This window comes from Sphingobacterium chuzhouense (assembly GCF_014692525.1).
In the GTDB taxonomy this organism is placed as follows: domain Bacteria; phylum Bacteroidota; class Bacteroidia; order Sphingobacteriales; family Sphingobacteriaceae; genus Sphingobacterium; species Sphingobacterium chuzhouense.
This window is the reverse complement of record NZ_JACNYL010000002.1, coordinates 346,028-403,698: the sequence shown is the minus strand read 5'-3', so window position 1 is coordinate 403,698 and position 57,671 is coordinate 346,028. Positions and strand designations below refer to the sequence as shown.

The window sequence follows — 57,671 nt, the reverse complement described above, 5'->3', positions numbered from 1 at the left end:
TACTTTCGAAATTAAATAGTCTACCGGCATTGGAATTGATCTCTCCCGGAGTTAAAGGTCCACGGAGGATGAGCAGACATAATGCGGCTAACTCCTGGGGAATCAAAGGATATTGTATGGCGAGGTTATGTTTGTATTTTGTCACACGGCTACCGCCGCCGACCGCCGTAGATATCAGTCCTCTTTTTCGTAATGTATCCAATGCTTCTATAATGGTATTTTCATCATAAGAAACAACAGGTTTCCGTGAGGTTTTCTGGTTGCATGCGGTTTGTAACCCGTTTAGGGTCATGGGGTAATACTCGGGTGTCGTTTTGGATTTTTCCAAAAGTGAACCTAAAACGCGTAACTCTTCTGCACTTAAAACAGGTAAATTGTTTGTTTCTTCCATTTTTTCTGATGAATTGATTCGGTCTGTAGTCTTCGAAGATAAAAAAAATATCCTTGTTTTTTTGTCCGATATGGATTTTTTAACTTCGCGGGGAATAAAACAAGAAATGTTGTGTTACGAATAGCGTACCATCCGGCTTATATACATCCCTTACGGACGGGACATCGTTTCCCTATGGTGAAATATGAGCTTATCCCGACGCAGTTGCTTTACGAGGGAGTGGTTTCCGCAGATTGCTTTTTCGAACCGAAACTAGTGGATATACCTACGATTGTCTTGGCACATGATGAGCGTTATGTCAGCCAGCTAATAGATCTGTCATTGGAGGCGAAAATGGTGCGCAGGATAGGGTTTCCGTTGTCGCAATCCTTGGTAGATCGCGAGCGGTATATCTTGGACGGAACGATCCAAGCCAGTTTGTACGCTTTGGAATATGGTGTCGCTTTCAACGTAGCCGGTGGCACACATCATGCTGGACGTGATTTCGGAGAAGGTTTCTGTTTGTTAAACGATCAGGCAGTGGCGGCCACTTATCTGCTGGATCAGAAATTGGCAACTAAGATATTGATCATCGATCTCGATGTGCATCAAGGCAACGGCACTGCCCATATTTTTGAAGGGCATGCAAATGTATTCACTTTTTCTATGCATGGCGATAAAAACTTTCCTTTTATCAAGGAATGTTCGGATTTGGATATACCCCTGCCGGATGGTATGAACGATGAAGCTTATCTGTCCTTACTGGAGGAAAACCTCGATAAAATATTTACCGTTTTTACTCCTGATTTTGCGTTTTATCAAGCAGGAGTCGATATTTTAGAAACCGATAAACTGGGAAAGCTTAAATTGACGGCAGATGGATGCCGGCGTCGGGACGAAATGGTATTGAATAAATGCCATCAGACTGGACTCCCTGTGCAAATCAGTATGGGTGGAGGTTATTCTGAGCATATCAAAGATATTGTGAATGCACATGTGAACACTTACAAAACAGCCATGGATGTTTTTGGCTTTTGATACTAAATACTAAAAAAAAAAATGTTTTTTCACCAAGACGCAACTTTTGAACAACTTTCCATACATCGTGTAGGGAACAAGGCGCAGGATGAGTTTTATGTACTATCTGACACGCCCGTTGATATTTCGCAGGATGAGGTGCTGCCAGATCTGCTGATGCAGTATTTTATGAAACCTTTTAGCAAAGCGAACGAGATTTATCGTTTTTATCATCCGAACGATGATTTGCAACTCAACGAAGTCTATTATTTTGCGAAGCAATACTTTGATGGGAAGATGGCTTTCCATGATATGTCCCAACAACTGGCGAAACACCTCTACGAAGTTTCGGAACATCCGAAAATAAAAGCAGGGGAGGTTTATATCGTTGCGCTCAAAAATGTGCAATTGGAAGGGGAAGAACATGACGCTGTCGGCATCTTTAAATCCGAGAACAAGGAAGCTTATTTAAAGGTGTACCCAAACGCAGGTGGTTTTGATTTGGATTATGAACAGGAAGCCATCAATATCAACAAATTGGACAAAGGTGTGGTTGTCGTGAAGACGGAAGAAGAGGAGGGATATAAGGTGTTAGTCGTAGACCAAACGAACCAATCGGAGGCCGTATATTGGAAAGATGATTTTTTGAAGATCAAAGCGCGTAACGATAGCTTCCAGCAGACCGGAAATTTACTGAAAGTCTATAAGAATTTTGTCCATGATAAATTGGATGAAGCGTTTGAATTGGAAAATGCAGACAAAATTGATCTCTTAAACCGCTCGATGAACTATTTTAAAACAAAGGAGACGTTCGATCAAGGCGAATTCGAAGAGGAAGTCATTGGTAACCCGCAGGCGGCCTCACTCTTCAAGGAATATCAAGAAAACTTTGCGGAAGAGTTCGATACCCCGTTCCAATCAAACTTTGAAATTGCCTCCCCAGCGGTAAAGAAAATGGCGGCTTCCTACAAATCAGTCATTAAATTGGACAAAAACTTTCATATTTATGTGCACGGCAAGCGAGATTATATAGAGTCTGGCTTTGATGAGGAAAGGGGTTTAAATTATTACAAACTATATTTTGAAACCGAAAGTTAATTTAAAAAACGGAAATAGAGGCTATTTCATTGCGATAGCGGTGTGCCTTGTTGTGATGTTCGTTTTATCGTGGATAAAGCAGTCGCCGGCATTTATCGAGCAATACTATAGCCGACAGTTTTATCCGCTTTTTTCGCATTTGCCGAAATTATTATTCGGTTGGTTACCGTTTAGTATCGGCGACGTATTCTACGTTCTCTTATCTGGGTGTTTACTGTGGATGGCGACAGCTGCGGTGATGGCATTCGTTAAACGTAAATGGAGAGTGGCGCAGAAGAGATTGATGCAGTTTGTCCTGGTGCTGCTGGGCACCTATATTTACTTCTATGTGAGCTGGGGGTTGCATTATTATCGGGTACCTTTACAACAACAGCTCGGATTAGAAATCGACACTATTGTTACAGAGGATTATATCGAAATACTAGATCGTTATATAATAGAAATCAACCAACTCCGGGCGCAGTTGGATACAACCGCGATGGATAAGTCCCGGGCACGCCAAGAGTTGCAACAACTCATGCGAAAAAGCGGTGATCGCTTACCCATGCTGTCCGGCACACAGGTAAAAGCGAAACAGCCATTATCTAGCACGTTAGTTTCCTACTTTACGGTAACAGGATATTTTAATCCTTTTACACAAGAAGTGCAGGTGAATGGTATCATGCCCAAAACTTCGTATCCTTTTACGTTGGTACACGAATTAGCCCATCAGATGGGGATAGGTTTTGAAGATGAATGTAATTTTATCGCTTTTTTGATGCTCCAGGACCATTCGAATACATGGTATCGTTATGCAGCTTATTATGAGGCTGTGCAGTATTTACTCCGACCGCTATATTTTCAAGATAAGACGCGCTATGAATCTTATCTTGCGAAGCTATCGGAAGACGTCCGCCATGATTATGCACAAGAACGTCTATTTTGGCAACAATATTACGGTACATTTAATCGCGTAACCAATTGGTTTTACGGGAGCTATCTGCGCCATAATAACCAACCCGAAGGCATGGCACGTTATTCGCTAATGAGCCGCTTGGTGATTGCTTGGGAAAAGCAACGTGTCTTTTAGACGTTCATTTTCGCTCTAACCACTTTTCTCCAGAAAACATAGGCGAGAATAGCGCCCATACTGGCCATGCATACCCCCACGAGCGACGGGTAGTTATAAGCATATCCGATTGTAATAGGGATAGCGCCGAGATAAGCTCCCAGCGTGTTCCCAATATTAAAACTTGCTTGTCCGGCCGCAGCGGCAAATGTCTCGGCACCTTTGGCATTGTTGATCAACATCATTTGTAGCGGCGAACCGATAGAGAAGGAAATTAATCCCGTGATGAATGCCATTGGATAGGCTAAATAGGTGATGTGCGCGATAAAAAACAAGATCAACAGGCACGTTGCCATCGAAATAAAGCCAATAATCACTGCCTTCGAGGGTGTTATGCTGTCGGCCAGTTTGCCCCCAATGATGTTTCCGAAAAACATGCCCAATCCAACCAATATCATGATAATAGGAACACGGTTTTCAGGGAGATTTGATACGTCTGTTACTAATGGAGCGATATAGGATATCCATGCGAACAAACCACCTGTCCCGATAGCGATAACGGCAACCATTAACCAGGCGTCCCAGCGGGCGAAATAGCTGATCTGTTTCAATACGTTATTTGTTTTGCTGGCTTCCATTTTCGGCATCCAAAAATAGATCGCTAAAAAGGTAATGAGACCCAATAAACTAATGACTCCGTATGTAATCCGCCAAGAATAATGATGACCGATATAAGTTCCCAAAGGTACGCCTGCTAAGTTGGCTATAGTCATTCCCGTAAACATGATAGAGATAGCCTGTGCCTCTTTGCCCGGCTTAGCGAGTCGCGCGGCAACTACGGAACCGACTCCAAAAAAAGCACCATGCGGAAAACCGGATATAAAGCGTGAAGTTAATAGCAAGACCTTGTTCGGTGCAATAGCGAAAATGCCATTGAATACGAAAAACAAAAGCATCAAAAAAAGTAATATATTCCGTGGGGAATATTTTCCACTGAAAGCAACCAAGGTAGGTGCACCCACCACTACGCCCAGTGCATAAAGTGCAATTAAATTACTGGCTTCGGGAATGTCAATTTTCAAATCTTTGGCGATGTCTGGAAGGATGCCCATCATGGTAAATTCTGTCATCCCAATAGCTAATCCGCCAAATGCTAACGCGATAAGTGCTTTGTTCATTTGCCTGTGCTGAATAGAGAGCGCAAAGGTAAATATTCTTCTTCTTTTTTTTCCTCAAAAAAAGAAGCAAAAAAAATCGTCGCTTAAAAATTTGATGCGTCCCTCTACCCCGCACTTTTCCCGCATCGAGTATAGTTTTGATGGGATGGGATGTGCAAGAATGATATTTCTGCATATTCCAAAATTTTTGAGGCGACCTTTTATGATAATAAGGGGGATAGTACACGGGTGTGGATAACGCAAAACGTTCTTGTTTAAGGCTTTTTATTTCTATTTTTACGTGTAAAAGTATAATTGTTGACTAAAATAATGAGTTATGCAGTATAGAAATTTGGTTTTACAGTTCATTGGTATTGGAGTTATTACGTTTTTTCTTTCTTGTGAATCACGGAATAAACCAAAAGAGGAAAACGTGAAGGATAGCAATAGGGTAGAACGATTATCCTTAACCGAGGAAACTGCAAAGCGAATTTTTGAACTACCTATACACTGTTTAACGATTGAATATCCAAATAAATTAGGTCAGGTATTGGGAAGCGAAGCTGACCTAAAATCTCCTAAGGCGTTGCGTCCTATTTTTTACGGTTGTTTTGATTGGCATTCGTCCGTACATGGCTATTGGTCTATTGTACGGTTGCTGAAACAGTATCCGGAACTTGATTCGGACGGAAAGATTCACCAATTGTTAAAAAGCCACATTACAAAGGAAAACCTGGCGGTGGAACTAGCTTTCTTCCAGGACGAAAATAACCTGAGCTTTGAACGTACTTACGGTTGGGCATGGCTGTTTAAGCTGCAACAGGAACTAATATCATGGCGGAATGCGGATGCGCAGGAATGGGCGAAGACATTGCAACCTTTGGTCGACCTGCTGTCGGAACGCACACAGCAATATTTATCTAAATTGGTGTATCCTATCCGTACAGGGCAACATGACAACACGGCTTTTAGTCTCACCTTGATGTACGAATATGCGGAAGAGACTGGTGATATGGCATTGCTAAATGCTATAAAAACCAATAGTATACGTTTTTTCGAGCAGGATAAAAATTGTAACCTAGCATATGAACCCAGTGGTTATGATTTTCTTTCGCCTTGCCTGGAAGAGGCTTATCTTATGAGTAAGGTCATGTCGAAAGATGCGTACCAAAACTGGTTAGTGAATTTTTTACCGGTATTATTTGAGGCCGAAATCGAAACCCTCCAACCGGCTATTGTAAGTGATCGTACGGACGGCAAGCTGGTGCATTTGGATGGCCTGAATTTTAGCCGGGCAAACTGTTTGTATGGTATTGCCCGTGTATTACCGGAATTACAGCATACCTTGGTGCCGCTCGCCAATACGCATATTGATTTTTCGCTGAAAAATATTTCGGACGATGATTATATGGGAAGCCATTGGTTAGGTTCGTTCGCGTTGCTGGCGTTGGCTGATCAAATTTGAACTGCCGATACCACTTCCATTTTTGCGTTCAAATGCTTACCTTTAGGCGAATTTTTAAGATAAACGGAAACACAATGACGTTTATCCTTATTCATCGAACATTAAGAATATTTCAATAGAAAATTATGTCATCCAAAATCATTTACACGAAGACAGATGAAGCGCCTTTATTGGCGACCTATTCGTTTTTACCCATTGTTCAAGCTTTTGCAAAAACAGCTGATATCGAAGTAGAATTAAGAGACATTTCGTTAGCGGGGCGTATATTAGCTAATTTTTCGGAATACTTGGCACCAGAGCAAAAAGTGTCTGACGCATTAGCAGAATTGGGACAATTAGCGACTACACCGGAAGCGAATATCATCAAATTGCCGAATATTTCAGCTTCTATTCCACAATTGAAAGGTGCAATAACAGAGCTTCAAAAGGCAGGTTACAACGTGCCCAACTATCCGGATACACCGGCGAACGCAGAAGAAGAGCAGATTAAAGCAACGTATGCGAAAGTTTTAGGTTCAGCAGTGAACCCTGTATTGCGGGAGGGAAATTCAGACCGTAGGGCACCGAAAGCGGTAAAGAATTATGCGAAAGCAAATCCACACAGCATGGGTGCCTGGTCGGCAGATAGTAAAACCAAAGTAACTTCAATGTCTGATGGTGATTTTTATGCTACAGAAAAATCAGTTACGGTAGACAATGATACCCAATTCAAAATTGAGTTTGTAGGTGAAGATGGGGACGTAAAGGAATTAAAAGGATTGGCTAATTTAAAAGCTGGTGAAGTTATTGACTCATCGGTGATGAATTTAGCTAAACTGAAAGCGTTCGTAGCGCAAGCGATCCAGGAAGCCAAAGCAGCAGGTGTATTGCTTTCTGCTCACTTGAAAGCAACGATGATGAAAGTATCGGATCCTATCATATTCGGTGCAATCGTAGAGGTATACTTCAAGGATGTATTTGCTAAATACGGTGATTTGTTCGCTAGCTTGGGTATCAATAAAAACAACGGTTTAGGTGAGGTGTATGCTAAAATTGCAGGCCATCCACAAGAAGCGGAAGTAAAGGCAGGTATTGAAGCAGCAATAGCAGATGGACCTGATTTGGCTATGGTAAACTCGGATAAAGGCATTACCAATCTGCATGTTCCGTCGGATGTTATTGTTGATGCTTCCATGCCGGCGATGATCCGTACATCCGGTCAGATGTGGAATAAAGAAGGAAAACAACAAGATACCATCGCTATTATTCCAGATCGTTCCTATGCCGGTGTTTATGAAGCCGTAATAGAAGATTGTAAAGCAAATGGTGCTTATGATCCGAAAACAATGGGTTCTGTTCCGAACGTGGGATTAATGGCACAAAAAGCAGAAGAATACGGCTCTCATGATAAGACTTTCCAAGCCGCTTCTAAAGGAACTATTCGTGTAGTCGATGCATCCGGCAATGTATTCATGGAACAGCCGGTAGAAGAGGGCGACATATTCCGTATGTGCCAGACCAAAGATGCTCCTATTCAGGACTGGGTGAAATTGGCGGTAAACCGTGCGCGTCTGTCAGATACTCCTGCAGTATTTTGGTTAGATGAAAACCGTGCCCATGACCGTGAAATCATTAAAAAGGTAAATAAATACTTGGCTGATTTTGATACGGCCGGTTTGGATATCCGTATATTATCACCAATCGAAGCAGCTAAATTCTCTGTAGAGCGTATCCGCGCGGGATTGGATACCATTTCCGTAACCGGAAACGTGCTACGTGACTATTTGACAGATTTGTTCCCGATTTTGGAATTAGGTACCTCTGCAAAAATGTTGTCTATTGTTCCGTTGATGAATGGCGGTGGTTTGTTCGAGACAGGAGCAGGAGGATCAGCGCCGAAACACGTAGAGCAGTTCGTAACAGAAGGTTATCTTCGTTGGGATTCATTGGGTGAGTTTTTGGCATTGGGCGCTTCTTTTGAGCACTTGTCGCAAACACAACAAAATGCTAAAGCGCAGGTTCTGGCAGATGCATTAGATGTAGCAACAGAAAAGTTCCTTGCCAATGATAAATCTCCGGCACGTAAAGTAGGACAAATTGATAATAGGGGTTCGCATTTCTATTTGGCCTTGTATTGGGCGGAAGCTTTGGCTACGCAAACAGAAGATGCGGAACTAGCGTCTAAGTTTGGTGATTTAGCAAAAGCACTAGCAGAGAACGAAGCCAAGATCAATGAGGAATTGATTGGGGCACAAGGTAAATCGCAAGATATCGGTGGATATTATTTCCCTAGCGATGAATTGACGTCTAAAGCTATGCGACCGTCGTTGACGTTTAACGCAGCGATAGACTCGTTTGAATAGGAACGTCATAATAAAATGCATTACAACAAAAAAGCCGGTTCATATGACCGGCTTTTTGAATGGTGTTATCCTGCGTTAATGATTTGTATTAAAAATAAAACTGTACACCAACAGTTGGAGCCAATGAATTAGCATCTAAACCAAATGAATTAACGGTTGTTTTAGCAGAGCTTCCTTCAGGTTCCGTGATGTTGGAGTTAAAATATAAACCTCTTACTTTGAATTCCAATCCGATTTTTGATGTAGGGAAATATGCGATACCGGGAGCTAATTCAACGCCATAGTTACTAATATCAGCAGTTTTTTCATCATTCACTTTTTGGTTTCCCCAGGACATCGGTACCGAAAGCTGTCCGAAGAATCGCACAGGGCCATTAGCAGAATACCATCTACCAAAAGGAGCAACAGCAAAAGCACTATTTGTACGTTCTGTTACATTCGCTTCCGCATCGTATTCGTTTTTGTTCCATTGATAACCTAAACCGATTCCTACAGCAATGTTGTCGGATACGAAATAGCCAGCAGATGGCATAATATTAAATCCAGTAGATTTCAAATCAGTGTCTTTAGTAGATTCTGTATTAAATCCAACCCCGCCACCGATAACAAATTTACCTTGTTCTGTTTGTGCTTGTGAAGCAAATGTTAAGGCTGCTACAGCTGCCAATGTTAAGTAAAACTTTTTCATGATACTTTAATTTAATTTATTCTTATTATTTGACTTTCTGTCAATTTAGTTCAGTTTATTCAATACTTGTGCCAATACAAGGATTAAATGTCATTAAAATGTTTGTTTGTGCAACTGATTGAAAGCTTGAATATTATTTTACTTTTTTTTCAAAAAATAGAATATCCATAAACATGAAATAATTCCATGTAGGCAATTTGGCAGGGAAAGGGATAAATTGGCAGCGTAAGAATGGCAGATGACGAGCATCCCGATTAATTATTTTCCGGTTTCCAAGTGAGGCGCATCGACCGGTTTGGACTCGGGCGATCCTTTTTGACGTAAAAATATAGTCAGGAGCACAATAGATGCTACGGATAGGAATTCGCTCTGCCAATTTTGGAATGTTTCGAACCAAAAATCAGGCTCTTGGATAAAATGCCCCAATGTAACAGAAGGCTCTCCCTTAATTATCTGTTCCTCGTTAAAATTTCTATAACTGCCATAGAGGTGCATAGTCCAGCTGAAAATAAATAATAGGGCAAATGCGATGGTCAATGAATGTTTGTATAGTTTGAGTTGCCATCCACCTTTTTTTACAGGTCCCGGAGCATTTGCATGTGGTATCGGCTCTCGATCTACTTCTTCTTTTTCTGTCAAGCTTTTTGATTCTGCCGAGCCAATTTGGCGCAGAGAAATAGTTAATACAACATACAACATCATTTGTAGAAATTCACTTTGAAAGTTTTCAAAAGTAGCTGCAATAAAATGACCTGTTATTACATAATCTTCCAATGGTAATGTTGATAATCCCTGCTCCTGAAGCTCTACATTGTTCTTTTTCCAACCGAAATAAAATTGTGCAAATAAAGCGATCACAAAGAGAGATATAAATACAATAGAAAGACTATTTCTTTGATAAAAATTCCTTTGCATGACAAGTAAATATGTAATGAAAAACTATTCTACTATATAACGCTTCAGAAGTCAGAAAGTTCCCAGCTGTTGATGAGATTTTTTTGTCAGAAAACAATCCTTAACAATTTCTAAGAAGGGAACGGGCGGCTGTCAGTATATCATCAACTTCAATGGACGCGACAAAGGAGTGAAGATGTTCACAACGTTGTGTCTTTGGTTCGAAAGGATAGGGATTATTAGGAATTATTCCACATTCAGGACATGTTAGCTCCCACGAGATCATTTGTAGATGTTTATCTTGATATAGAGGTCTCCAGTTGATTACATTTGGCGCCCAGTATATTCCAACCGTGGCACACTCCACTGTACGAGCTAGGTGCAACGGCCCGGTATCGTTCGAAATTAAAAGACGGCTTTTCTCTTGTAATGCTGCCATTACCCCTAAAGAAAGTCCTTCGAAAATAAAAAATGGGCGATTCTTCATTTTCTACGTTATTTCTTCAATAACGAAAAACTCCTGCTCACTACCGGTTAATAAAATAGCATACCCATCTTCCATAAGCAAGTCTGCGAGTTCGGCGAATTTAGAGGTAGGCCAACGTCGACGTATATCCGTAGCACCTGCATGGATAATGATAAAGGGTCGCAGGATTCCCTGCTGAAAAATTAGTCGATCGGCTTCTGTGCGTTCTTCCGAAAAAAGATACAAGGTATGTTGCAAAATCAACTTTTTTACGCCTACAAGTTCTACAAGATGTAAATGCCGCAAAATTTCGTGCTGATAATACGAGAATGAAATGCTACGATCGTATACAGGCTTGTTGCTTATAGTTTGCCCGACCGTGCATCTTGCTCGGAGCTCACGGATTATAGCCCAAGAAAATGTTTCTTCTGCTTGAAAGTTGATGGCAATATCAAAGTTTTCCGCTCGCAATGTTTCGAAGAAAGCAAATTCGCTAATTGTTTCCAAGGAAGCCATATTGGCTAAATGCAAAGTCGGAGGCACTCCAATAACGCGGTCTATGCAGGTCTTTCTGTCTGCTAAAATGTTTTATGCCACGGTAATCCTATCCATACAATTTCGGCATCCGGATAGGTATATCGTAGTGCTTGTATGGCAGGCAAACATACCAGTAAATCGCCCAAGCCGGAATTGGTTCGTAAGATCGCGATCCTGCGAACTTTGGAGAGCTTGGATTTCTTCATAAACTTAACAATGTGTTATGCAGTTACACTTCGACAATCAAATAGGGAGCGTTCGCATGTTCTTTTCTTAACACGGGAAGGGCGACATTGTATACGGGTATCTTGGTTGTCGTGGAACCCCGGAGCTTGCCGGCGTGCGCATGCCCGTGAAAAGCTGCAGAAACTTGACGTCGAATAAGAGGCTCTACGAGATGGGAGGAACCTAAAAATGGAAATAACTGTTCGGGTTCACCTGCAATTGTCTCTTTAATAGGAGCATAATGTAAAAGTGCCACTTTTGGCAACTCCGGACACTCTTGTTCCAGCCGTGTAAGAGCGCGGTCTAATTGCAAAGATTCGTTGACCACCTCATGTACATATTGTTTCATCATATCTTCCCCAAATATGGAAAGCATATATTGGTCAAAACCTCCACCAAATCCTTTTACACCCGCAAATCCTACGTTCTCGACGACCGTGGATTCGCCGTCTAGAATAGTCATATTATGTTCCGCAAGAATTTGTTTGATAATCTTTTGTCGTCCCTTTTCATAATCATGGTTTCCTAAAACACCGATTACAGGAATTTTTAAAATATCTAATTGCTCACCGAGAATCTTTGCTTCGTCCTCATCACCTGTATCCGTTAGATCACCGCAAATAACCAAGATATCCGCTTCTTCAGACACTTGTTCGAAGGTCGAGCGCAAACTGCCATGGTCGGTTATTTTGGTATGAATATCGGCCATGGCGGCAATTTTAGTTTTTTTCTTTTTTGTCATGTTATCAGATTGTTGTTATAGTAGAGGACTTGTACCCCCATTCTTTAATATCTACTTCGTACTGGGTTTGATCAATGAGAGGGCCCCGGCAAACCTTTTCTAATGGGGGCGGGAGATCATATTGTTCAGCTGCGCGAGCCATAAGCTCGTCGAAAATCCATTTAGGAATGATGTCGCGATAATCGGCGGGATACACAAACTGGAAGGTCAGCAGCTGCGCCAATAACAAATGCCAGTGAGGGCTTAGGCGCCGTAGCAATAGTTCCCAGTTCACGCTCTTACCATATTTTAAAAGAATATGATTGATATCGGCACTGTCGTTCCGCTCCCGGTTCTGTACGTATATTTTACACCAAATAAGCTCCTCCACCGGTATAAATTGTACCGGTACGTCAGCGAATGTTCCTGTAGACGCTCTTTCGTGCCAGGAATCATCTACCGTGCAAATATTGCTAACGGTATCAAAAATGATATCGATGAAATATTCACCATGAAAAACTTTTGCCAGCCAACGGATATCGGTCAATTGGGTTTCGTAACCTTGGGCAGCGAAATATTTTAATATTTTAGGGTATTCGCTGCTCTTACAAAAGATATCTAAGTCTTTTGTATCACGGAATATACCCGTATAATGGAACATGGCAAAAGCGCCTCCTAGCATAAATTCGCATTTGCTGTCAAGTAATAGCTGGAGTGCATCCCGATAGAATGCCTCTGATTCTTGCTTTTGCTTCTCGGTTGTTATCATATATAATACTTTATATTTTGAACAACCAACACGCATTTTTGTTCCAATTCTTAACCAACCTTAATTCGATTTCATGTTATATATAAAAAGAAAAACCTCGGAATCTCTCCAAGGTTTTATCAATAGAACGAAAATTTATTTATTCAAAATATTCTTTGATGCGTTCGAAGAACGACTTCTCACTTTTACCTGGCTGGGGTTTAAAGTTCGCTGAGCCTTTCAGTTTTTCCAGCACGGAACGCTCTTCCGGAGAGACGGCTTTAGGTGTCCATACATTAACATACACCAATTGGTCTCCTTTGTGATAAGAATTTACTTCCGGTACGCCTTTTCCTTTTAAACGTAGAATTTTCCCGCCTTGCGTTCCGGGATCAATCTTTATTTTTGCTTTTCCGTCAATAGTAGGAATTTCAACGCTGGTACCAAGAGCTGCGTCTGCAAAGTTGATATACAGATCGTAGATGACATTAATGCCGTCACGTTTTAATGTTTCGTGTGGTACCTCTTCGATGAGGATGATCAAATCTCCGGGAATGCCTCCTCTTGGCGCGGCATTTCCTTTTCCACTCATCGATAATTGCATACCTTCACTTACCCCTGCAGGGATGTTGATAGCAATTGTTTCTTCGCCTCTTTCTAATCCTTCGCCACGACAGGTCGTACATTTGGAGGTGATTTCAACACCTTCACCATTACAGGTAGGACAGGTGCTCGTTGTTTGCATTTGCCCCAAAATGGTGTTGGTCACCCGTCTAACGGATCCCACGCCACCACAAGTCTTACAAGTGTGGTAAGATGATTTATCCTTTGCCCCGGTGCCGCCACAAGTATGGCACTGTACCTGCTTATTTACTTTAACTTTCTTCTCTACACCTTTGGCTATCTCTTCTAAAGTCAATTTTACTTTGATACGAAGATTGGTGCCGCGCTGTACGCGTCTGCCACCTCCGCTGCGGCCGCCACCACCGAAGAAGCTTTCAAAGGGATGTCCACCACCAAAAATGTCACCAAACTGGCTGAATATATCTTCCATATTCATGCCACCGCCGCCAAAGCCGGAAGCTGAATTTCCAGCATGACCAAACTGATCATACCGTTGTCTTTTCTCCGGATTACTTAATACCTCATACGCTTCAGCTGCTTCTTTAAATTTCTCTTCAGCCGCTTTATCGTCTGGGTTTTTGTCGGGGTGATATTTTATCGCCAGTTTGCGGTATGCAGACTTAATTTCAGACGCGTCCGCAGACTTTGAAACGCCTAATATATCGTAATAATCTCTCTTAGCCATCTTCTTATTGACCTATTACCACCTTCGCGAAACGTATTACTTTATCGTTGAGAAAGTAACCTTTTTCCACTACATCTATAACTTTATTCTTCAATTCTTCTGACGGTGCGGGGATAGCAGTGATGGCTTCTTGATATTCAGCATCAAAAGGCTCGCCGATAAGATTTTCCATTTCTTTTAATCCCTCGTTCGCTAATATTTTTCTAAATTTTTGATTTACCAAATCAACGCCTTGTTTTACCGATTCTATATCTTGTGCCGTTTCCATAGCAGCCAAAGCACGGTCGAAATCGTCGAGGATGGGTAAAAGTTTAGCTAAAACGTCCTTACTGGCAGATTGTATAAGATCTACTCGTTCTTTGGACGTTCTTTTTTTATAATTGTCGAATTCAGCAAACAGACGCGTATACTTGTCGTTCGCATTTGCTAATTCTTGTTGTAAACGCTCTTCAGTTGTTTCTTCGGATTGGTCTGTACTTTCTTCCGAAATGGGGTTAACAGACGCTAAATTCTCGTCTTGAATATTGTTTTCCTGTTCGTTCATCATATCTATATTATAGCCTACATTAATATCCTTTGTTGGCACTCAATAATATTGCCAACACAAATAAAACCGACACCCTGTCAGTCTATCCGAAAATAAACTATCAAAATGTCGGCTTTGTGATGTTCTGTCAGTGCCGTGATTTATATCTCTACATTATCGTATAAAGCCGTATCTGCGGTTTTGATAATACGGGCAGGCATATTTTTAATAATCTGATAATCGTGGGTGGCCATTAATACGGCTGTACCTGAGGCGGCGATATCTCTTAATAAAAGTACAATTTCTTCCGATGTGGCGGGGTCGAGGTTTCCTGTTGGTTCATCAGCGAGGATAATTTCCGGATTATTTAACAACGCCCGCGCAATAACGACCCGTTGTTGCTCACCACCGGATAATTCGTGGGGCATTTTACGCAATTTCGATCGTAGACCTACTTTTTCCAACACATCCAACATCCGGTTTTCTATTAATCCCCTTTCTGTCCATCCCGTAGCTTTCAAGGCAAATTCGAGGTTCTTCTCTACCGTTCTGTCATTTAATAAATGGAAATCTTGAAAGACAATGCCTAGTTTTCGACGAAGATAAGGAACGTCGTTTTCATGTAGCTTTTTCAGATCGAAACCTGCTACCATTCCTTCACCACTGGCGATGTAGAGGTCGCCATATATTATTTTCAACAAACTACTTTTTCCGGTTCCCGACTGACCGATCAAATAGATGAACTCACCTTGGTTGATATCGAGATTGACGTGGGAAAGCACCAAATGCTTTTGTTGGTATATATCTACGTTTTTTAATTTGATAACTGTGTTGTTCGCTGTTGTCATACTGTTTTATACATCAATTTTTTTTATTTGGCCGAAAGGCATTTCCGCTACAACCTGCATGATATAGTCGGTTTTATCACCCAAACCTATTTTTTCAAGGGATTTGTCCGGTCTATCTACTCGAAAATATGCTAACAGGGTAAAAGCTTCGTCCCGAAGTTGGACGTAATCAGGAATTTTAGCTACCCCTTTAACTTTAATAACATACATCATAACAAAGTTATCATTTTTTTTCAGAAAGAAATGCCATTACGTCCACTCCGTCAGCATAATCCGTTAAAGAAGGACATTGACTTCCCCCTAAAGGAAACGTCGAAATACTTGTTTCTATTGTGGCTTCGCTGACGATACATTGTATTTTATCTGCTTGGGCTTCCAACTGGAGAACAACTTCATGAATCTGATCGTATTCTTCGTAAAATACCGTGGCCAATGGAGATGCAAATCCTGTATCTTCTTTGAGCAACATAAAACCGTTGTCAAAATGCTTCTCGCCATTAATTAAATAGATGGACTTATTATAATCGTAATTGTTAGTGTATTTATGATGCTCTTTAACAGTGCTAAAATCTTCAATCGCTTCAAAAAATGTATGGAAGTCGTAGTGACGGGGGACATATAGTTTAGAGACAGAGCGACATCCAAGTCCAAAATAATCAAAAATGTCAAATCCTAAAGCTTTTAACTGTTCGGGAGATTCTGTGCCGGTAAGGATGGCAATGGAATTTCGATTTTTGCGGATAATGTTGGGTTTCTTTCCAAAATAGTAGTCAAAGTAGCGGGAACTATTATTGCTACCGGTAGCAATAATCAGATCATATTGTTGTAATCGATCTACAATTTGGATTTTCTCGGCAAAAGCGGGTTCTATTTCGATAAGTTCATGGAGCACAAAGGTTGTTAACCCCGCATCATCAGAAGACAGCTTAATCTGTGCGCTAAAGCCTGCGATAAGCACCGATAATATATCCTGGAAACCAACTAAAGGAATATTTCCAGCCAATATAAGTCCGACAACCTGATCGGTTTCTGTGGTGGGGTAGGGTGCTACCCACTCCATAAGTTTTTCAGCCGTCAAATTGGAAGACAACGCTTGGAATTGCTTTCTCGTATTTTCAACGGTGTACCACGGATTTTTAAAGGATGCTTGCTGTAAAATCCTATTTATTTTCTCTTGATCCGAAGCAAGTAACTTGCCGAGTGCTACAAAGGCATCAATTCGTTGTTTCTGTGTCAAATCTTTCTAATTTAGAATTGTTCTGATTTTTTTTTGAAGTATCTTTGCGTGTCTAAAGAAATAACTACTAACTTTGTAGTATTATTTTAGGACGAGACAAAATTAGTTTATTTATTATAATTGTGAGGTGATAAATGGCAATTAAAATTACAGACGAGTGTATAAATTGCGGAGCATGCGAACCAGAATGCCCGAACAACGCTATATATGATGCAGGTGTAACATGGAAATTTTCGGATGGAACGGCGCTGGATGGTGTGATTGATTTTGGAGATGGCGTAACGTTGGATGCCAATGAATCCCAAGAAGCTATTTCAAATGAAGTATATTACATCGTTTCAGACAAATGTACGGAATGTAAAGGTTTCCATGACGAACCGCAATGTGCAGCAGTATGTCCAGTGGATTGCTGTGTGGAAGATGAAGAGGTTGTAGAAACGGAAGAAGAACTTCTGGCAAAGAAAGCGTGGCTTCACGCGGAATAAGAAGGAAAATCTTATAGTTAAAGATATAAAGGCATTACCCCGCGTGGGTGATGCTTTTTTTATTATAATCCGATATTATTTTGTTTTTCAACGGATAGCACCATAATTTATTTTGTATAAAAGACAATTTTTATACATTTGTTTCTTTCAAAAACAAAAATAAAACCAGATGCTGAAAAAACAAGTTGCTGTTATCACGCTCTTTACTGTTTCGATTGCTCTCATTCTGACTTTAATATATGAATTTAATTGGTTTGCTATACATCCGGATTTCATGATGTGGGTGCGGTGGATAGTCGCTTCCGTATTGACACTGAATGCGATCGTCCGTAAAAATTTAACTACATGGATATTGACTTGTTTAGTGCTGGGGGTATTTATCGGGTTGGATTTTCCTAATTTTGCCCGTGCTTTGCAACCTTTATCACAGGCCTTTATTAAATTAGTGAAAACCATTGTTGGTCCCATTTTGTTTGCTACACTTGTTTTCGGTATTGCAGGGCATTCCGACCTAAAATCGGTAGGACGAATGGCATGGAAATCTATGTTGTACTTTGTGTCGGCAACTACCTGTGCTATATTTATCGGTTTGATTGTGATTAATATTACAAAGGCAGGAGTAGGTGTGGATGTAGAAAATATGCCCCATGAAGAACTGCCAAAAACGGCGACGACGAGTGTAGCGGATAGTACAGCCATGTCGCATATATCGAGCGATGCGCATGGTGTATACAAATTTAATGCATTTATACGGGATACTTTTCCCGAAAATATAGTCAAAGCAGTTTACGAGAATCAAGTGCTACAGATTGTGGTGTTTGGAGTGATATTTGGTATTGGGCTGGCGTTGGTAGAGGAAAAGAAACGGAAACCATTGGTCAATTTTACAGAAAGTCTTTCGGAAGCCATGTTTAAGTTTACCAATATCGTCATGCTTTTTGCTCCAATTGGTGTGGGAGCCGCCATGGCATATACCGTGGGGCATCTCGGTGTAGATATCTTAAAAAATCTCTTTATGCTCCTCGGTAGTCTATATTTAGCTTTATTGCTTTTTTTGGGAGGGGTTCTACTTCCGATTGCCTTATTCTTAAAAATACCAGTGAAACGCTTTATGAATGCAGTTAAAGAACCTGTTTCTATAGCGTTTGCAACAACTAGTTCCGATGCGGCTCTGCCGAAAGCCATGAATGCCATGGAGAAATTTGGTGTGCCTCGCAAGATTGTATCATTTGTTATCCCGACAGGATACAGCTTTAATCTGGATGGTACATCGCTTTACCTTTCCCTAGCTTCTATTTTTGTAGCGCAAGCAGCCGGTATACCGTTGACTATTGGGCAACAATTATTGATTGCTTTCACCCTCATGATTACCTCCAAAGGAGTCGCCGCTGTACCACGGGCGTCCTTAATTGTGTTGATCGCTACGGCAGACCAATTTGGACTGCCAACTTTTGTTATTGCCGCCATTCTGGGAATAGACGAGCTGATGGACATGGCACGTACTTCTGTCAATGTCATCGGTAACTGTTTAGCAACGGTGGTTGTAGCGAAATGGGAAGGCGAATTTGATGAAGAAGCCCCGTTTAGGGAAGACACAGCAGATGAAATTATATAATTATATTTTCTTCACAATCTCTTTTTACTAAAAATATTAGTATTACCTTTGTTCTGAAGAAAAGGTAATAGCTATGAGTGCATCTATCGAGAAATCGATGTTAATAGCTGATTTGCAACATCAGATATTGCAATGGCAAGGCTTTAAACAGATTGAAAAAAAGGATTATGGCGTAGGTTTGGGAGAGCTGGAAAAAGCTTTCCCTGGTCATGTTTTCCCCGTAGGTACCCTGCACGAGTTTATGAGTGAAAGCAACGAAGAAGAAGCGGCATCAAGTGGTTTCATAAGTGGACTTTTATCTTTTTTAATGCAGAAAGGTGGCGTAGGCTTATGGATAAGCAGTTCTAGTCAATTGTTTGCACCTTCTATAAAATCGTTCGGCGTAGATCCGGATCGCATCATCTTTGTACAGATGGAAAAACAAAAGGACATCCTTTGGGCATTGGAAGAAGGTTTAAAATGTGAGGGAATACGTGCGGTTATTGCGGAAGTACAAGATATTAATTTTGTGCAATCTAGACGTTTACAACTCGCTGTAGAGAAAAGTAAGGTCACTGGATTTGTATTACGGTTAAAACCCCGATTTCTTGGTGCAACCACTTGTGCAGCACGATGGCATATCCGTCCCTTGCCAAGCCATATGCGGGGAGATATGCCCGGTGTGGGGTTTCCGGAGTGGGAAGTAGAGCTCTTAAAAGTCAGGAATGGAAGCCCTAGCCGATGGCAAGTGGGATGGAGACAAGACCAATTGCAAGCTAAGCGGTTAACGCTATCTTCAAACCCGATATATCATGCTAAGAGAAAGGTGGGGTAATCATGGTAAAACGATATGCTGTATTATGGTTTCCTTTTTTATTGACGGATTGGTATACGAAACATAACCCCCAACTGGTCGACATACCTTTCGTATTTGCTTTGCCCGTGCGGGGCAGAATGTGTATTTCGGCTGTCAACCCGTCTGCAGCTCGGTGTGGAGTTACAGCCAATATGGTCGTTGCCGATGCTAGGGCGGCAATTCCCCAGTTAGAAGTATTACAGGATAAACCGCTACGAAAGGATAGGTTACTAAAAAGTATGGGGTTATGGTGTATGCGATATACGCCCATGGTAGGTGTGGATACGGCAGGTTACTTAATCTTAGATATAACAGGTTGTGCCCACTTATGGGGAGGAGAAAAAGCTTATTTGCAAGAAATCCACCTGCAGCTAAAACAAAGAGGGTATGAAGTTCGGATAGGCATAGCCTCGACTATAGGAGCTGCTTGGGCAATAGCCCGATATGGACAGCATGGAACTATTATTCCGGACAATGCACAGCAAGAAATCTTATCGACCATGCCTATAGCTTGTTTACGTTTAGAATCCGATCTTCTTGAACGACTGAAAAAGTTAGGGTTTAGAACAGTAATTAGTGTTACGCAAATACCGCCGCAGGTACTAAAAAGACGTTTTGGGGAAGACTTAGCGAAACGTGTGAGGCAAACCTTAGGAAAAGAGGAAGAGTTTATCGTGCCATTAAAACCTGTCATTCCTTATGCTGAACGGCTTCCTTGCCTGGAACCTATCAAGACCGCAAAGGGTATTGAAGTGGCGATAGAGAAGTTATTGAGCATATTGTGCAAACGCTTGATGGGCGAGGGGAAAGGCCTGCGCAAAGCTAAGCTATCCTGTTATCGTGTGGACGGAAAGGTAAAGTATATAGAGATTGGCACAAGTCGTGCCTCTGCTCATGTAAAGCATCTTTTAGGTTTATTTAAACAAAAAATACCAACGATAGCGCCGGGCTGGGGAATTGAAGTCTTTGTATTAGAAGCTCCTAAAGTAGAGGACGCAGTACCCGTTCAAGAATTGCTATGGAATGGAGAAGGCAGTTTAGATAATGATGCATTGGCAGAATTACTAGATAGGTTTAAAGGGAGAGATGTTACATGCCACATAAATCGTTTTTTACCGGATGAACACTATTGGCCAGAACGTTCCATCAGGCTAGCTGTTTCCTTGACGGAGAAACGAACTACAGCATGGCGTACAGACCGTCCTCGTCCGACACGATTGCTGAATCCACCTCATCCTATTGAAGTAAGTGCACCCATCCCGGATTATCCTCCGATGTTGTTCCGTTACAAAGGAGAAGTACATCTTATTAAAAAGGCAGACGGCCCAGAACGGATAGAACGGGAGTGGTGGATCGAACAGGGAGAGCACCGAGATTATTACTATGTAGAGGATGGACAGGGAAGAAGATATTGGCTATTTCGTTTAGGACATTATCAAGGAGATCGTTCGCCCAATTGGTATTTGCATGGATTTTTTGCATAGGAGAAGATATGGGATACATCGAATTACAAGTAACCAGTAATTTTAGTTTTCTTCGAGGTGCATCCCATCCCGAAGAGTTAGTGGAACAAGCAGCATCGTTAGGTTATGAAGCTATCGCTATAGCAGATAGAAACAGCTTGGCAGGCGTTGTACGTGCCCATGTGGCTGCACGAAAACATCGGATACGCTTTATTCTAGGCTGTCGCTTGGATCTATTGGATGGACCTAGTTTATTAGCATATCCGAAAAATAAGAAGGGGTATAGTAAATTGTGTAGCTTGTTGACAAAGGGAAACTTGCGGGCGGAAAAAGGAAAATGTCATCTTTATCAAGCGGATGTTTACACCTATAAAGAAGATTTACTGTTTATCATTGTTCCACCGACGACACTCTCTTCCAATTTTGGATTGGATGCGACTTTTATGGAAAGTGCAGCTACGTATGCTGCCCATTTAAAAGGGCAAATCTATCTAGGGTTATCCCGCACCTATCAAGGGAACGATACCAAACGACTGTTTCTTCTCTATGATTTAGCCGAACGGCTTCATATCCCTGTTGCAGCCTTGGGCGATGTCCATTATCATATTCCAGAACGTCGTGAATTGCAGGATATCCTGACCTGTGTCCGTGAAAAATGTACGATATATACGGCAGGATTTCGCTTGCACCCCAATGCCGAACGTTATCTAAAAGCACAGGAAGAAATGGAGCGGTTGTTTGCGTCCTATCCGGAGGCATTGGAGCATACCATCCGAATAGCCGATGCGTGTCGTTTTTCGTTAGATGAGCTGGAATATGTCTATCCAGAAGAACTTACGCAGGAGGGGCGTACACCACAGGAAGAATTAGAATTATGGGTATGGCAGGGAGCAAAAAAACTTTTTAATGAAGGGGAATTAGAGAAGCATACACCAACCATACAGATGGAGCTAGACTTCATCCGAAGAAAAAACTATGCTTCCTATTTCTTGACTGTATATGATTATGTGCGTTTTGCCCGTGAACGTAATATCTTATGTCAGGGACGTGGTTCGGCGGCAAACTCTATTGTATGCTACTGTCTGGAAATCACATCGGTTAATCCTACTGACATAAAGCTGTTGTTTGCCCGATTCATGTCGGATGCACGAGATGAACCGCCTGATATTGATGTCGATTTTGAACATGAACGACGGGAGGAAGTCATCCAGTATATTTATGAGAAATACGGTCGGGATAGAGCGGCTATTGTCGCAACGGTAACCCAAGAACGTGCAAAAGGTGCTTTACGGGATGTAGGTAAGGCGATGGGCTTATCCATGGATGCGCTCAGTAGGTTGTCCCGGACGATTGGTTCGCATTGGGATAGTGCTTTGGAACCTACCCGGTTTGAGGAGCATGGTTTCCATGTTGAAGACCCACATTTCCATAAAATATTGGAATTAGCGGAGCAGCTGATCGGATTCCCACGGCAGCTTGGGCAACACACAGGTGGTTTTGTTATCACGCAAGGCAAAATTCATGAGCTATGTCCTATTATTCCGGCACGTATGGAGGAACGTACTAATCTAGAATGGAACAAAGACGATCTAGAAGCATTGGGATTTCTAAAAGTGGATGTATTGGGATTAGGCATGCTAACCTGTATTCGTAAAGGGTTCGAACTTATCAAAAAACATTATGGTGATGAAGTAACGCTGACGAGTATGGGCACGAAAGACAAAAAAGTCTATGATATGATCAGCCTAGCGGACACCTTAGGGGTATTCCAGATTGAAAGCAGGGCACAGATGTCCATGCTCCCCCGTTTGAAACCTAAAGAATTTTATGATCTGGTTATTGAAGTGGCTATCGTGAGGCCTGGCCCCATTCAAGGGGATATGGTGCACCCTTATCTGCGGAGACGAAATGAAGAGGAAGATGTAACGTATCCTTCGGAAGAAATTAAAGGTATCTTGGAACGAACAAAAGGTGTTCCTTTATTTCAGGAACAGGCGATGGAAATTGCGATCGTGGCCGCAGGTTTTACACCCGCTGAAGCCGATGCCCTGAGGCGTAGTATGGCAACTTTTAAATCGAAAGGAGAAGTTAGCCACTTCCGTGATAAAATGGTGAATGGTATGGTGGCAAAAGGCTACGAGGAAGAATTTGCCCATCGTGTATTCCGGCAATTGGAAGGTTTCGGTAGTTATGGCTTCCCCGAAAGCCATGCGGCTTCTTTCGCGCTGCTTGTATATGTATCGAGTTGGATAAAGTGTTATCACCCTGATGTATTTGCTGCTGCCTTGCTAAATAGTCAGCCCATGGGTTTTTACCAGCCGGCTCAACTTATTATTGACGCGCGTCGGCATGGGATAGAGGTATTACCTGTGGATATCAACCATTCTGTATGGGATAATACATTGGAAGGGGAGTATAGGATACGTCCGCATAAGCTAAGGTTAGGCTTCCGACAGGTTAAAGGTTTAAAAGAAGAAAATATTGAGAAATTAATCCAGTGCCGCCTCAAACCCTATACGCGGGTAGATGAATTGGCGGATATATTGTCTATGTTTACATTAGAAAGGCTTGCAGATGCCGATGCGTTTCGGTCTATCGGTTTGGATCGTCGACAAGCATTGTGGGAAGTTGCTGCGGTAAAGGATAGACAAATTGCGCTGTTTAAAGGGCAGGACGTAGCAAGCCCCCAAGAAAAGCAGATTCGTTTGCCATTTATGTCTGAAAGTGAGCATGTTGTCCAAGATTATGCGACAACAGGGCTATCTATCAGGGCACATCCGGTATCTTTTATAAGAAAGAAGCTGGATTTGTTACACGTACTACCCACCGATAAATTACCACTTTTGAAAAACGGAATGCCGGTTAAGGTATGTGGTCTTATTACTGTGCGTCAGCGACCGGGTACCGCCAAAGGGGTGTTGTTCGTGACGATTGAAGACGAGACAGGTTTTGCCAATTTGGTCCTATGGGGGAAGGTATTTGAAAAATACCGTCGGGAGATATTGCAAGCTAAACTCTTAATGGTGACGGGCAAGGTACAAATAGAAGAACGGGTCATTCATGTTGTAGTACAACAATGTTTCAACCTAAATAGTTGGCTGTTGGAACTCGAAAACCACGCAGAAGGAACTGCTGAGAGTGTTTTTTATAAAGGAAGAAACTTTAAATAACTGGGACTTGCCAGTAGAAATTATTTTATTATATTTGAATTGAACTTAATATTTTGATAACACCTTTATAATAACGACTTTATTTATTTTACCTATGTTTGTGATATAAAAAGCAAACGTCTGTTTAACACAAGACTTGTTAAAACGCTGAACTTGAAACCGAATATCCATAACGAGAAAGAGATTTTAAACAAAGTTGCTAAAGGAGATCAGCGAGCCTTTACAGTACTTTTTGATGCCTATTATCAGCATCTTGGCGCTTATGTATATAAAGTTACGGAATCCAAAGAAACAGCAGAGGAAATCGTACAAGAGGTTTTTATCAAGATATGGGAGAAAAGAGAAGTCTTAACCGATATAGATAGCTTTAGAGCATATCTTTTTATCTTATCGAAAAATAAAACGCTGGATCACCTGCGGGCAATAGCAAAAAAACGTATGCAGCAAGTATCTCTTCTTCAGCAGACGAAAGAAGAAAGTTATACAATAGATAGCGCTTCTCCCATGGAAGAATATAATCTAATTATAGAAAAAGCCGTTGCGAAATTACCTCCTCAACAACAAAAGGTTTACTATCTAAGCCGCTATGAGAAATTGAAATACGAGGAAATTGCAATCCACATGGGCATCTCAAAAGAAACGGTTAAAAAACACATGAAACTCGCACTGGCGTTCCTGAAACAACAGGTAAAGATGCAGATTCAAGACGTGAATCTGGGCTTGTTGTTTGTGGTTTTAATTTATTATTGATTTTTTTTATTTCCTATTACCCCTTTTTTCTTTATCTATCGTCTTCATATAAATTGTGAAGCTCATTTGCCCAATAAAGAATGGATAAAGAACGGATTAGCTATTTATTTAAAAAGTATGTCGATAGAACAGCAAGCTTGAGTGAAAAGGATGAGCTGATGCAGTACATTCATACCGCACCAGAGGATGAAATCGAATCCCTACTGGAAACGGTATATCAATCGCCGGATTTTAATGAAGAGATATTTACGGTGGTTCAAAGGACAAAGATGTTGCGTGCTATTTTGCCGACCAATAGCCAAGAATACGCTGCGCAAGACCGAAAAAGAACATTCTTAAAAAGGAGCGGGGTATTGAAATTTACAGCAGTTGCTGCATTGTTATTAATCACATTGACTATTAGTTTCCTATTCTATCTAGATAACATAAAAACCGCCGATACAGAAATGGTACAACAAGATGCTTTATTAAACATTCTTCCCGGAAAGGATAAAGCTACATTAGCATTGGCAGATGGCACCCTCATTTATCTAAATGAAATTCAAGAAGGGGAAATTGCAGAACAACACGGTGTTAGAATAACAAAAACAGAAGATGGTCAACTACACTACTATATCCAGGCCTCCGACAACCAAACCCAAAATAGAGACGAGGCAGAAACCATTTATCATACAATAACAACCCCAAAGGGAGGGCAGTACCAAGTGTTATTACCTGACGGTACCAAAGTTTGGCTCAATGCCGCTTCTTCATTGAAATATCCGCCTTTATTCTCCAAAACAGAAAGGCGAGTTGAATTAATTGGAGAAGGATATTTTGAGGTGGCTCAAAATATACTATCGCCTTTTATTGTCGAAACGAAAAATCAATCTGTTAGAGTGTTGGGGACCCATTTTAATATTAATGCCTATGACGATAGAGGAAATACCGAAACAACGCTTTTGGAGGGAAGTGTGATGATAGATTATATCAACAGTAGCAAGAAACTAACTTCCCGAACGCTAAAACCCAGTGAACAGGCTATATTAAATGATCACCATAAGTTAGCGGTAAAAAAGGTCGATATCTCCAGCGCTATCGCTTGGAAAAACGGACTTTTTTATTTCGAAAATACGCCTGTAGAACAAGTACTGGCAGAGTTTTCACGTTGGTACAATTTCGATTTTGAGTTTGAAGGCGACGTACCTGCCATCAATTTATGGGGGAGCGTCTATCGGAATGTGAATGCATCAGAAGCTTTGGAAATTCTACATTATTTTAATCTAAAATATCGATTAATAAAAGATACGGGTGAGGAGTCTAGCTGGAAAGTAGTCGTGTCAAATTTATAAAAGACAACAATCAATTAAAATTATAAATCTATGGAGAAGTATTATCCGAAAATTTTGGAAGGTTACTGAATAATTTTTTTTAAAAAGTCTCTCATTGGCGTGAGAGACTCTAGAGTAAGAAAGCTTTACGAATATTATTGCGAACATATTCAGTATTAACTTTTAATATAACAAAATTAATGAAATTAAATTCATTTCCTATAGTTAAGTTACAACTATGGCTCAATTCCGTATTATATCATGCTAACGGATTTCTTTTTTACCGATATCTAAATCATAAAAAAGGAAAAGTACCATGCTTATCAGTTTTAACAGCGATTTGGATTACTATTGCTTTCTTGCCTGTAAATGCTACAGCGCATGCTCAACAAATATCACTACATGTCCAAAACAAACCGCTGGATGAAGTATTCAAATCGATCATGAAACAAAGCGACTATGTTTTTATTTATAATAGTCCTAAGATTAATCAGACTCGAGTAAGTGTAGATATCAACCATACTTCTATTACTAATGTGTTAGAAGAGTGCTTTAAGAATATACCATTTACGTATAAGGTAATCAAGAAAAACATCATGGTGAAGGAAAAAGAAGCGCCGATTTCGAATACTAAGGTCATCGTTTACCAAGAACAGGTAAGAGTAAACGGTTTGGTTGTTGATTCGCTAGGATCGCCCCTTTCTGGAGTCTCCGTAGCAATGAAAAATAACAGTAGAGTAGGGACGACTACAGACTTAAACGGACGGTATGTTTTAGAAGTGCCGTCAGACGCGGTATTAGTTTTCAGTATGGTAGGGTATGATAGTCAAGAAATAGCGGTGAAAGGCAAATCCGTGATGGATGTGGTATTGAATTATGCTACTAGCGGGTTAGAAGATGTTGTTGTTGTCGCATTTGGGACACAAAAGAAGAAGGAAGTAGTCGGTGCCATCACGACGATTAACCCATCGGAACTACGGGTTCCGTCCAGTAATCTCTCAACAGCATTGGCGGGGCGGTTGGCGGGTGTGGTCGCTTATCAGCGCAGTGGTGAACCCGGTGCAGATGATGCTGATTTTTTTATCCGGGGTGTGACGACCTTTGGGTACAAACAGGACCCGTTGATCTTGGTCGATGGGGTCGAAATGACGAGTCGCGATTTGTCCCGTATGCAGGTTGATGATATCGCTAATTTCTCTATATTAAAAGACGCTGCTGCTACTGCTTTATACGGCGCACGTGGAGCAAACGGTGTCATATTAATTAGTACGAAGGAAGGAGTGGAAGGAAGGACATCGATTGCTGTTCGTATGGAAAACTCTATTTCAGCACCGACCAGTACAGTTGACTTGGTCGATAATATCACCTACATGAGGATGAATAATGAAGCTGTGCTGACCCGTAATCCCTTAGGTGATGTGCCCTATTCGCTCGCTAAAATCGATAATACGATAGCCGGTGCAAACCCATATGTCTACCCTAATAATGATTGGCTGGATATGTTGTTTAAGGATCATACCGTGAATAAAAGAGTAAACCTAAACGTAACCGGTGGAGGAAAAAATGCTCGTTATTATATCGCAGCAACTTACAATCACGATAATGGTATCATGAACGTGGATAAACGAAATAACTTCAATAATAATATCAGCTTAAAAAGTTATCAGCTTCGCTCTAATGTAAATGTTAATCTCACCAAATCTACCGAGGTGGGCGTAAGGCTCTATGGAACGTTTGATGATTATCTAGGCCCGAAGGAATCAGGTTCCCATTATTATCGATTGGCGATACGGGCTGATCCAGTTTCTTTTCCGGCATATTTTCCAGCTAATGAGCAGTATCAGCATGTCAATCATATTCTTTTTGGTAACTCTAGTGATGTCTTGATGGTAAATCCTTATGCACGGCTAGTCAGTGGTTATCGAGACTACAACCGAAGCACCATGTTGGCACAATTCGAATTGAAACAAGACCTATCGTTTATCACGGAAGGGCTCAAGCTACAAGGATTGTTTAACGTATCCCGCTATGCTTATTCTACTACAAGAAGATCATATAACCCTTTTTACTATGACATCGGTTCTTACGACAGATTCACAGACACATTCACCTTATCAGATGCGTTAAACGCGGATTCGGGAACCGAATATTTAGATTATTCACAAAGTATTCCAGATATTACGGCAACGACATATATTCAAGGTACAACAACTTATAATCGCACATTTAATAAGCACGGTATAAGCGGTCTGCTCGTGTTTTTGATGCAGAACAGATTCCAGAATGAGGGTGTTAGCAGCACCGATGAATATACCCTACAAACCTCATTGCCAAGCCGAAATCTAGGGGTCTCGGGCCGAATGACCTATTCTTTTGATGAACGATATTTTGCTGAGTTCAATTTTGGATATAATGGTTCTGAACGATTCCATGAAAGCAGTCGTTTTGGTTTTTTCCCGTCGGCAGGATTAGCTTGGCAGGTGTCCAACGAGAAGTTTTGGGAATCGATTTCCAAAACGATCACTAATTTGAAATTTAGAGGCAGTTATGGTTTGATTGGTAATGATGCAATAGGTAGTGCTAGTGACAGATTCTTTTATCTGTCAGAAGTCGATTTGAACAATTCCGGACGGGGCGCAGTATTCGGTTTGGAAAACGTCTATCGAAGAAATGGCGTGCTGGTCAGCCGATATGCGAATGAAGATATTGGTTGGGAAAAATCATACAAAGCGAATGTGGGCTTTGACATGGGATTATTTGATAAAATGAATGTGATCGTTGATTACTGGAAAGAGCATCGTACCAATATTCTAATGACGCGCTCCTCTATACCGTCTACAATGGGACTCGCGTCGGGAGCGACACCAAGAGCTAATGTAGGGCAAGCAAAAGGGTCTGGAATTGATTTCTCGGTGGATTACTCGCAAAATATAGGGGCTAATTTCTGGATACAGGGAAGGGCTAACTTTACGTATGCCTCCAGCAAGTTTTTGGTTTATGAAGAGCCTGTGTATGACAACGAACCTTGGAAATCCCGTGTAGGATATCCTATAAAACAGAAGTGGGGATATATTGCCGAGCGCCTATTTGTTGATGATGCTGAAGTATACAATTCGCCGGTTCAACAGTTTGGGGAAACCGTTATGGCGGGGGATATCAAGTACCGTGATGTTAACGGCGACGGAAGGATTACTTCATTAGATCAAGTACCGATAGGTTATCCTGAAACGCCGGAGATAGTGTACGGATTTGGAACATCTTTGGGATACAAAAACTTTGATTTGTCAGTTTTTTTTCAAGGTTTGGCGCGTGAATCTTTTTGGATAGATATAGAGAATACGTCTCCGTTTAGAACGGGTACAAATGGTGGTGAACAGCTTAAGAATCATGTTTTGAAAGCTTATGCGGATGACTATTGGTCAGAAGATAATCCCGATCCTTATGCGTTATGGCCACGTCTAAGTACGAGCTTACATCCCAATACTAACCAAACCAGTACATGGTTTATGCGAAACGGAGCTTTTTTACGTCTCAAAAACGCAGAACTTGGCTATACATTGCCACAACGTATTACAGAACGGATTAAGCTGACAAAAGCTAGATTCTATTTAAGCGGCACCAATTTATGGGTGTGGAGTGGTTTTAAATTATGGGATGTCGAAATGGCGGGGGATGGTCTGGGGTATCCCGTTCAACGCGTGGTTAATATTGGCGCGCAGATTTCTTTTTAGCTAATCGAAATAAGTAAATCATGAAGAGAATAAAGACATATATATTGATAGCAATGCTGGGAATAACATCGTCCTGTAATTATCTGGATATGATACCGGATAATATTTCGACAGTCGAACATGCATTTGCTTTGCGCAATGAAGCCGAAAAATACTTGTTTACCTGTTACTCCTATTTACCGGATTTAGGCGTACATGAAAGCAATCCAGGTTTTTTGAGCGGTGATGAAATTTGGTTTTTCTATCCGTATATTACGGCCTATTACGCCCAGCCCTCGGATGTCTGGGAGGTGGCGCGCGGGAACCAGAATATCACAGATCCCTATCTGAACTATTGGGATGGAGCTAAAGGGGGGAAGAGTATGTTTCGTGCTATTCGCGACTGCAATATCTTTTTGGAAAATATCCATTTGGTACCCGACATGGATGAGATGGAAAAAGATAGGTGGATAGGCGAAGTGAAATTTTTAAAAGCTTATTACCATTGGTTTCTGCTCCGAATGTATGGTCCTGTGCCGATTACGGATGTTAATCTGCCTATATCGGTTACACCCGAGGAAGCACAAGTTTTTAGGGATCCTGTAGACGATGTATTTAACTATGTTGTTAATTTGCTTGATGAGTCGGTACTCACGCTTCCCACGACGATCGTCGACCAAGTAAACGAGATCGGACGGATCACAAAACCTATCGCATTGGCGCTAAAAGCTAGAGTATTGGTGACAGCAGCAAGTCCATTGTTCAATGGTAATCCAGACTATGCCAATTTTGTGGATAAAAGAGGTGTGCATCTTTTTAATTCGGTCTACATGCCCGAAAAATGGGAGAAAGCCGCTCAGGCATGTATTGACGCCATCGAAATGATTCACAGTAACGGAAATCAACTGCACTACTTTAGCCCAGCTGTTAATACCTACAATCTCGGACCAGAGCTAAAGACGCAGATGGACATACGGGCGGCAATTACCGAAAAATGGAATTCCGAAATTATATGGGGTTTTAATAATAGCATGGTCAATTGGATCCAACGCTATGCCCAACCTTTTGTCGATCCTGCCTCCGTCATGACCAACGGAAGTTCCAGGCCTAAGGGGCAATGGGCGCCATCCTTGAAGGTCGCGGAAATGTTCTATACCAAGAACGGTTTGCCCATTGACGAAGATCTTTCCTGGCATTATACAGATCGATACCAGTTACAGGAGGCCGGCGAGGAGGATAAATATCATATAAAACCCTATTATACAACAGCCAAGTTGAATTTTGACCGGGAACCACGTTTCTATGCAGATTTGGGATTTGATGGTGGGATATGGTGGGGAAACGGAAATTATGATAGAGAAACGCCTTGGCATTTGGAAGCGAAGTCGGGTCAGCTTGCCGGTAAAAGAAGAGCAGACGAACATTCCATTACAGGCTACTACACCAAAAAATTAATTGATTATCGGAGTGTTTTGCAGACTAGTGGCGTTTATTCCGTACAGCAATATCCTTTCCCCGAAATCCGATTGTCCGACCTATACTTGTATTGTGCGGAAGCGCTAAACGAGGTAAATGGCCCGACAGCGGAAGCCTACCATTGGATTAACTTGGTTCGTAGACGAGCCGGAATCCCCGATGTAGAAGAATCCTGGTCATTGCCCGAAGTAAGAACACAGGGCAAACACTTGACAAAGGAAGGTTTCAGAGATATCATCAGACATGAGCGGTTAATTGAAATGGCGTTCGAAGGAACACGCTATTGGGATCTGTTGCGCTGGAAAAGGGCAGAAACAGTGTTGAGCCAACAGATCATAGGATGGGATATAAACCAGAGCGAGACCGTGCCATATTATCAGACCGTCTTACTTTTTAGCCAATCATTTAAAAAGAAAAGCTATTTGTGGCCTTTGAAAGAAAGTTCATTGATCATCAATAAGAATCTGGTACAAAACCCTGGTTGGTAGACTTTATAGTAAAAAAAATATGCTAATGAAAACGTTAGAAATACTGTGTAAAAATATAATCTTGCTGCTTAGTGGTGTTATTTGTCTGCTGTCTTCCTGTGATAAGGTAGAATTACGGGATAACCTCGAGCAGGACGGTGTTGCCCCTGGACCGGTCACTGATGTCACGTTTGAAGGTCTTCCGGGATCAGCTAAGATAAACTATTCTCTACCGGACGATTTTGACATCCTGTATGTGGTTGGGGAGTATGAGATCAGACCGGGAGTAGGTTATAATGTAAAATCCTCTTATTACAGCAATTCATTAACGGTGGTTGGCTTTGGGACGACGGACGAGTACAACGTAGATCTGTATGCTGTCGATCGTAGTGGAAATCGCTCGGAAAAGACAACTGTTACAATAAGACCATTGCCACCACCAGTGCAAACGGCTTTTGCAACGTTGGACTATGTTCAGGGGTTTGGCGGAATCTATCTTACCTTCGAAAATACGGCCAAGGCAAACCTCATTGCGAATGTCCTGATCAAGGACGAGCATGGCGATTGGGTGGAGTATGATAAATATTATATGTCTTTGCCTTTGGGCGCTTATTCCGTTAGAGGGTTAGATGCTATACCTACAACATTTGGCGTGTCGATCTACGACCGTTGGGAAAACCGTTCGGATACGCTGGTGCGCGAGATTACTCCCATTCATGAGACACAATTGAACAAAAGCATGTTTTCGGCTCTTGCATTGCCTGGAGATGGAAATAACGCTTGGAATCTTACAGGTTTATGGGATAATGTTACAGCTAATACTGGTGGCGGAATTAGTTCTACAGGCGCTTTTCCAACACGATTTAACTTCAATCTGGGCACACGATCCAAATTAAGCCGCTTTAAATTTTGGGGCGTACACGATGGTCGACAATATAGTTCGGGTAATGTTAAAGAGTTTGAACTCTGGGGAAGCAATGATCCGGATCCGCAGGGAAGTTTCGATGGTTGGGAATTGTTGGGCTTTTATACAGTGGTCAAGCCGTCGGGCTTGCCCGAGGGGGAGCTGTCAGCAGATGATAGCGCTGTGGCTGTTGCAGGCTTCGACTTTGACGTATCGCAGGATGCACCCCCGGTCAAATATTTACGTATAAATATATTATCTTCTTTTGGATCACCGCGCAACTCGGCCAATGGAACTGCCTGGATGCGGGAAATTACGCTGTGGGGAGAGGAGCAACCATAAAGAATAAGTATTGTAATGAAACTTAAGAACTAAGAAAAATGTCAAGTCAAACGAAAATATCACTAAAGGGCTTATGGATGATAATTGCTTTAGGGACTATGATCATAGCCGCATGCGGCAAGATGGATGGTACGTACAAAGAATTTATAAAGGATGGGGAGATCCGGTATAGCCAAAAACCGGATACGCTCGGAATACAACCGGGGCGTAACCGGGTGAAAGCATGGCTAGCAGCAAAGCGAATGAATGTATCCAAATTCAAAATATATTGGAATGATCGCCTCGATTCTGTGGAAGTTCCGGTAACAGGTGCTTTTGATACGGACACACTGAGTGTCATTATTGACAATATGGAAGAAGGCTCATATATCTTTGAATTTTTTACTTTCGATCGGGAAGGGAATACTTCCCTTGTGGTCGATACCGTGGGCGAGGTGTTTGGAGAAGCCTATGCCAGTTCACTTTCCAATAGATTAATTTCCCGTTCGACGTTGGGCAACAGGGTAAGGATATCCTGGTATGCTCAATTCAATGAAGATGACATAAGGACGGAAGTCCGATATAAAAGTCAGGAGGGAACAGAAAATCTGATTATTGTGAAAGCAAGCGATATGGAAACCATTATTGATGAAGCCCCGTTGGAAGGTTCGTTGGAATACCGGACAGTATTCCTTCCTCACCCAAACGCTATTGATACATTTTATACGGATTATCTTCCTATAACGCTAACTCCACAGCCACCGGAAATATACGATGGATTTCCGGAGGATTTTGAAGATACGCGATATACAAAAACAAATACGACTTCCGCAGAAGATGTGGAAGTAGGCTCCGGGCTTTGGAGGTTTGATAAATTTATAATATCCAGAAATAATAATAACGAAAGAAAAAATGGTAATGGAACAATTAGATCGCATACCGACCAGAGTATTTTTGAGATGAGGTATGATTTGCCAAATGGAGCGTCCAAAATATCTTTTTATCATACAATATGCTCAGCAGACGGAGCTAGTACGTTTAAAGTACAAGCTTCTCGCGATGGCGGCATTACTTGGGAGGATATCAGCGATGTGTATACCAATACATCAAGCTTGATGTACAGGGAGATTCCACTCGATATAGAAGAACCTGTCAGGTTTAGGTTTGTCAAGTTTGCGACGGCTAATTGCTCTACAACTAATTGTCGGATGAATCTGGATGATATCGCTATATATGTCCGGGATTAACAAAATTTGAATAGTTAGTCTTGATTTTTCCGAGCAGTAATAATAGGATAATAAAGTTAATATCTAATAAAATAAAAAAATTATGATGGAAGAAAAGAAAATAAAAGCGAACAGACGGGATTTTTTGAGAACAATGGGCTTGGGCTCGGGCGCCCTCTTGCTGAACCCCACTTTGAGTTTCGGCTCGAAGGAAATAGCGAAAAAGTTAGGTGAAGTTGATCAGCAGACAGATGTTTATGCACGACGGAAAATCGATACGGATATCTTGATTGCCGGGGGAGGGCTATCGGGCGTCTGTGCTGCTCTGGCAGCTGCGAGAAATGGAGCTAAGGTTGTTTTGTTGCAGGACCGTTCCCGTCTAGGGGGGAACGCCAGCAGCGAGATCAGGATGCATATTGTGGGAGCCACAGCGCTGAAACAAGTGTGGCGGGAAACGGGCATCCTGGAAGAACTGATGCTGACCGAATCCGTCACCAATCCACAGGCCTGTTACGAGATGTTGGACTATGTGCTGTACGATAAAGTGTTTTCAGAAAAGAATATCACCCTTTTGCTGGATACAGTAATGTATGAGGTGATTACCGAAGGAGACAATATTCGCCGGATAAATGCCTTCTGTTCTCCTACAGAGGAGGTGTACGAAATCACAGCCAAAAAGTTTGCGGACTGTACAGGTGATGGCACGTTGGCAGCACTTGCCGGAGCCGAATTCATGCGTGGACGTGAAGCCAAATCCACCTATAACGAGTCGTTGGGGCTGGATAAGGCTGATGAAATCACTATGGGAAACAGTTTGATGTTCCAAGCCACCGAACATGACCGTCCTATGCCCTTTGTAGCACCTTCTTGGGCTAGGAAGTATACCTTTAAGGATTTCCAATATCGCAAGATTCATTCGTATGAATATGGATATTGGTGGATTGAATTGGGTGGTATGGAAGATATTGTGAACGATGGGCAGAAGATCCGTGATGATTTAATGGCGGTTATGTTTGGTATCTGGGATTATATTAAAAACTCCGGCGATCATCCTAAATCGGCAAATTGGGCATTGAGCTGGTTTGGTATGATTCCCGGAAAAAGGGAAAGCCGACGGATTACAGGAGACTACGTTATGACCCAACGGGATGCCCAGGCTCCCACATTGTTGGAAGACCGCGTCGCTTACGGCGGATGGCCATTGGACGACCATCTCCCCGAGGGTATGGACGATACTTCGCAAAGACCTTTCCGCTCGATTCCATTAAAAGGACCTTACTCGATTCCTATGCGTTCACTGTATAGCAGGAGTTTTAAGAACCTATATATGGCAGGACGTAACATCAGCGTCTCCCACGTTGCGTTGTCCACGACGCGAGTAATGGCTACTTGTGCTGTGCTGGGTCAGGCCATCGGTACGGCTATGGCCTATAATATCGAACATGCATTGACACCTAAAGAACTATGTTTGGATAAAAAACATCTGGCGAAGTTCCAACAGATACTGTTGCGCCAGGATCAAGCGATACTCGGGGTAGTAAACGGTGACGAACAGGACCTGGCACGTTCAGCACAAGTGAAAGCATCGCACGAAACAATAGACGGCAAAGCTGCTAATGTAATTGATGGTGTGAACCGCGATATACAGGATGGTGCGACCCATCAATGGCGCGCAGAAATGTCTGGTGGTGAGCCCTCGATTGAACTTAGCTGGAAAAAGCCGCAACGAATCGGAACAGTGGAATGCACATTTGATACCGGATTGAATCGTTTTTTACGGCTATCCGGACAACGTTCGGTACATAGGAACCAAATAAGAGGATATCAGCCTGAAACCGTTTCTGACTTTAAAATTGAGTTAATCAACAAAGGAAAGGTGGTCTATGATGCGTATTTTGAAAAAAATTATCTACGTAAATTTGTACATGCTTTTCCACAAGTGCAGGCAGATACAGTTCGAATTACGGTAATTAAAACACACGATGATAAACTTGCTAGGATTTTTGAAATCCGATGCTATGCCTAATAGCATCAAAAAGATAGGTTTGGGATGTATTCTAATGTTATGGTTGGGAGGAAGTTCTTCTGCACAAGACGCGAAAACGTCAAATAAGATAATTCCGGCATTCCATTTTGAGGTCAACGATTCCGTAGCGGTAGACGTTGACCTTACCTACACGAAGAAAGGTTATCCTATGTACTATACCGCTCATTTAGAGACGGGTGTTTGTTCAGATGGCTTATGTAAGCCGATTAGTATCACTATACGTTGGGATTTATTAGGACAATTTATATCTTATCATACAGCATCCTGGTATTCGTTAACCAAATTCGACCATATAGAATTTACGGATGAAGATCATGACCAGCTACATCGTATACTTTCCGATACTGCCGCTATTCTTCGGGATTATGAAGTAGACGATATGATAGATACGGACTTTTATCTGCGGTCTCAACAGATAGATGCGGTTACAAGACCTACAAGCCCGACATTCAGTGCAGCAACAGTGGAAGGTGCGTTGTACACCGTATACACGCTTTGGCATTTTACTAATGGACCTATACGTTCACGCATGAGAGTATTTACGACATCGTTAATGTCTGATAGTGCCATGGTCAAAAATATGCTGAATTCAGGGAATCGGGATTATGTAGGTTTTGTTTTAAAAAATATCACGGAAGAACAACATCGTCAGTTGAGTAACGATATTATCAAACTGATCAGTAGTAAGGACACCTATATACCGCATTTTGCATTAGCGCAATTGAAAGACAGTATTATGTCATTGCCAGATTATCAGCAACAATTGGTAACTTATTTTCCGCATATAGACAATTCAGTAAAAAATGCATTGTTAGATCGACTGGCGACAGTTCAATTGGATAGGAATACTATATTAACACTTCTATCCATTCTATCTAGTCTTTCAGAGAGCCAGATCAGAAAAATCTTTTCGATTATTGGAAACAATAAAGTTCGTATAGATAAAGAAATACGCGAAAAGCTAACATTATTATCCCATGGACCAGATCATAATATTGCTCAGCAGGCAAGAAATACGTTGTTAAAAATGAATTAATCTTTTATTTTTCACTTTCTTTTTTATTCGTTGGTTGTGGGAAAGACAGTGATGGAGGCGGTTCATCGACACGATTAATAAAAAAATCCACCTTCTGTTGCAGCTTATCGTTTTATATGGTAACTTGTTAAGCCATTTGAAGGGAAATTGGCTTGTTTTTTGTAAAAAGATACTATATAACCAACGATACGGGGCTTATGATGAAAAGATGTTTTTATATTGTGCTGTTTCAGTTAGTAGTAACAACGACGGCGTTATTTGGGCAAAAACTTTCCCTTGCTGAAATCCGAAAGGATTTCAAGATAGGACATAAAGATGAAGAGACATGCAAAAAGCATCTGGAAGCCTTAGAAGAGTATGCAGATTGTCCTGTGGAACGAGGATATGAAGCAGCGTACCATATGTTTATGGCAAAACATACGGGGAATCCCCTAAAAAAAATGAGCTATTTCAGAAGCGGAAAGAAAATGTTAGAAGAGGAAATAGCGGACAATCCGAGTGAAATTGAATTGCGTTATATTCGGTTATGTATTCAATACTATATTCCATCGTATTTAGGATATAAAGATAATATAGAAGAAGATAAAGATTTTTTAGTGAACAATTTATATAAGTTAAGAGATAAGGAAACGAAACAACTTATCTATGTCTATCTAAAAGGTGCAAAGATGTATTCGGAAGAAGAATTGGCTTTATTGGGACGTTAAAGGAAATCAATTAAAATCGCTAAAAATACAAGGCGAATATGTAACTTTGCGCCATGTCCGAAAAAATTATCATTCTTGATTTTGGCTCGCAATATACACAGCTAATAGCACGCCGTGTTCGTGAGCTTAACGTTTATTGTGAAATTCATCCATATAACAATTTACCGGAATTTGATGATGCGGTAAAAGGTGTTATCTTTTCAGGTAGCCCATATTCTGTTAGGCAAGAGGATGCACCTCAGGTAGACTATACCAACATTCAAAATCGTTTTCCATTATTGGCCGTTTGCTACGGGGCGCAATATCTAGCACAGCAATCCGGAGGAGAGGTATTACCCTCCGAAATCCGGGAGTATGGCCGTGCGAATTTACAATTTGTGGATCAGGAAAGTACCTTGTTGAAAGGTGTACCGGTACAATCACAGGTGTGGATGTCGCATGGAGACACCATTAAGGAAATACCTTCCAATTTTAAAATTATTGCTAGTACGGACAAGGTACGTGTGGCAGCATACGAAATAGAAGGCACACGCACGTACGGTATCCAATTCCACCCAGAGGTGACGCACAGTACCGACGGACAAGTATTGTTAAAGAATTTTGTCGTTGATATATGTGGTTGTTCGCAAGACTGGACTCCCGATACCTTTGTCGAAACGACAGTAGCAGAGCTGAAGGCGCAGTTAGGAGATGATCATGTAATCATGGCATTGTCGGGTGGTGTAGACTCTACGGTAGCAGCGGTATTATTACACCAAGCTATCGGGAAAAATCTACATTGTATTTTTGTGGATCATGGTTTGCTTCGTAAAAATGAATACGAACAAGTATTGGATTCATATAAAAATATGGGACTAAATATTAAAGGAATCAATGCGAAAGAATTGTTTTTTGGTCGGTTGACAGGTGTTTCGGAACCTGAACAAAAGCGGAAAATAATTGGTGCATCCTTTATTGATGTGTTCGATCAGGCTTCTAAGGATATTCAACATGAACTGCCGGAAGGAATTGAAGCAAAATGGTTAGGGCAGGGTACGATCTATCCCGATGTTATTGAATCGATCTCCGTGAAAGGGCCATCAGCAACTATCAAATCCCATCATAATGTAGGAGGTTTGCCCGATTTTATGAAGCTTAAGGTAATAGAACCATTGAAAGCCTTGTTTAAGGATGAAGTACGTCGTGTAGGAAGAACATTGGAGGTAGATTCCAATATTTTAGGACGTCATCCCTTCCCAGGGCCAGGATTAGCTATTCGTGTGCTTGGCGACATCACAGAAGAAAAGGTACGGATTTTGCAGGAAGCTGATGACATCTATATTCGTAACTTAAAAGAAGCGGGATGGTATGATAAAGTATGGCAGGCAGGGACTATTTTTCTACCTGTGCAATCTGTAGGCGTCATGGGCGATGAGCGTACGTATGAACACGTAGTAGCCCTACGTGCAGTAGGCTCATTAGACGGTATGACAGCCGATTGGATTCACTTGCCATACGATTTGTTAGCAAAAATTTCAAACGAAATCATCAATCATGTTAAAGGAATCAATAGAGTTGTCTATGATATCAGTTCAAAACCGCCAGCAACAATTGAATGGGAATAAGCGGTTATTCGTATGGGCATTAATACTGCTTCTCTTTTTAGGAGCTTGTTCACCGAAGACCAGGGTACTAAAATCACCTGACCAAGGTAGTGGAAATATAGGAGGGACTGTTCCAAAAGAGGAAAAACCGGAAACGGTCGATAAAGAAACAACAGTTGAAGATGCTCGTAAAGCAGAAGCGGCTAGAAACAGCGTGGCATTGATTCTACCTTTTCAATTGGATAGGATCTCACCTCATACATTATCAAAAGAAGACGTTAATCGTTCGGCAATTGCACTTGATTTTTACCAAGGTTTCCAGTTAGGTTTGGATGAATTGGCACAAAAAGGCCGCTCTTTCTCGCTCAATGTGATTGATTCGAGAGATAACGAAGTGCATAATCAATCGGTCGCCAAATCTGAGGAGGTTTCAAATGCGGCGCTGATTGTAGGACCTGTATTTCCGAAAGAAATAACCACATTTGGTACGCATCTTTTAAACAAAAATGTATTGCAGGTAAATCCTTTGGCAGCAACAAGGGCTCGGGAATTCAATTTGCCTAATTTAGTGTCCCTAACACCATCTATTGATGTGCATACGAAAGCTATGGCAGAGCGTGTCGGACAAGATTACAAAACCGGGGATGTAGTTATTATTTATAATACATCGGACAATGACGGGCGGCAATTTTTAAGCGGTTTCTTGTCGGAACTTAAGAAGGCAAATCCGTCTGTTCAGGTTCGTTCCGTATCGTCGATTCCCCAATTGAATGAAGAGATTAGTCTAACAGGTACTAATTTGATAGTGGCGGGTACGACAGATAAATTTCAGTTGCGTTCGTTTGTGAGTAATTTAGAAGCGAAATCTTCCGAGGAATTTTATATGTTTCGCGTATACGGACATCCTTTATGGGATCGTATAGATTTCAGTATATATGAGCGATTTGGCGATTTTCGACCTGTTATCACCTCAGAAAGCCATTTGAAGTCATGGACAAGAGGGACAAAAGAATTTAAAGATAAATACTATTCCTTATATAGTGTTAATCCTTCGGATTATTCCTATAAAGGATATGATGCAGCCCGATATTTTGGAAATCTATTGGCAAAATATGGTGACAATTATTCCGAACATATCACAAAAGAAAAATTCGAGGGCTTATTCAGCACTTATGCATTTGATTATAACGAAGCTTGGGGTTTTGTAAATAATACCGTTTCGTTTAAAAGCTATCAAGGCTCATCGTTTCAGCTAAACTAATATGGGAGTTAACCCACGTAGAGTCGAACAGCAGTTGCGCAATTTTCAACGCGCAATAGATGCTTATGATAATACAGAACCCTTTGCTCGGTTTCTTACTCGATTTTTTAAAGAAAACAAACAAATGGGGTCATCCGATAGACGGATGACTTCTCGTTTATGCTATAATTTTTTCCGATTAGGACGTTCTGTGATAGATTTACCTTCCGTTGACCGTCTTGTAATTGCCGAATTTTTGTGTGAAACGCAAAGTGCTGTTGTTGAGCTTTACCAACCGAATTGGATTTTCAATACTGCTGCGTCTTTAGAGGAAAAGATACTTTTTTTGGAGACACACGGTTACAATGTGGTGGATCATCTTTTTCCTTTTACGTCCTACTTGTCACCAGCAATTGATAAAGGAAAATTCGTAGCAAGCCACTTGGTACAACCCGATTTATTCATTCGTGTACCGCAAAATAATAAAGCTATTGTGGAACGGGAGCTTGCCGGACACGGAATTTCTTTTGAACGAGTTTTTGGAAATGCCTATCGTTTGCCAAATGGAACTAAACTACAGAATATAAGGAAGATAGAAGGGTTATATGAAGTTCAGGATTTATCCTCACAACAAAGCTTAGAGGCTCTTTCTTTAAAAGCGGGAGAAAAATGGTGGGATGCATGTGCTGGTTCCGGCGGAAAATCTCTTCTTTTATTAGACCGTTATCCATCTATTGACTTGTTGGTGTCAGACATACGGCTAAGTATACTTCGCAATCTGGATGAACGCTTTGATAAAGCAAAGATTAAAAAGTATCGGAAAAAAGTGCTGGATTTAACGCAAGATATCAATCATTTGATGGATGGAGAAGCTTTTGATGGTATATTAGTAGATGCACCTTGCTCTGGTTCGGGAACTTGGCGACGTACACCCGAGATGCTCAGTCAGTTTGATGAAGAAAGTATACAACGCTTTGTTGCCCTTCAACGCCAAATCGTTGACACTGCTGTCCGTTACCTTAAACCTCAGGGATTATTAATGTATATCACCTGTTCGGTATTTGAAGCAGAAAATGAACAGATTGTTCGTTATATAGAGGAAGAGCATGGTTTATTCATGGAAGAGGGTGGTATAATTAAAGGTTACAATAGAAAATCGGACAGCATGTTTGCCGTCCGACTTAGAAAAAAATAACCCGATTATTTCTAATTGAAATCTACATTTTCAAAAATAAAATCTTGATCAGTTTCTTGTTTGAAAGTATCGGTCACTGGAGAATAGGTTTTCACGATGATGGTTCTTTTAGGTATGTCAAAGTTTAGGATACGTAGAAAACCATTGCCTCCGTTTTCGGATCCGTGTACTCCTGTTTGGTAATTTGATAGCATTTGATATACGGTATTTCCATGCTTTCCTTGACTTATTAACGTTCCAACACCATCATTTAATACATGTCCGGAAACGACCATCATCACATTTGGATAAAGCGATACTAATTTTTCCCATATCTGCTCCCCATCATTGGGTGCTTCTGATCTGGTGTCTGCCGCAAGTCCGGTTGATTGTGCCAGCCAACGATGCCCACGTTCACTACTCATCCGTGTTTCGTCAGAGTACATATAGGCGTGTGTTTGGATAATGATTTTATGCTTAGGATGAGCTTTGACAATCTCTGATGCCCACGCCAATACCTTATTACGCGGGCCGAATTCCAGTGATAAAATCAACCATTTATGGCCGCCTGCTTTAAATTCGTGCCAGGTGTTATCCATTTTTCCCTCCTCATACGCCCCTTTGAAGCCGTTCATTTTGCTGTGCTTCCCGTAACTAAAATACTGATTAAACAAGTCGGTATCGCGTACATCAGTTCTGCCATTCTTACCTATATCATGGTTGCCTGTCACAACGGCGTACGGCAGCTTGCCCTCTAGGATATTCATAGCTTTGGAAGCATTTTCCCATTGTTCTTTGTTGTTGTTATTAGTGATGTCTCCCAAGTGAAGCACAAATGTAATTTCATTGGAACGCTCGGCAATCCATTTCGTTTGTTTTTCAAATATTTCGGGAAATTTTTGTGAGTAATTTTGCGTATCCGGCAATAGTACCAAATTAAAAGATCGCTTTGTTGCACAAGAAGACAATAGAATGGTTAGTGCAAGGAGTTTAAAATACAACGTATTATTTATAAACGATTTCATATCTCTTATTTAATTAATTTTACATTTTAATATAGGGCCATTTCACTGTTTCTCACTCCATAATATACGAACTGGATCAATAAGCCCCGACTTTTTTTATAAAAAAGCACATATCTCATGATTCTCGATACTTTAGATTTATTTGGCGAATTTATTCTTTATCGGAACATACTTTTATGGTTTCTATACCGATTAATTTTCCTAGTTTTTCAATCTTACTAGCGAGATGCCCCACACCAATAGCACAATGATGAGCTGGGCCATGCCGATTCCATTCTTCCACAAATTGCCGGATGTTTATTGGAAAGCGGTACCTACTATTTGTATTTCCGATTTCCAAAATTGGTCCGAGTACAGACGTTCCCTCGGCTACTAAAAAGAATAATTTACCATCAGGGTCTTCCACAACGGATAAAAAGGTTACAGGTCCATGTTTTACCGACATCTCAATCGATAGTCCATTTCCTACTTTGCCGTGGTATGCCACTAATGGCTTAACCTTGATTTTTCCTTCAGCAATTTGGTAATGTCCGGGTCCGTCATGTCCCATTAATACAACGTCATCGTTGAAGTCCAACGCATAGTACTCCGAAAACGAGCCTCCCGCTCCAAAGCTATCTAAGATTTTCATTGCCTGTGCATTTTTTATCTCGTATTCCCCAGCCACAGGCACACCTTTTGCAGTTAAATATGTACTGCCTAAGATGATGGAACGCATAGTGTCTTTATTTTCGGCGCTACCCGTACCTTTATAATAGTAAGCTAATGCACCAAGTTCGTATTTGGCTATCATTCTATCTAAAGCAACAGATGTGCGAGCAGCATCTTCCAATTCTTTTGTATCACAATCCGGTTCTACGTCAAATGCATGGGAAAATTCAATAACCCGTTTATTAATCTCTGATGACGATACTTCTCGTCGTAATGCTGACAATTCATCAACCTCTAACAATTCGATGTGGCCACCGAATGTGGCTATCTGGCGAGTAAGATCAGTATAAATATCTAACATCCCAGAATAGTATGTACCCATGGCTCCCAAGCGGTTATGTGCCAATATGTGAGCTACTTTTGCAGCCGTTATCCAATCTGCTATTTCCTGCCAACAGCTGTCACTAGGGTCTAATATACCGGTAACTTGATAATATGATATCCCCGCTCTTCTGAAAACGTTGGCTACTTCTGGCACGGGACATGCGGCACAGTATGTCAACCATTCTCCTGTCATTTCATGGCGATCTTTCAACGCATTAAAGGATGCATAATCGACAGCCGCCTTAGGAGAGAGGTTCAGTATAATTACGGGTACTTTAGCGCGTTGGACTACGGGAAGCACCGTAGCGGATAAGGCATATGTAGAGGCGTACAATAAGATCATATCTACATCGGCCTGCCGGAAGCGATGACCAGCATCCATGGCTTTACCAACCGTGTCAATTAATCCTAAATTCACGATCTCTATATCGTCGGAGGATAACAGTGTATGTACCTGATTCAAATGAGATATCAGACGTTTTTTCAGTCCTTCAAACTGGTTCCAGTAGACGTCTAAGCCGACACCGAATAGCCCTATTTTTAATTTTGTGAACACAATTATGATTTAATTTGTTTATAATCAGGGATTCACCCTGTAACTATTTAGATTGCTAAATTATTTTTTACTAACTTGGTCATCCATACACAAACTGATATTGTTGATATAAATTTTGGATCAGCTAGAAGTATACGCCAATGAAGAACTATTGTAAATACCTACCGATAAGTGCAGAGGACGAAAAATGGGGGCTTTGCACATTGGATACTGGATTCGGAACGATTCCAGGTACAACACCTTATCCAAGTATAACACATCCTTCATCGTATCACTTCAGTTGGCAAAACGGCCGAATATTGAGCGAATATCAATTAATTTATATTACAGGTGGTGAAGGTATTTTTGAATCTAAGAGTGCGGGTATGCAGAAAATCGAAGCCGGATCCATTATCCTGCTCTTCCCTAATGAGTGGCATCGCTATAAACCAGATGAGGAAACAGGATGGAACGAACACTGGGTTGGCTTCAAGGGGCCTATAGCTGATCAGTTAGTAGAACATAAATTCTTCAGCCGTAAGGATCCCATCATCCAAATTGGATTCAGACAGGAAATCGTTGGGTTCTTTGAAGACATTGCCGCGCGGACGAAAACCGAAAATAGCGGTTATCAACCTTTGATTTCTGGAGAAATCCTTCACCTATTGGGAAATGTCTACGCCATTTCCAAGGAAAATGCGTGGCAATATACTGGTGCTAAACAATTAGTTAGCAAGGCTCAAGTCATTTTGCGCGAGAATACCCATACCTCGCTTACTGCGGAACAGGTGTCTGCAGAATTAGGGGTGAGTTATTCACTATTTCGTAGAACATTCAAGAAATACACCGGCATTTCACCGGGACAGTACCTTATTCAACTGAAAATCGAAAAAGCAAAACGATTGTTAAACAATCCTAATGTGCTCATAAAAGAAGTGGCTTATGAATTGGGATTCGATTCCTGTTTTTACTTTTCCAAGTTATTCAAAGAGAAAACCGGACTATCACCACAAAATTACCGGGAGCGATATTGTATTATAACTACGCAATCTTAATACCGTAACCATATCAGTCGCATTTACCGGGGATAACCAGTACCGGGCAACTCGCTTTTCGGATAACCGATTCCGATACACTACCCGAGATAAAGTGTTCAAAACCGGTACGTCCATTAGATCCCATAATAATAAGATCTGCTGTCCATTCGGTAGCTGTACTTAGAATTTCGTCCCGAACATTGCCTACTTTGTTAAATAAAAAGACGTCCTGCGCTCCCTCGAAATCAGCTCCTATACTTTCCAAGAATCGTTGGGCAGATTCTTGTTGTATTTCCGAAACTTCCGGTACCACGATGGGTTGTTGTCCTAATAGCGGATCTGCGCCATAGTTGGCAGGCGAAGTAGGAGGAACAACAGTGACCAACGCAAGCGACGAACGAAACTCCCGAACTAGATCTTTTGCGTAGTCAATTGCCTTAACGGTACACGGTGTATCGTCTACGGCTAAAAGTATGCGATTAAATCTGTGACTGCTCATCTTTTGTGGCTATATAAAAAGTGATATATTCGTATGTACAAAACAGCGTTGCTGTGGTATTTGTTTTCATAAAAATCAACTCATATGAACATAGGTCTCTGTAATTTATCGATAATCCCGTTAAGAGCGGCTAATACACATCGTAGTGAGATGGTGAGTCAAGTATTTTTTGCGGAGCAATTTGAAATACTTCAGGAAGAAAAGGAATGGGTGTACATCCGTATGTTCGATATTGATTATGAAGGTTGGTTACAACGCGGGCAGTTTGTATGTTTACCGGAAAATAATTTTATAGCTACCTCGGAAGATAATTGCCTTGTTGTGGATATTGTAGGTGCAACGGCTTTCTCAGGCGATGGAAAAGTTGATTTAATTGCAGGGACAAAGATTCCTGAACAACTTTTACAACAGCAATATGCTGGTTTTCCATATCAGATTGAAGGACATTTACGAAGCCCAAACACGACAGACTTTGAAACGGAATTCCCTAAATTGATAGATTATTATCATAACAGTCCTTATCTCTGGGGTGGACGCAGCCACGTAGGTATCGATTGCTCTGGACTTAGCCAAAGCATATATATGCATTTTGGAATACAGTTGCCACGTGACGCTTACCAGCAAGCCGAAAAAGGAAAAGCCGTCGATTTTCTATCTGAAATTAAGTCTGGAGACCTTGCTTTCTTTGATAATGAGGAAGGACGTATCACACATGTGGGTATCATGGTGGATGCAGAAACGATCTTCCACGCTTCTGCAAAGGTATGTATAGATAAAATGGATTCGGAGGGTATCTTTAACAAAGAACAAAACCGATATACCCATAAGCTTCGCATTGTGAAAAGATTCTGGTAATTACTATTTTTGATCATGTCTTTAAAAAACAACCGATACTTTCTTCTGGCAAGTGCCCAGCTTTTTCCTTTAACTTTTTTAGAACCCGTAGAGATGGCGGTCGACGACCCGGCATTGGCCCGAGCTAGAGAGGCTTTTGCCTCTTATCGAAATGGGCAGCTGGAAATAGCGTTAGAACAGTATACAGCAGCAATACAACAGTTTGCTGACCAACCTTTTTTTTATGCTTGTCGATCTATCCTAAATATGGCTTTGGGCGACGAAGAGGGGGCTTTTTACGACTATCAAGTAGCTAAAAATTTAGATTTTAATTACCAAGCTTTTTTGGAATGGGTGGAGAATAGACCAGCGGAAGTGACCCCTTTGGAGGGAGGTGTCGAACTGAAACAACTATTATCCGATGCGTTGGAAACGACACAGCAATTTGATTATGAACATGCGCTAAAATTGTATGCATACGCCAACGAAAAATATACGGAGGACGTAGATGTGCTCGTATATCGTGGTGCTTTACATCTACGGTTGTTAAGATACAACAAAGCTTTATCTGATCTGAACCAGGCGATAACCAAGAATCCAATACATTTTCAAGCATATCTATTTCGTGCTAAATTGTTTAAAGCGATTCGGGAACATAAAAAAGCAAGAGAGGATTTTGATAAAGCCGTGGAGATTCAGCCAGAAATCGGCGTGATTTATGAAGAGCGAGGGGGCTTTTTAGTTGATTTAAAATACTATAATGAGGCTTTGTTTGATTTTAATAAATTGGTAAGCTTGCTTCCCGAGGATTTTTATGTGTACGCACTACGCGCCGATCTTTTTGAGAAAATGGAAAATTGGGAAGCCGCACTACAGGATTACTCAAAGGCAATAGTGCTAAATCCTTATTACTCTGATCTATATGCCTATCGTGCGGATATGAAAGATCGTCTAGGTGATACGGTAGGTGCCGCGGAAGACCGCCGTATGTTTGAGGAACTGGAAAAGGAAGATTAATGTATATCGATATTCTATTTCAACTTTTGATTAAAAAAATCAATTGTTCTTTTCCAAGCTAGATCTGCTGCCTCTTTGTCGTACCGTGGCGTAGTGTCATTGTGAAATCCATGATGTGTCTTTGGATAAAAATGAGCGGTATATTCTTTTTTATGAGCTTTTAGCGCTTCTTCATAAGCTGGCCAACCCTTATTTACATTCTCGTCTGATTCTGCGAATTGTAACAAAAGAGGTGAATTTATGTTTGGAACCTCTTCCAAAGGAGCTTGACCACCGTAAAAAGGTACCGCTGCCGACAAGGTTGATATACGAGCAGCCATCATATTAGAAATCCAACCACCAAAACAGAAACCTACAACACCAACTTTTCCGTTGCATAGTGGATGCTTTTTCAGATAATCAAAAGCAGCGATAAAATCTTCCAGCATGTCATCGCGATTGCGTTTTTGCTGTAACGCGCGACCATCGTCGTCGTTTCCGGGGTATCCCCCTAATGGTGATAACGCATCTGGAGCCAAGCTAACGAAACCAGCTAAAGCTGCACGCCGGGCAACATCTTCTATATGTGGATTTAACCCTCTGTTTTCATGGACAACCACAATACCTCCGAGTTTTTCCGTAGTGCTTTGAGGTATAGATAGTAATCCTTTGATAGCTCCACCTCCTTTGGATGACTGATAGGTTATATATTGCGATTCTAATCGCGGGTCGTTGGCTTTTATCTGAACAGCATTTTTATAATCAGGGGTTAAAAAACTCATTAAAGAAGATACAGTCAATCCGCCTACTGCATATAAGGACAGCTTTTGCATAAACTCGCGCCGGTTAAGGCGATTGTGTGCATAGTCATTGTAGAGTTCAAATACCTTAGGATCAAGTTCTTCTTTTTTTATGGTTTTCATATCATGGAGGTTTTCAGGATACATTCCTATTGTAACTAAACGATGGTTACTTATATTTTGTTTTGTTTGTAATACAAAAAGCTATCTTTGTCTGGCGAAATAAGATCTCATAAATTTATGCAGACAAAAATAAATCTACCTTTTACAGGATACGAAAAATTTGTAATTTTCATCTTAGCCATCAGTCAGTTTACGGTTATTTTGGATTTTATGGTGATGTCACCTTTAGGCGACCTACTTATTAAATCTATGGATATGCATGCCTCATCGTTTGGTATCGTAGTATCCGCATATGCTTTCAGTGCGGGTGTCTCCGGACTTTTAACGGCTGGTTTTGCAGACAAGTATGACCGGAAGAAGCTTTTGTTGTTTTTTTATACTGGCTTTATTATCGGTACAATCTTTTGTGGTATTGCGCATACATTTTATACGCTGGTCGCGGCAAGAATTATAACGGGTTTGTTTGGCGGTGTTATAGGTTCTATCTCCATGGCCATTATTACGGATCTGTTTGCTTTGGAAAAGAGGGGGCGAGTAATGGGGTTTGTTCAGATGGGCTTTGGTGCTAGTCAGGTTTTAGGTATTCCTATCGGACTTTATATCGCGAATAAAATGGGCTGGGAAGCTCCTTTTTTATTTATAGCTGGATTGGCGGTACTCATTGCGATTGTTATTGTCTTGCGGTTAAAGCCAGTAGATGCCCATTTAGGGATGGAAGTACAGAAAAAGGCTATTAGTCATTTAGTACAAACGTTAAAGAAGAAGCCGTATCGCGTCGGCTTTTTAACGACCGCGGTGTTGTCTGTAGGTGGTTTTATGATGATGCCTTACGGAACAGTATTCGCCGTAAATAATCTGGGAATAAGTAATGAACAATTACCTTTTTTATTTATGGCATCGGGTGTAAGTTCACTTCTTATTATGCCATTCATAGGCAAAATGAGCGATAGAGTGAATAAATATAAGCTATTTGCAGTCGCGACGATTTGGCTGATGCTTATTTGTGTTATTTATACCAACCTCTCTACAACTCCTTTTATGTGGGTATTGGTTATCAATATTTGCATGATGATGGGAATTATGAGCCGAATGGTTCCGTCGTCGGCACTGATATCAGCCGTTCCAGATATGCAAGATCGTGGTGCATTTATGAGCATTAATGCGTCATTACAGCAAATAGCTGGAGGAATTGCCGCCACAATCGCTGGGCTTATTGTTTATCAGCAAAATAAATTCAGTCCGCTGGAACATTACGATCTGGTCGGTTACGCAGTGGTTGCCATATCATTGGTTTCCATATTACTCATGTATAGGGTGGATCAGCTTGTTAAGGCTAAAATGAAGAACACATCCCCATCTGTTCTAGACGAGCCAACTGAGGCGCCTATTCATGGGCAGGGTTAAAACAACGTATTTTCTTTGTTCGGTATACGTAGATTTGAACCTATTTCCTTGTTGAGATGTTCAATGAAATGCGCTGCCAACAGAGGTGATTCCAATTCTATATTTTGATGGATAAAGAAATACAATTGCTGCAAACCCGCTTCTTTCCACTTCTTAATGACCTTTACCCATTCAATCAGTCGATCATAGTCTGAGGGATGATTAGCGCCAACATAGCGTATAAAAGCTGTAGGAGTTGTTAAACGCATGTGTACCATATCACGCCGTCCGGCAGTATCGACGAGCACGTTGGTCGTATGGGTGTCTTCGAATAATTTATATAGCTTCTCACTGATTTTTTTGTCCGAGAACCATTCTTGATTACGGACTTCTACAGCCAATGGATAACCTTTCGGAAAGCTATGTAAGAATTTTTCCAGTCGGTCAAAATCCTTTGGTTTGTAATTATCATGCATTTGTAGGAATGCCATACCCAGTTTCTCTTCAAATAGCACGGTCGAATCTACAAAATCCTTTATCTTTTCATCGGTGTTAAGGAGTCTGGAATAATGGCTTACGGACTGTGGGATTTTAGGGAAAAACTTGAAATCATCAGGCGTCTTGTCTTTCCAGGTTTTTATCTGTTCTTTGGAAGGAGAATTGTAAAATGTCGCATTTAATTCGATCGAATTAAACTGTCTGGAATAGTAAACCAATTCATCTTTAGTACCTCGAGGGTAAAAACCTTTTAAATCTGCTTTGTTCCATTTTGCACAACCTACAGCTATTTCTAGTGGTTTCTTTTGTTTGTGTGCTTCCAATAACTGAAATGTCTCCGATGGAGTAGGGGGAAGTGAAAAATCAATTTCTTCCGGATTACTTACTTGTCCAAATTTCATACTCGAAGATAAAAAAAATAGGGGAGTTTCGCTGTATCATGTGTTAAATGAGCAATAAAATGCCGATCAAAGCCAACCCTAAGTAAACATATTTCAAGAAGGTGTCACCTCTTAATCGGCGATTTAGATATCTACCTAAAAAAATTGCTGGAATTACCGCCGGAATGGACAGTAAAAAGTATTCCGTTACCACAGGTGTCCACAATCCTTTATACCAGTATCCAATCATTCCTAAGATGCTTGCGGGAAGAAAGTAAGCTTGTAGGGTGGCTCGAAAATGTTTTGGAGACCATCTGCGCATATTTCCGTATATAACAAGTGGAGGGCCGTTTATGCCATAAGCACCACCGAAAATTCCCGAAAGAAAGCCACAGATGAAAAGCCATATCTTGTTGTCGGATTGGAGCTTAAAAGTGTTTGAGGAGAACAAACTGTAGGTGGCATATAAAATAATGAAGATACCCAAAACTGATTTCACAAATTGTTCGTTGCCATAGATTAAAAGGAACAATCCGATCGGGATACCTAAAAAAGCAAATAAAATAAGCCATTTTGCACTATTGAAATGTATTTCCTTTCGATCCTGTACGACCACGATGCCTGCAATAACAATCGAAATCAAAACAGAAAGGGGGACAGCGACATCTATCGGAACAAAGAAAATAAGTAGGGGGACGGCAATCAACGATTCGCCGAATCCAAAAGTAGAGCGAACTAATGTTGCTATAAAAATTATCGCTAGAATACCTAGTGTAACGAATTCCATAGTACTTTTATAAAAAACGCCCAACAAAAGCCGGGCGTTCGTTTTATAATGAGATCGTGTTATTACACATTAAACCTAAAATGCATGATATCGCCATCTTCAACGATATATGTCTTTCCTTCTACGCTAAGCTTACCCGCCTCTTTAACTGCATTTTCCGAACCATATTTAATGAAGTCGTCGTATTTGATAACCTCTGCACGGATAAAGCCTTTTTCAAAGTCAGTATGGATAACACCTGCCGCCTGTGGTGCTGTAAAACCATTCTCGATTGTCCAAGCTCGTACTTCCTGGACACCAGCGGTAAAGTAAGTAGCCAGATCCAATAGGGAATAAGCTGCCCTGATCAGTTTATATACACCCGACTCGTCCAAGCCTAGATCGTCCAGGAACATTTTACGTTCTTCATACGATTCAAGTTGTGCAATTTCTGATTCAATTTGGGCCGAAATCACGAGTACTTCAGCATTCTCATCCTTTACAGCCTCCTTTACACGGTCGACATATGCATTTCCTGTTGTTACGGAAGCTTCGTCTACATTGCAAACGTATAAAACAGGTTTGATAGTCAATAGGGCGAGGTCACTAATAAATTCAAAATCTTCCAGTTGGATAGGGGCTGTTCTGGCAGATTTACCAGCTTCTAGATGTTCTTTGACAACCGACAAGATTTCATACGTCCTTTTTGCATCTTTATCACCACCTGTTTTTGCCATTTTCTCTACTTTTTGGATACGTTTAATAACGGTATCCAAATCTTTCAGCTGCAATTCGGTGTCGATGATTTCTTTATCGCGGATGGGATCTACAGAGCCGTCTACGTGTACCACATTGCCATCATCGAAACAACGCAATACGTGAATAATAGCATTCGTTGTGCGGATATTTCCCAAAAATTGGTTCCCTAATCCTTCACCTTTGGAAGCGCCCTTTACCAAACCGGCAATATCTACAATCTCGATAGTATTCGGAACGACGCGCTGTGGTTTAACAATTTCCGCTAATTTATTTAATCGATCATCGGGTACAGTAATAACACCGACGTTAGGTTCTATTGTACAAAAGGGAAAATTTGCTGCCTGTGCTTTTGCATTGGACAGACAGTTGAATAATGTTGATTTACCCACATTTGGTAAACCTACTATACCGCATTGTAAAGCCATGAAAATTTCAATTTTTTTAAATCGCACAAAGATAACGAAAATCAACTGATTTTTTGGGGATAGCAATGCCCGTTTTAGCTTTTCGGCACAACAAGAACAATTCTTGGGTTACGATAAGTATTTTACATTATTTAACGATTTCAGGTTTAATCTTTTTTTATTGTTATGCTGTCATAATAATAAATGACATCCAAATGATAAAATAAAAAAGGAGAAGATATGAAAAACTTTATTTATGCAATTTGTTTAGTCGCATTATGTAGTTTCGCGATACCGACAGTTTCGCAAGTTAATATAAGCATCAATATAGGGTCACAACCGTTATGGGGACCAGTGGGATATGATTATGTCCGTTATTACTATATGCCCGAAATAGATGTGTATTATGATGTATCTCATCGCAGATATACATATTATCACGGTAACCACTGGGTAACCCGAGCATCACTTCCTAGCCGATATCGCCATATCGATATGTACAGAACTTATAAAGTAGTGGTTAATCACGCACACCCGTGGAAAAATCATACAAATATTAAGAGAAAATATGCTCGATATGCTAATGACCGTTCGCAACGCATTCTACGAGATCACAGTGTCCATCGTAGCTATGATCGATATGAAAAGAAACATTATAAAAAATATCACGAGAAAAGACATGGGAAATATCATAAAAGAGAGAAAAATCGGCGTTGGCATGACGATTAAATTTCGCTGCCATGTAGCTAAAATCCGGTATTTTTACACGTTATTCCGTACAATTCAATTTTTATCAATCATATTTTTTAATTTTGAGTCAAATTTAGTAATTGAAATAACGTATGGTAAAGGCGATGAAGCCCGTATTCAATTTGGGGGCTGTTCTGATTGCAACAATATCGTTGGTGGGATGTCAGGGGAGTATGAACACAAGGGCTGCAAGTTCGCTCCCAGATACGGTAGAAGTCGATAGTATCGCGGGTTTATCTGATCTAAAATCAGAAGACACGGTGAAAAATCAAAAAGGATATTTGACAGAACGATGGCGAAATCCTGTTCAGATCCCGGTAGATACACTGAATCCAATCAGTAAAGATTCGCTAGATAGATTTGTAAGGACGGAGCGTCGCCGTGTTAGGGACTCTGTACGTCAGGAATTAAACAAACTTCCCAAGCATGTTTATTTTACGTTTGACGATGGTCCCTTGATTGGAAGTTCGGCGATTGATTCCATTTCGAAAGCAAAGCATATTAAAATCAGTACGTTTTTGGTTGGTAGACATGCGAATATGTCGAAGCGGTTGAAAAGGGATCTTCAGCGATATAAGGATAATGCCTTGGTGGAATGCTATAACCATAGCTATACACATGCCGGCAACAGATTTACGACGTTCTATAGCAATCCAGTCAGCGCGTATGAAGATTTTGAGAAAAATGAGGTGGATCTGGAGTTGAAGCATAAAATAGTGCGTTTGCCTGGGCGTAACATCTGGATTTATGATGATGTAAGGCGGATTGATTTAAAAAGTGGTGCTAGTACAGCTGATATGTTGTACACTAACGGGTATAAAATTTATGGCTGGGATGTAGAATGGAGAATTCACGGAGCCTCCGGTATGCCAGTCCAACCTGTTAACGAGATATATACGCGCATTCGGAATTATATGGACAATAAATCGTCAATGGAGCCAAATAACGTAGTATTGTTAATGCACGATGATATGTTTCAGAGTAAAAAAGGACAGCAATTGCTGTCCTCACTGATCGATACTATCCAAACGACGACCGATTATAAGTTTGAATTTATAAGGGATTATCCGTTTCGATATTAATCTTTTTATTCGACTACAACACCCATTTTACTAAACTTGTCTATACGTTCAGCAACAAGGCTATCGGCATCTTTTCGTGTTAGTTCCGTAAGGTCATTTAAAATTCTTGCTTTTAGATTTTCTGCAGCTACTGCCGGATCCTGATGTGCACCACCCATTGGCTCACCGATAATTCCGTCAATTAATCCGTTTTTCAACATATCTTCTGCTGTTAGTTTAAGGGATTCTGCCGCTTTTTCCTTTTGATCCCAACTTCTATAGAGAATAGAAGAGCAAGACTCAGGCGAGATAACTGAATACCACGTGTTTTGCATCATATAAACGCGATCTCCTACACCGATCCCCAATGCGCCACCCGAAGCGCCTTCTCCGATAACAATACACATAACAGGTACTTTAAGTACGGACATCTCCAACAGGTTGCGGGCAATAGCTTCTCCTTGTCCGCGTTCCTCTGCTTCTAGACCAGGATAAGCGCCCATAGTATCAATTAACGTTACGATCGGTTTATTAAACTTCTCTGCCATTTTCATCAATCGAAGCGCTTTTCGATATCCTTCTGGATTGGCCATACCAAAATTGCGATATTGACGTTCTTTTGTGTTCTTTCCCTTCTGATGTCCAATTACCATAACAGATTGCCCATTGATAGAAGCAAATCCCCCAACGATAGCTTTGTCATCTCGCACCGTGCGGTCGCCGTGAAGTTCGATAAATTCGTCGAAAACCATCTCGATGTAATCAAACGTTTGCGGACGGTCAGGATGACGGGACATCTGAACCTTTTGCCAACCTGTCAGGTTTGCATAAATATCTTGTTTGGTTTGTTCGAGTTTTTCCGCTAGTTCATTAACTGTGGCACTCATATCTACCTTGGTCTTTTCCTGCACTTGTAAGACCTTTTCTATTTGGGTTTGCAAGTCTGCAATAGGCTTTTCAAAATCAAATGTTGTTTGCATAATTATGTATCTAGCGCATTTTAGCTTGCTAAGTTAGTTTATTTTGTCCTTTTTGAGAAAAAAGAACAAAAAAAGAAGGTGCTAATGTATGTAGAATAGGAAGGGGAGAGGATAAAACTGGCAAAAATATATACCTTATATCAGCTTGATTTATACCGTTGATGGTTTTTCGCTTATTGCAATATCGATGAAAAAGTGATAATTTAGGGCGTTTTATCATCATGACAGAAGAAAAGAAAGATACCAACCCTATACCGTTTTTAATTAAGCTGGTTTTGTGGATTTTATTATATGCCTCATTTTGGTATTTTGGCGATTTTTACCAACAACGTCCGTGGTTAAATAATGTATCCAATGGGCTTAATTTGTTTTTGACGTCTAGTATTGTGTTTTCTATCGGTCGGTATATCATTATTATGATATATAATAAGCGACATGAAAAACGCATTGTGCGCGGAAATTTTGTACTGGGTATTAACCGTCTTACGGTGATATTGAATACGACGATTGCCGTTATCGGCTTGATGATTGCGCTGAGTATTGATCCGCGAGAGTTTGTTACTAGCTTAACGATTGTCGCGATGGCGATAGCGGTTACATTCCGGGAGTATATCACCAATTTGATATCGGGACTGTTCATTATGTTTTCTGATCAGCTGTCGGTAGGAGATAGGGTAAAGGTTGGCGAACATAAAGGGCGTATTGTCGATATCAATTTTTCCAGTTTGATTATACAAAACGAGGATGACGATATGGTTATGGTGCCCAATAATATGGTTTTTACGTCTCCCATAATCAATCTATCAGCTCATCGTTCCTCGCTTTTTCTCGTGAAATTTGAATTACCGTTACAAGCAGCTGTTGAGGTGGATAAACTGGAAGAAAGTATACGAGCGCTTTTAGCAAACCATCCCTATTTAACCGGAGAAGACGAGTTGCAGCTTAAGGTTGTCGAGATAGGGAAAGACTATGTTAAATACAAAATGGAAATGCACGCGAAAAGCAGTAGCAATAAAGTGCATAAACAGGTAGAAAACGAAGTCTTTAAGGAAGTATTGAAATTTAAAAGGGAATACGATATAAACACTTAAATTATATTTTGCGCACCTTTATTTGCTTTACAAAGTGGTGAGATCCTTTTTCAAGAATTAAATCAGCCCGATAACGAGTGGGCAATATATTCTTGTGTAGATTTGGAAGGTTAATAGTATTCCAGATATTTGTTGCCATAGCGATGCTTTCTTCTTTACCTAGATTGGCATAACGATGAAAATAGGACGCTGGATTTTGGAATGATGTTGCACGTAAAGACTCAAATCTATTGATATACCAGTTTATCAAATCCTCTTCATCTGCATCGACATAAATAGAGTAATCAAAATAATCAGAAACGAAGACGCTGCTCCCCGTAGATGAGTTTACCTGCAATACGTTAATCCCCTCAACGATAAGAATATCTGGTTGTGCGATGATTTGGTTCTCATGAGGTATAATGTCGTATTCCAAATGGGAGTAGACAGGTACTTCAAACTGAGATATACCAGATTTCATTGATGCGAGAAAGTTCAGTAACAGTTTAGTATCGTAACTT

50 protein-coding genes and 1 pseudogene (2 of these 51 running past the window's edge) are annotated in these 57,671 nt (G+C 40.9%); 29 read left to right on the top strand and 22 right to left on the bottom strand.

Features of this window, described 5'->3' with window-relative positions; genetic code table 11:
• Positions 1-391, bottom strand: partial view of a YceH family protein gene (locus tag H8B21_RS08060; protein WP_190313274.1) — the 5' portion only. The gene continues 269 nt to the left of window position 1, outside the view; 391 of the gene's 660 nt are visible here — the first part of the coding sequence; its start codon is at positions 389-391; its stop codon lies beyond the left edge, outside the window.
• Positions 392-502: 111 nt separating this feature from the next.
• Here H8B21_RS08060 and H8B21_RS08055 point away from each other — a divergent pair, with 111 nt between their 5' ends.
• From H8B21_RS08055 to H8B21_RS08045, 3 genes are read left to right on the top strand one after another with little or no spacing between them, the layout of a single operon-like run.
• Positions 503-1,408 (top strand): histone deacetylase family protein, encoded by a 906-nt coding sequence (locus H8B21_RS08055; RefSeq protein ID WP_190313273.1) that lies wholly within the window; start codon positions 503-505, stop codon positions 1,406-1,408.
• 21 nt (positions 1,409-1,429) lie between these two features.
• Positions 1,430-2,485 carry a nucleoid-associated protein gene (locus H8B21_RS08050; RefSeq protein ID WP_190313272.1) on the top strand — a complete coding sequence of 352 codons (1,056 nt, stop codon included), beginning with the start codon at positions 1,430-1,432 and terminating at the stop codon, positions 2,483-2,485.
• Positions 2,469-3,554, top strand: a complete 1,086-nt coding sequence (locus H8B21_RS08045) for a DUF3810 domain-containing protein (RefSeq protein WP_190313271.1) — start codon at positions 2,469-2,471, stop codon at positions 3,552-3,554. The genes H8B21_RS08050 and H8B21_RS08045 overlap by 17 nt, the downstream gene beginning before the upstream one ends.
• Here the strand turns inward: H8B21_RS08045 and H8B21_RS08040 are convergent.
• A complete protein-coding gene (locus H8B21_RS08040; protein WP_190313270.1) occupies positions 3,551-4,711 on the bottom strand; it encodes an MFS transporter in 1,161 nt (386 codons plus the stop codon). The genes H8B21_RS08045 and H8B21_RS08040 overlap by 4 nt on opposite strands.
• 316 nt (positions 4,712-5,027) lie before the next feature.
• Here H8B21_RS08040 and H8B21_RS08035 point away from each other — a divergent pair, with 316 nt between their 5' ends.
• Complete coding sequence (locus tag H8B21_RS08035; RefSeq protein WP_190313269.1) at positions 5,028-6,155, top strand: DUF2891 domain-containing protein; 1,128 nt, start codon at positions 5,028-5,030, stop codon at positions 6,153-6,155.
• Positions 6,156-6,280: 125 nt separating this feature from the next.
• Positions 6,281-8,497: an NADP-dependent isocitrate dehydrogenase gene (locus H8B21_RS08030; protein WP_190313268.1), complete on the top strand. Its 2,217-nt coding sequence runs from the start codon at positions 6,281-6,283 to the stop codon at positions 8,495-8,497.
• A gap of 88 nt (positions 8,498-8,585) precedes the next feature.
• Here H8B21_RS08030 and H8B21_RS08025 read toward each other — a convergent pair whose 3' ends face one another.
• The 11 genes and pseudogenes from H8B21_RS08025 to H8B21_RS07970 form a co-directional block, all read right to left on the bottom strand.
• A complete protein-coding gene (locus H8B21_RS08025) occupies positions 8,586-9,185 on the bottom strand; it encodes an outer membrane beta-barrel protein (protein ID WP_190313267.1) in 600 nt (199 codons plus the stop codon).
• Between the two features lie 258 nt (positions 9,186-9,443).
• Complete coding sequence (locus H8B21_RS08020; protein WP_190313266.1) at positions 9,444-10,100, bottom strand: DUF6766 family protein; 657 nt, start codon at positions 10,098-10,100, stop codon at positions 9,444-9,446.
• 100 nt (positions 10,101-10,200) lie between these two features.
• Positions 10,201-11,061: pseudogene (locus H8B21_RS20570) on the bottom strand (glycosyltransferase family 9 protein).
• A 62-nt stretch (positions 11,062-11,123) separates the two neighbouring features.
• Complete coding sequence (locus H8B21_RS08005; protein ID WP_190313263.1) at positions 11,124-11,288, bottom strand: glycosyltransferase family 9 protein; 165 nt, start codon at positions 11,286-11,288, stop codon at positions 11,124-11,126.
• Between the two features lie 23 nt (positions 11,289-11,311).
• A complete protein-coding gene (locus tag H8B21_RS08000; protein WP_190313262.1) occupies positions 11,312-12,049 on the bottom strand; it encodes a metallophosphoesterase family protein in 738 nt (245 codons plus the stop codon).
• 4 nt (positions 12,050-12,053) lie between these two features.
• Positions 12,054-12,797 carry a nucleotidyltransferase gene (locus tag H8B21_RS07995; RefSeq protein WP_190313261.1) on the bottom strand — a complete coding sequence of 248 codons (744 nt, stop codon included), beginning with the start codon at positions 12,795-12,797 and terminating at the stop codon, positions 12,054-12,056.
• Between the two features lie 139 nt (positions 12,798-12,936).
• Entirely contained in the window at positions 12,937-14,085 is a 1,149-nt protein-coding gene (gene dnaJ / locus H8B21_RS07990) for a molecular chaperone DnaJ (protein WP_190313260.1), read from the bottom strand.
• 4 nt (positions 14,086-14,089) lie between these two features.
• Entirely contained in the window at positions 14,090-14,632 is a 543-nt protein-coding gene (locus H8B21_RS07985; RefSeq protein ID WP_380906939.1) for a nucleotide exchange factor GrpE, read from the bottom strand.
• A 140-nt stretch (positions 14,633-14,772) separates the two neighbouring features.
• Positions 14,773-15,459 (bottom strand): cell division ATP-binding protein FtsE, encoded by a 687-nt coding sequence (locus tag H8B21_RS07980; protein ID WP_190313259.1) that lies wholly within the window; start codon positions 15,457-15,459, stop codon positions 14,773-14,775.
• A 6-nt stretch (positions 15,460-15,465) separates the two neighbouring features.
• A complete protein-coding gene (locus H8B21_RS07975; protein WP_165293399.1) occupies positions 15,466-15,669 on the bottom strand; it encodes a fructose-6-phosphate aldolase in 204 nt (67 codons plus the stop codon).
• 13 nt (positions 15,670-15,682) lie between these two features.
• A complete protein-coding gene (locus tag H8B21_RS07970) occupies positions 15,683-16,696 on the bottom strand; it encodes an acyl-CoA reductase (protein ID WP_190313258.1) in 1,014 nt (337 codons plus the stop codon).
• Positions 16,697-16,830: 134 nt separating this feature from the next.
• Here H8B21_RS07970 and H8B21_RS07965 point away from each other — a divergent pair, with 134 nt between their 5' ends.
• From H8B21_RS07965 to H8B21_RS07885, 17 genes are all read left to right on the top strand, one after another.
• Positions 16,831-17,181, top strand: a complete 351-nt coding sequence (locus H8B21_RS07965) for a 4Fe-4S dicluster domain-containing protein (protein ID WP_165292721.1) — start codon at positions 16,831-16,833, stop codon at positions 17,179-17,181.
• 169 nt (positions 17,182-17,350) lie between these two features.
• Entirely contained in the window at positions 17,351-18,796 is a 1,446-nt protein-coding gene (locus H8B21_RS07960; protein WP_190313257.1) for a dicarboxylate/amino acid:cation symporter, read from the top strand.
• Positions 18,797-18,869: 73 nt separating this feature from the next.
• Positions 18,870-19,610: an ImuA family protein gene (locus H8B21_RS07955; RefSeq protein WP_223814913.1), complete on the top strand. Its 741-nt coding sequence runs from the start codon at positions 18,870-18,872 to the stop codon at positions 19,608-19,610.
• A gap of 2 nt (positions 19,611-19,612) precedes the next feature.
• Complete coding sequence (locus H8B21_RS07950) at positions 19,613-21,115, top strand: Y-family DNA polymerase (RefSeq protein WP_190313256.1); 1,503 nt, start codon at positions 19,613-19,615, stop codon at positions 21,113-21,115.
• Between the two features lie 8 nt (positions 21,116-21,123).
• A complete protein-coding gene (locus tag H8B21_RS07945; protein WP_190313255.1) occupies positions 21,124-24,264 on the top strand; it encodes an error-prone DNA polymerase in 3,141 nt (1,046 codons plus the stop codon).
• A gap of 153 nt (positions 24,265-24,417) precedes the next feature.
• Entirely contained in the window at positions 24,418-25,014 is a 597-nt protein-coding gene (locus H8B21_RS07940; protein WP_190313254.1) for an RNA polymerase sigma factor, read from the top strand.
• A gap of 80 nt (positions 25,015-25,094) precedes the next feature.
• On the top strand, positions 25,095-26,345 hold the full coding sequence (locus tag H8B21_RS07935; RefSeq protein ID WP_190313253.1) for a FecR family protein: 1,251 nt from the start codon (positions 25,095-25,097) through the stop codon (positions 26,343-26,345).
• A 179-nt stretch (positions 26,346-26,524) separates the two neighbouring features.
• A complete protein-coding gene (locus H8B21_RS07930) occupies positions 26,525-30,055 on the top strand; it encodes a TonB-dependent receptor (RefSeq protein ID WP_190313252.1) in 3,531 nt (1,176 codons plus the stop codon).
• Positions 30,056-30,075: 20 nt separating this feature from the next.
• Positions 30,076-31,998, top strand: coding sequence for a RagB/SusD family nutrient uptake outer membrane protein (locus H8B21_RS07925; RefSeq protein WP_190313251.1), 1,923 nt, complete (start codon positions 30,076-30,078; stop codon positions 31,996-31,998).
• Between the two features lie 25 nt (positions 31,999-32,023).
• On the top strand, positions 32,024-33,223 hold the full coding sequence (locus tag H8B21_RS07920; RefSeq protein WP_190313250.1) for a DUF5000 domain-containing lipoprotein: 1,200 nt from the start codon (positions 32,024-32,026) through the stop codon (positions 33,221-33,223).
• A gap of 38 nt (positions 33,224-33,261) precedes the next feature.
• The gene (locus tag H8B21_RS07915; protein ID WP_190313249.1) at positions 33,262-34,449 is read left to right on the top strand and encodes a DUF4998 domain-containing protein; all 1,188 of its coding nucleotides are present in this window, start codon (positions 33,262-33,264) and stop codon (positions 34,447-34,449) included.
• Between the two features lie 82 nt (positions 34,450-34,531).
• The gene (locus tag H8B21_RS07910; protein ID WP_190313248.1) at positions 34,532-36,454 is read left to right on the top strand and encodes an FAD-dependent oxidoreductase; all 1,923 of its coding nucleotides are present in this window, start codon (positions 34,532-34,534) and stop codon (positions 36,452-36,454) included.
• Complete coding sequence (locus H8B21_RS07905; RefSeq protein WP_190313247.1) at positions 36,411-37,511, top strand: hypothetical protein; 1,101 nt, start codon at positions 36,411-36,413, stop codon at positions 37,509-37,511. Before H8B21_RS07910 ends, H8B21_RS07905 begins: the two co-directional genes overlap by 44 nt.
• A 197-nt stretch (positions 37,512-37,708) precedes the next feature.
• Positions 37,709-38,218: a hypothetical protein gene (locus tag H8B21_RS07900; RefSeq protein WP_223814912.1), complete on the top strand. Its 510-nt coding sequence runs from the start codon at positions 37,709-37,711 to the stop codon at positions 38,216-38,218.
• A 53-nt stretch (positions 38,219-38,271) separates the two neighbouring features.
• Positions 38,272-39,822 carry a glutamine-hydrolyzing GMP synthase gene (guaA, locus tag H8B21_RS07895; protein WP_190313246.1) on the top strand — a complete coding sequence of 517 codons (1,551 nt, stop codon included), beginning with the start codon at positions 38,272-38,274 and terminating at the stop codon, positions 39,820-39,822.
• The gene (locus H8B21_RS07890; protein ID WP_223814911.1) at positions 39,779-41,062 is read left to right on the top strand and encodes an ABC transporter substrate-binding protein; all 1,284 of its coding nucleotides are present in this window, start codon (positions 39,779-39,781) and stop codon (positions 41,060-41,062) included. Before guaA ends, H8B21_RS07890 begins: the two co-directional genes overlap by 44 nt.
• Position 41,063: 1 nt before the next feature.
• Positions 41,064-42,236 carry an RsmB/NOP family class I SAM-dependent RNA methyltransferase gene (locus H8B21_RS07885; protein WP_190313245.1) on the top strand — a complete coding sequence of 391 codons (1,173 nt, stop codon included), beginning with the start codon at positions 41,064-41,066 and terminating at the stop codon, positions 42,234-42,236.
• 11 nt (positions 42,237-42,247) lie between these two features.
• Here H8B21_RS07885 and H8B21_RS07880 read toward each other — a convergent pair whose 3' ends face one another.
• A complete protein-coding gene (locus H8B21_RS07880) occupies positions 42,248-43,240 on the bottom strand; it encodes a metallophosphoesterase (protein ID WP_223814910.1) in 993 nt (330 codons plus the stop codon).
• Between the two features lie 151 nt (positions 43,241-43,391).
• Entirely contained in the window at positions 43,392-44,831 is a 1,440-nt protein-coding gene (locus tag H8B21_RS07875; RefSeq protein WP_317170380.1) for an arabinose isomerase, read from the bottom strand.
• 140 nt (positions 44,832-44,971) lie between these two features.
• Here H8B21_RS07875 and H8B21_RS07870 point away from each other — a divergent pair, with 140 nt between their 5' ends.
• Positions 44,972-45,865 (top strand): AraC family transcriptional regulator, encoded by an 894-nt coding sequence (locus H8B21_RS07870; RefSeq protein WP_190313244.1) that lies wholly within the window; start codon positions 44,972-44,974, stop codon positions 45,863-45,865.
• 13 nt (positions 45,866-45,878) lie between these two features.
• Here the strand turns inward: H8B21_RS07870 and H8B21_RS07865 are convergent, their stop codons facing one another.
• Positions 45,879-46,346: a universal stress protein gene (locus H8B21_RS07865; RefSeq protein WP_190313243.1), complete on the bottom strand. Its 468-nt coding sequence runs from the start codon at positions 46,344-46,346 to the stop codon at positions 45,879-45,881.
• Positions 46,347-46,430: 84 nt separating this feature from the next.
• On the opposite strand from H8B21_RS07865, the gene H8B21_RS07860 reads away from it, so the two are divergent.
• Positions 46,431-47,201, top strand: coding sequence for a C40 family peptidase (locus tag H8B21_RS07860; RefSeq protein WP_190313242.1), 771 nt, complete (start codon positions 46,431-46,433; stop codon positions 47,199-47,201).
• A 15-nt stretch (positions 47,202-47,216) separates the two neighbouring features.
• A complete protein-coding gene (locus H8B21_RS07855) occupies positions 47,217-48,197 on the top strand; it encodes a tetratricopeptide repeat protein (RefSeq protein WP_190313241.1) in 981 nt (326 codons plus the stop codon).
• A 14-nt stretch (positions 48,198-48,211) separates the two neighbouring features.
• Here the strand turns inward: H8B21_RS07855 and H8B21_RS07850 are convergent, their stop codons facing one another.
• Positions 48,212-49,099 carry a dienelactone hydrolase family protein gene (locus tag H8B21_RS07850; protein ID WP_190313240.1) on the bottom strand — a complete coding sequence of 296 codons (888 nt, stop codon included), beginning with the start codon at positions 49,097-49,099 and terminating at the stop codon, positions 48,212-48,214.
• A gap of 117 nt (positions 49,100-49,216) precedes the next feature.
• Here H8B21_RS07850 and H8B21_RS07845 point away from each other — a divergent pair, with 117 nt between their 5' ends.
• Positions 49,217-50,503, top strand: a complete 1,287-nt coding sequence (locus tag H8B21_RS07845; RefSeq protein WP_190313239.1) for an MFS transporter — start codon at positions 49,217-49,219, stop codon at positions 50,501-50,503.
• On the opposite strand, the gene H8B21_RS07840 is transcribed toward H8B21_RS07845, so the two are convergent.
• The 3 genes from H8B21_RS07840 to ychF form a co-directional block, all read right to left on the bottom strand.
• Positions 50,500-51,381 (bottom strand): DUF72 domain-containing protein, encoded by an 882-nt coding sequence (locus H8B21_RS07840; protein WP_190313238.1) that lies wholly within the window; start codon positions 51,379-51,381, stop codon positions 50,500-50,502. The two genes, H8B21_RS07845 and H8B21_RS07840, sit on opposite strands and share 4 nt — an antisense overlap.
• 43 nt (positions 51,382-51,424) lie before the next feature.
• Positions 51,425-52,147, bottom strand: a complete 723-nt coding sequence (locus tag H8B21_RS07835) for a sulfite exporter TauE/SafE family protein (protein WP_190313237.1) — start codon at positions 52,145-52,147, stop codon at positions 51,425-51,427.
• A gap of 62 nt (positions 52,148-52,209) precedes the next feature.
• Positions 52,210-53,310 carry a redox-regulated ATPase YchF gene (gene ychF / locus H8B21_RS07830; protein WP_190313236.1) on the bottom strand — a complete coding sequence of 367 codons (1,101 nt, stop codon included), beginning with the start codon at positions 53,308-53,310 and terminating at the stop codon, positions 52,210-52,212.
• Between the two features lie 219 nt (positions 53,311-53,529).
• Here ychF and H8B21_RS07825 point away from each other — a divergent pair, with 219 nt between their 5' ends.
• On the top strand, positions 53,530-54,018 hold the full coding sequence (locus H8B21_RS07825) for a hypothetical protein (protein ID WP_190313235.1): 489 nt from the start codon (positions 53,530-53,532) through the stop codon (positions 54,016-54,018).
• A gap of 125 nt (positions 54,019-54,143) precedes the next feature.
• Complete coding sequence (locus tag H8B21_RS07820) at positions 54,144-55,121, top strand: polysaccharide deacetylase family protein (RefSeq protein WP_223814909.1); 978 nt, start codon at positions 54,144-54,146, stop codon at positions 55,119-55,121.
• A 5-nt stretch (positions 55,122-55,126) separates the two neighbouring features.
• Here H8B21_RS07820 and H8B21_RS07815 read toward each other — a convergent pair whose 3' ends face one another.
• The gene (locus H8B21_RS07815; protein WP_190313234.1) at positions 55,127-56,080 is read right to left on the bottom strand and encodes an acetyl-CoA carboxylase carboxyltransferase subunit alpha; all 954 of its coding nucleotides are present in this window, start codon (positions 56,078-56,080) and stop codon (positions 55,127-55,129) included.
• 221 nt (positions 56,081-56,301) lie between these two features.
• Here H8B21_RS07815 and H8B21_RS07810 point away from each other — a divergent pair, with 221 nt between their 5' ends.
• Positions 56,302-57,171, top strand: coding sequence for a mechanosensitive ion channel family protein (locus H8B21_RS07810; RefSeq protein ID WP_190313233.1), 870 nt, complete (start codon positions 56,302-56,304; stop codon positions 57,169-57,171).
• A 1-nt stretch (position 57,172) separates the two neighbouring features.
• On the opposite strand, the gene coaA is transcribed toward H8B21_RS07810, so the two are convergent.
• Positions 57,173-57,671: the 3' portion of a type I pantothenate kinase gene (gene coaA / locus H8B21_RS07805; protein WP_190313232.1), read on the bottom strand. The gene runs 443 nt beyond the window's last position; the window shows 499 of its 942 coding nt (coding positions 444-942); its start codon lies beyond the right edge, outside the window; it ends in the stop codon at positions 57,173-57,175.

Bases quoted from the DNA above. Each gene is read 5' to 3' on its own strand.
- H8B21_RS08050 (WP_190313272.1), top strand. From the start codon at position 1,430: ATGTTTTTTCACCAAGACGCAACTTTTGAACAACTTTCCATACATCGT.
- H8B21_RS08040 (WP_190313270.1), bottom strand. From the start codon at position 4,711: ATGAACAAAGCACTTATCGCGTTAGCATTTGGCGGATTAGCTATTGGG.
- H8B21_RS08035 (WP_190313269.1), top strand. From the start codon at position 5,028: ATGCAGTATAGAAATTTGGTTTTACAGTTCATTGGTATTGGAGTTATT.
- H8B21_RS08030 (WP_190313268.1), top strand. From the start codon at position 6,281: ATGTCATCCAAAATCATTTACACGAAGACAGATGAAGCGCCTTTATTG.
- H8B21_RS08025 (WP_190313267.1), bottom strand. From the start codon at position 9,185: ATGAAAAAGTTTTACTTAACATTGGCAGCTGTAGCAGCCTTAACATTT.
- H8B21_RS08020 (WP_190313266.1), bottom strand. From the start codon at position 10,100: ATGCAAAGGAATTTTTATCAAAGAAATAGTCTTTCTATTGTATTTATA.
- H8B21_RS08005 (WP_190313263.1), bottom strand. From the start codon at position 11,288: ATGAAGAAATCCAAGCTCTCCAAAGTTCGCAGGATCGCGATCTTACGA.
- H8B21_RS08000 (WP_190313262.1), bottom strand. From the start codon at position 12,049: ATGACAAAAAAGAAAAAAACTAAAATTGCCGCCATGGCCGATATTCAT.
- H8B21_RS07995 (WP_190313261.1), bottom strand. From the start codon at position 12,797: ATGATAACAACCGAGAAGCAAAAGCAAGAATCAGAGGCATTCTATCGG.
- dnaJ (WP_190313260.1), bottom strand. From the start codon at position 14,085: ATGGCTAAGAGAGATTATTACGATATATTAGGCGTTTCAAAGTCTGCG.
- H8B21_RS07985 (WP_380906939.1), bottom strand. From the start codon at position 14,632: ATGATGAACGAACAGGAAAACAATATTCAAGACGAGAATTTAGCGTCT.
- H8B21_RS07980 (WP_190313259.1), bottom strand. From the start codon at position 15,459: ATGACAACAGCGAACAACACAGTTATCAAATTAAAAAACGTAGATATA.
- H8B21_RS07975 (WP_165293399.1), bottom strand. From the start codon at position 15,669: ATGTATGTTATTAAAGTTAAAGGGGTAGCTAAAATTCCTGATTACGTC.
- H8B21_RS07965 (WP_165292721.1), top strand. From the start codon at position 16,831: ATGGCAATTAAAATTACAGACGAGTGTATAAATTGCGGAGCATGCGAA.
- H8B21_RS07960 (WP_190313257.1), top strand. From the start codon at position 17,351: ATGCTGAAAAAACAAGTTGCTGTTATCACGCTCTTTACTGTTTCGATT.
- H8B21_RS07955 (WP_223814913.1), top strand. From the start codon at position 18,870: ATGAGTGCATCTATCGAGAAATCGATGTTAATAGCTGATTTGCAACAT.
- H8B21_RS07950 (WP_190313256.1), top strand. From the start codon at position 19,613: ATGGTAAAACGATATGCTGTATTATGGTTTCCTTTTTTATTGACGGAT.
- H8B21_RS07945 (WP_190313255.1), top strand. From the start codon at position 21,124: ATGGGATACATCGAATTACAAGTAACCAGTAATTTTAGTTTTCTTCGA.
- H8B21_RS07935 (WP_190313253.1), top strand. From the start codon at position 25,095: ATGGATAAAGAACGGATTAGCTATTTATTTAAAAAGTATGTCGATAGA.
- H8B21_RS07930 (WP_190313252.1), top strand. From the start codon at position 26,525: ATGAAATTAAATTCATTTCCTATAGTTAAGTTACAACTATGGCTCAAT.
- H8B21_RS07925 (WP_190313251.1), top strand. From the start codon at position 30,076: ATGAAGAGAATAAAGACATATATATTGATAGCAATGCTGGGAATAACA.
- H8B21_RS07920 (WP_190313250.1), top strand. From the start codon at position 32,024: ATGAAAACGTTAGAAATACTGTGTAAAAATATAATCTTGCTGCTTAGT.
- H8B21_RS07915 (WP_190313249.1), top strand. From the start codon at position 33,262: ATGTCAAGTCAAACGAAAATATCACTAAAGGGCTTATGGATGATAATT.
- H8B21_RS07910 (WP_190313248.1), top strand. From the start codon at position 34,532: ATGATGGAAGAAAAGAAAATAAAAGCGAACAGACGGGATTTTTTGAGA.
- H8B21_RS07905 (WP_190313247.1), top strand. From the start codon at position 36,411: ATGATAAACTTGCTAGGATTTTTGAAATCCGATGCTATGCCTAATAGC.
- H8B21_RS07900 (WP_223814912.1), top strand. From the start codon at position 37,709: ATGATGAAAAGATGTTTTTATATTGTGCTGTTTCAGTTAGTAGTAACA.
- guaA (WP_190313246.1), top strand. From the start codon at position 38,272: ATGTCCGAAAAAATTATCATTCTTGATTTTGGCTCGCAATATACACAG.
- H8B21_RS07890 (WP_223814911.1), top strand. From the start codon at position 39,779: ATGATATCAGTTCAAAACCGCCAGCAACAATTGAATGGGAATAAGCGG.
- H8B21_RS07885 (WP_190313245.1), top strand. From the start codon at position 41,064: ATGGGAGTTAACCCACGTAGAGTCGAACAGCAGTTGCGCAATTTTCAA.
- H8B21_RS07880 (WP_223814910.1), bottom strand. From the start codon at position 43,240: ATGAAATCGTTTATAAATAATACGTTGTATTTTAAACTCCTTGCACTA.
- H8B21_RS07870 (WP_190313244.1), top strand. From the start codon at position 44,972: ATGAAGAACTATTGTAAATACCTACCGATAAGTGCAGAGGACGAAAAA.
- H8B21_RS07865 (WP_190313243.1), bottom strand. From the start codon at position 46,346: ATGAGCAGTCACAGATTTAATCGCATACTTTTAGCCGTAGACGATACA.
- H8B21_RS07860 (WP_190313242.1), top strand. From the start codon at position 46,431: ATGAACATAGGTCTCTGTAATTTATCGATAATCCCGTTAAGAGCGGCT.
- H8B21_RS07855 (WP_190313241.1), top strand. From the start codon at position 47,217: ATGTCTTTAAAAAACAACCGATACTTTCTTCTGGCAAGTGCCCAGCTT.
- H8B21_RS07850 (WP_190313240.1), bottom strand. From the start codon at position 49,099: ATGAAAACCATAAAAAAAGAAGAACTTGATCCTAAGGTATTTGAACTC.
- H8B21_RS07845 (WP_190313239.1), top strand. From the start codon at position 49,217: ATGCAGACAAAAATAAATCTACCTTTTACAGGATACGAAAAATTTGTA.
- H8B21_RS07840 (WP_190313238.1), bottom strand. From the start codon at position 51,381: ATGAAATTTGGACAAGTAAGTAATCCGGAAGAAATTGATTTTTCACTT.
- H8B21_RS07835 (WP_190313237.1), bottom strand. From the start codon at position 52,147: ATGGAATTCGTTACACTAGGTATTCTAGCGATAATTTTTATAGCAACA.
- ychF (WP_190313236.1), bottom strand. From the start codon at position 53,310: ATGGCTTTACAATGCGGTATAGTAGGTTTACCAAATGTGGGTAAATCA.
- H8B21_RS07825 (WP_190313235.1), top strand. From the start codon at position 53,530: ATGAAAAACTTTATTTATGCAATTTGTTTAGTCGCATTATGTAGTTTC.
- H8B21_RS07820 (WP_223814909.1), top strand. From the start codon at position 54,144: ATGAAGCCCGTATTCAATTTGGGGGCTGTTCTGATTGCAACAATATCG.
- H8B21_RS07815 (WP_190313234.1), bottom strand. From the start codon at position 56,080: ATGCAAACAACATTTGATTTTGAAAAGCCTATTGCAGACTTGCAAACC.
- H8B21_RS07810 (WP_190313233.1), top strand. From the start codon at position 56,302: ATGACAGAAGAAAAGAAAGATACCAACCCTATACCGTTTTTAATTAAG.